The following is a 57671-nucleotide window of genomic DNA, read 5'->3' as shown; positions in this document are numbered from 1 at the left end:
ATGCAAGTAACGCATTTGTTAAGGAACGATTAGCGGCCAGATGTAAATAAGTAAAAAGGCAATGGCGATTTGTAAGGAATGCATATTCTTGTACTTGCGGCTCTTTCACTTTAACAATCAGCTCTGCCGCGTCATAAATACTCGCCACTGATTCGCAAAGTATCGCACCGGCCTGTAAATACAGTGCATCACTAAAACCAGCGGCGGTTCCTGCACCCTGTGTGACAAAGACTTCGTGCCCGAGTGCGCGCAATTCAATAACGCCAGCTGGCGTAAGCGCCACACGGTTCTCACCACTTTTGATTTCTTTGGGGATTCCGATACGCATAAAAAAACTCCTGTTTTCAATTCGCGTTAACGTCAAGTATAGCCATCGGATTTTAGATATTTCGCTTATTAATAAATTCGTTTTTGAAACAAATTATTTCGAGCAACGATGGCACCTGAACCATAATAAATTCAGGAAGAGATGGAAGTTCAAAATCGAATCAGGCAGTCGATCACAGATTGCCGGGCCCACATAAAAGTTGGCGTGACTTATGCTGTTACCGACTAAAGAGCGCGTGAGTTTGTTTTTTTGACGCCGCCATAAGCCATAGTTGTTTTAACAACGCTGACAAACTGGGCATGCTTGTGACAAAAAATGGAGCAGTGAGGTAGTTATGGGTATCTATGTGAGTGACCTACGCCAATTGATTATTAAACCCTGCCTGGAATCGATTGGGGATTATTCGGAAATGGCAGAAAATTTGTTAACAGGGACTGCTGCGCAGGAATCGCAGCTTGGCCAACAATGCTTCTGTACGCAGACACAGGGTTTAGGGATTTATCGTATTACCGCAGAAAAACATATAGAAGTATGGGATAAATATCTCATCCAATATCCAGACCTCGCATCGCGGGTGCGCGGATTTGCGAGCCAACAGCAATTTCTTAAACACCCTCATGCTGAGTTGATTAGCAATTTAAGTTATGCAACAGCAATTGCATGGATGCTTTATCGCGCTAATGATGTTGATACAAGTAAAACAGCAGCAGTAAATAATCTTGCACAACTGTGGGCTACACATTTTGATAATGGAACACACTGTGTACGCAACATTGAAGACTTTATTGCAACTTATCGCACTTCTGTTTTTGAAACAGACAACCAAAAACTGGTTGCCTGAGCCTGGAAATGATAGAGGCTTGAAAATAATTATTGAATATCGAGAACATCCATAAATTGAACACCCTCATCGCGACGCATTGCTTGTGGTGAAATTCCACAAGATTCGTCATTATCAGAATCCCCTGCTTGTTGCGATTCCAGATTTAAAAAATCAAATAATTTTAAATCGGCTAATTGTGAAGGCTGCACATTGCGTATTGCAGAAAAAATAGTTTCGGTACGGCCAGGATACTGACGCTCCCACTGGTGCAGCATGTCCTTTACCACTTGGCGCTGTAGGTTTTCCTGCGAACCACAGAGGTTGCACGGAATAATTGGAAAGCCTTTTAATTCAGCAAAATGTGCGATGTCTTCTTCGGCGCAATATGCCAATGGGCGAATCACGATGTTGCGTTTATCGTCAGATAGCAATTTGGGTGGCATGGCTTTAATTTTTCCGCCGTAAAACATATTCAAAAACAAAGTTTCGATAATGTCGTCGCGATGATGTCCCAATGCAATTTTTGTGGCCCCAATTTCATCGGCAAATCCATACAGCGTACCGCGGCGTAAACGGGAACAGAGGCCACACGTAGTTTTACCTTCAGGGACAACTTCCTTAACAATGCTATAGGTATCGCGCTCGATAATATGGAACGGCACACCCAACTCCGTTAAGTACTGCGGAAGGATATGTTCAGGAAAGCCCGGCTGTTTCTGGTCCATATTGACCGCAACCAGCTCGAACGAAATTGGAGCAGTTTTTTGCAAGCTCAGCAGGATATCCAGCATGGTGTAGGAATCCTTACCCCCGGACAAGCACACCATTACCTTATCGCCATCTTCAATCATGCCGTAATCGACAATCGCAGAACCGGTCAGGCGACGCAGGCGTTTCTGCAACTTATTGAATTCAAGGCGATCTTTACGTTCGTTTAATTCTTTCATGGGGTAAGGCTCACAAATTAGGCAAAACCGCGCGGCAAACCGGCGAGGCGCGCATTGTACGGATTTTACCCGCAAGAGGAAATCAGTCGGCCATGTGGCAATCACTTGCCGGTCTATTATTCAAGGCACACCACTCGATTATTGCTATCAATGCAGTTTGAACAAAATAAAAGCAAATCCGTCTTAAAAATACAGTAATAATGGTCGCCTGTTGCTAATTCCGGTTACTGGCTTCTCTGGCACACGGCTTGCTCCTACCCTGTTGAGCACCCCGAATTGCCAGTTCAAGGGGAGAATAATTGCCGCGAGGAGATACAAATGTCGTTGTTCGATAAACTTTTCAAGAAAAGTGCGCCCAAAACCGGCGATGCCAAAGTCGGCGCTCCGACTGGTGCTATCTTCGGAGAGGCAGGTTTATCAGCCGATATCCACATCCCTGACCAGTATCTTCCGCTGTGGGAGCTGCAAAAAAACCGGCAACTACTGGAAGTGAAGATCAGCACTGCCAGCCGTGTCTATCAAAGTATGATCCTCGCTATCGATATCGAACGCGGCCTGTTATGGCTGGATGACTTATTCCCGCAACAATTGATCCTGGATGCGGGGGACGACGTTACCCTGCGCCACCACCGCAATGGCGAACAATTGGTTATTCGCGCTCCGGTTGTCGCGCTGGGTTCAAACTACGGTGCAGCTGGCTTTGCAATTGAATTGCCCGAGTTCGCTGCCTATACCCCAAGACGTAGTGCGCCGCGTTATGCCATCGGTCACCAATCACCGTTAAGCGTAAAAATTCGCACCTTGGGACAAGAGCCCAGCTTCGGGACATTGCAGGATATTTCCAGCGGTGGCTTGCGTTTGATGGTGGCCGGCAACCTGCTTCCCTTTCTTCGCCATGGTGCGCTTTTGCCGCTGTGCGAAGTTAACCTGAATGAGGAATTGCAAATCCGCTGCAAAGCACGCATTTGCGCCTTTCGGATGGGGCGTAGCCCCTATCGCCACACCCAGGTCAGCGTTGAATTTCTGGACCTTGAGGAGGAAAAGCGCGAAGCGCTGACCCGATTTCTGTATGAATCCCAATTTCGCAGTACCGGCGAGCAGGAACTTGCGCGCGCAAGCGGCGCACAGCAAGACTTTAAACGCTTCGCCGCTGCCTGATAATTCATAAGTAAATCAGACAATTACTAGAGCTTTCTCGAATTTGGGCTAGGCTTTAAATGCCAGCCTTTGGCTGGCTACACCAAAAATTTGTTATTTGAAGTTAGCTATTGAAAACAGGATCTGCGTATGCGCAATAACGGCCATGTCACCGGACGCGAAATTCACCTCAATAATCAGGATGAAATTGTTTCGTCCTCTAACCTGCGCGGCGATATTGAATTCTGTAACGCCACCTTTTCCCGCATTTCCGGCTATAACCACGAAGAGCTCCTGGGGCAACCGCATAACATCTTGCGTCACCCGCAAATGCCTCCCGCCGCCTTTGGAATGTTGTGGACCGCATTGAAGGCCGGAAAACCCTGGATGGGGATTGTGAAAAATCGCTGTAAGAATGGCGATCACTATTGGGTAGACGCCTACATTACGCCACTACGCCAGAACGGCCAGATCTATGGCTACGAATCCGTGCGTGTTAAAGCTGACCCCGCCGTGGTGCGTCGCGCGGAAGCGGTATACCAACGGTTAAATCAAGGTAAGCCAGCTTACTCAGCGATGGAAAAATTCCGGAGCACTTATGGCAGCAGCAGTTTGGTAGCACTGGGTAGCCTGGTGTTGATTTTGATTGCCGCTGCGATTTCCAGTTCGTTGACTACCGGCTCAATTATTAGCGCCCTGATTATTGCGGCAGTCACCGGCACCATTGCCCAGATTTTCCAGCAAGGCCGTATTGCGCAGGCACTACAGGAGGCACGCAATACGATTAATGATCCTTTTGCGGCTTACATCTACACCGGCCGATGCGATGCAATGGGCGAAATCGAATTGGCACAACACGCCATCAAATCACGGTTGCGTACTGCGTTGGGTCGCTTTGGTGAATCATCACGCGAATTACAACATAAGGCTGAAGCAGCCCACCATCAGGCACGCAAAACGTATGAAGGTATGAGTGCGCAACAACAGGAAACTGCCGGCGTCGCCAATGCCATGCAGCAAATGGCGCAAGCGGTTCAGGAAGTTGCCAATGGTGCAAACCAAACATCCATCGCAACCGGTACCGCTATCAATGAAGTCAACAAAGGCAATAATGTTATTGAAGGTGCACGCCAGGCTATTGATGACCTGTCCAAAACCGTCAGTAATTTGGGTAATGTTCTGAATAAACTCAGTGAGGACAGCAGCAAAATTGCCAGCGTCGTTGATGTCATTCGCGGTATTGCCGAGCAAACCAATTTACTTGCGCTCAATGCGGCTATCGAAGCTGCCCGTGCCGGTGAACAAGGTCGCGGCTTTGCCGTAGTTGCTGATGAAGTTCGCTCGCTCGCGCAACGTACCCAGGAATCTACCGGCGATATCCAGCAAATTATCGGCAACCTTGGTAAAGCAACCGAAGATGCCAGTGCAAATATGAAAAATTGCCTGGCGTTAGCCGAGCGTAGTGTTAATGAAATGGGTAATGTAAATGCTGCTCTCACGTCCATCTCTGATTCGGTAAACGCGATTGATCAAATGTCCCACCAGATTGCCGCCGCAGCGGAAGAACAATCATCCATGGCAATGGAAATTGAACGTAACACCCTGTCAATTGCCAGTATTTCCAACCAAACCCAACAGGAAGTTGGTGTTGCGGATGAGCTTAACAGCGAAATGGATCTCCTGTCCCAAAAGCAATTGGATTTAATCGTCCGCTTTAATTAGGACCCGCATAATTAACGCTATTGATTCTGGTTTTTCAGATAAATAGCGTTAAGCTTGGTTGATGTTATGATGAAATCTGAATGAAAAAACCGCCGGAATCCTCATGATCTACAATCAGGAAATTGCTACCCACGACCTTTTGCGCCTGGACCGTGCCCATGTATGGCATCCTTACACCGATTTTAATCAGCCCGGATTAATTGCACCTGTTAGCCATGCGCAAGGGGTTGAATTACATTTAACCGATGGCCGCGTATTGATCGATGGAATGTCCTCCTGGTGGAGTGCAGTGCACGGTTACAACCACCCGGTGTTGAACCAGGCAGTTATCGATCAATTGGGCAAAATGGCCCATGTGATGTTTGCGGGCATTACCCATGAACCTGCGGTAAAACTCGCCAGTACCCTCGCTAAAATTACCCCCGATGGTTTGAACAAAGTTTTCTTTTCTGACTCGGGTTCGGTCGCGGTAGAAATCGCATTAAAAATGGCGATCCAATACTGGCATGCCCAAGGGCAAGCACAGCGCACCACATTTTTAACATTGAAACGGGGTTATCACGGCGATACGTTTGGCGCTATGTCAGTATGTGATCCCCACTCCGGAATGCACCATTTGTTTCACCATTCATTGACCCATCACTTTTTTGCCGATGCGCCCGCGTGCAAGTTTGATGAACCGTTTAATGAATCCCACATCGCTAAATTTGCACAACTAATCCAACAACATCGACAAAAAATCGCAGCCGTGATTGTAGAGCCGATCGTGCAAGGCGCCGGCGGAATGCGTTTTTATTCACCGGATTATTTACGCCGTGTACGCGAGCTGTGCGATAAGCATGAAATTTTATTGATCGTCGATGAAATCGCTACCGGTTTCGGACGCACCGGAAAATTATTTGCCAGCGAACATGCAGGAATCAGCCCCGATATCATGTGCCTGGGTAAAGCCATGAGCGGTGGTTACATCACATTGGCGGCAACGTTATGCAATGACAAAGTCAGCAATGCAATCAGCAGCGGAGAAAACCCGGCGTTTATGCACGGCCCAACGTATATGGGTAATGCATTAGCCTGCGCAGTCGCTAACGCGAGTATCGATTTATTATTAAACTCCAATTGGCAAGAAAAAGTTGCCACTATTAGCCAACAATTGCGTGAAGAGCTCGCCCCCTGCAAAGAGTTTTCTTTTGTAGAGGATGTGCGGGTATTAGGTGCAATTGGAGTCGTAGAGCTTAATGAAGAGGTTGATAGCAAAAAGCTTATGCCACTGTTTATTGAGCAAGGTGTGTGGATTCGCCCTTTTGGGAAAATTATTTATTTGATGCCGCCGTTCATTATTGAGCGTGAACAATTAAGTCGGTTAACTTCGGCGGTGCTAAAAGCCGTATCTACTTTGGCAAAATAGAGCTTATCCGACACAAAAAATAAACCCCGCAACTGCGGGGTTTATTTTTTTCGATTTTTCTTAATCGCAATTTATTTGCGACCAATCAGGTCATCACTTAATTTTGCGTATTCCCACTGCTTCGCGAACTTTTTCTAACAAGGGTTTGCTGTGTGCACGCGCTTTTTCCGCACCTTTTTGCAAAACTTCTTCGATGTGCGCAGGATTAGCAAGCAAACTTTCGTATTTATCGCGCGCTTCGGCAAGCTGGCCGTTAATTAATTCGAACAACTGCTTTTTAGCCTCGCCCCAGGCAATACCTGCTGCAAATTGTTCGCGCATATAGGCTGTTTGCTCCGGCGTTGCAAACGCTTGCCAGATTTGAAATACCGGTGATGTATCCGGATCTTTTGGCTCGCCGGGTTCCAATAAATTGGTAAGGATTTTATTGATCGATTTTTTCAGTTGTTTTTCCGGCAAGAATAACGGGATGGTATTGCCGTAACTTTTACTCATTTTGCGGCCATCCAAACCTTGTAGCACCGCCGCAACATTGTCATCGACAACTGCTTCGGGTAGAACAAAATGTTCACCGTAGTGATGGTTAAAACGCGCTGCAATATCACGGGCCATTTCAATATGCTGAATCTGGTCACGCCCTACCGGAACCTTGTGTGCGTTAAACATTAAAATATCTGCCGCCATCAAAATCGGGTAGGAATACAAACCCATGGTAATTGCGTAATCGGGGTCTTCACCAGCGTCCAGGTTTGCATCGACGGACGCTTTATAAGCATGGGCACGATTCATTAATCCTTTTGCAGCATTACAGGTAAGCACCCAACAAAGCTCGGGAATTTCCGGCACATCAGATTGGCGATAAAAAATGGCGTTATCGGTATCCAGGCCGAGGGCCAACCAGGTAGCAGCAATTTCGCGGGTAGATTGGTGAACCAGGTCCGGCTCCTGGCATTTGATCAGCGCATGAAAATCTGCCAGGAAATAAAAAGATTGCACATCAGCTTTTTGGCTGGCTTGAATTGCCGGGCGAATGGCGCCCACATAATTGCCCAAATGCGGAGTGCCCGTGGTGGTGATTCCGGTTAAAACGCGTTGTTTGCTCATGGTGCCCAGCTTTTATAATCAATAAGGGTTAAAAAATTCAGGCCGCCATCATACAGGCAAGCCGCTAAAATTTGCAGCTTGCCCGATTAAGAAGAAGAGATAGAAAATCGATAAAAACAGCAGGGCTTTTAACGCAGCAGGTAATTTAAAGGCCGGAGTAATGGTTAGCAGAATCGCGCAAAATGCAGCTGTCAAAACCCGCCTGGGTTAGTAAATGCACAGCAACATCGCTGCGGCGCCCCGAATCATCTGTTACTACGTAGGTGACCGAATCATCCAGGTTTTTGAGGTTGTTGCGCAATTGGTTCAGGGGAATATTGCGGCTATTCGGTACAGATTGTATACGACGTTCCAATGGCAGACGCACATCCAGGATTTGATAAGGCGGTAATTCTGCAGGGCGTTTTTTCAGATCATCGGCGCTGACAAACTTAAGGATAGGCTCTTGTAAAAGCTCGCGAAAATCTTCCTTTTTCAAACGCATTACTTTGCCGGGTGTGATCATTTTTACCGTGGCATTGCGGGTGGTATCGCCCACTAATGCTTCTTCGCCGAAATAATTACCGGGGCGTAATGCTGCCAGAATCTTGCCTGCCGGGTCCATCACCATAGCGCTGCCCGATTCCAGCACATAGAAATAATCGCCGCGCTCGCCTTGTTTGATAACAACTTCATCGGCCTGTACTTTTTGGGCGCTGAAACGAATAAATAATTGGCGAATATTGGCGGGAGGCAAACGACTGAACAACGGTGATTGCAGTAATGAAGACATCCAGTCATTGTCATCATGCAGGCTGACACCAGAGGTATCCGCTTCCTGATCGCTGGATTCGCTCCAGGCTAAAACCAGATCAATAAAATCGCTATCAACAGCCAAAAGGGTTACATCCGATTTGGCAACAGCAGATACCTGCGTCGGTTGGGTAATATTCAATGGGGAACGCCGGGACTCACTCGCCGGATTAATGGTACTTACCTGAAAGTTGGAATCGATTAAATCGACCGTCCCACCTACCAGATAGACTTTTTCAGGGAAAGGGCGTCCACGCTTGAAAATAATAGTTCCCTTTGGAATTTCCCGCAGATTGGCCTTCTCTGCGACCTGGGTCAGGTATTCGTGACCCATGGTATTGAAAGGTGCAAAGGACGCTAATACATCCAGGCTAATCGCCATTTTTCAGCTCCGCTTATCTAACTAACCCGGCACACCACTTATATCGAGGGATGGCAAAATAGTTTTTATTAGAGAAATCGGCGCGATTATAAACAGCCGCCCGCAGGATGGCTTGGGCATGTGCCCAGTCTTAGTACTGGGTCACATGCGGGTTGCGAGCAAACCCGCGTTCATTACAGAAAAAAGACCGCCCTGCTCACTTTGGTAATGCCACCAAGGCTATCGGTGCCTTGGCGTAATTAAAAAACTCTACTCCTGTTTTATACAACCACCAACCATCTTTAGTTCCCGCGAGTTCACGAATGGAATGCATAGCAAAGGTCGGGCAACCTACATCGATAGTCTTAATACCTACTTCCGATGCGACCACTGGTCCGATGGTACTGCCACATCCCATGTCCGTGCGCGCAACAAATGCCTGTACCGGCACGTCCGCTTTTTCACAAAACAAACGAAATAGCGCGCTGGTTTCGCTAGTAGTTGCGTAGCGCTGGTTAGCATTGACCTTGATAACCGGACCACGGTTAAGTAAAGGTCCATGGTTTTCATCGTGTTTGTCCATGAAATTTGGGTGGATACCATGGGCGTTATCGGCCGAGATCATCATCGAGCGTTCAATTACCCTCACCCGTTGATCGACCTCTGGCAGCAAACGATCAAGGAACTGTTGCAGCATTGGGCCTTTGGCACCGCAACAAGAAGCACTGCCCACCTCTTCATGGTCAGTGCAAATCAAGAGGCTGGAAACCTCATTACCCGCCTGAAGAAGTGATTGCAACCCTATGTAACAACTCAATAAATTATCAATACGAGCACTGGCAATAAAATCCTGCTCAAGGCCAACAAACGCAGGAGCCTGGGTATCGTAGAGGCTGATTTCATAATCCAACACCTGCGCAACTGGCAAACCAGGGTGCTGGCGCTGCAGCTCAACCTGCAGCAGGGTGCGGAAATCAGGCAGCGCAGTGTCTTCTGCGGGTAATTGGAGCAGCAACGGAACTATGTCTTTTTGGGCATTGATCGTACGCAAGTTATTGGCTTCGCGATCCAGGTGAATGGCGAGGCTGGGAATAATCGCAATTGCACGCCCAAAATCGATAAGGGCACTGGCTATTTGGCCCTGGTTATCGCGATAGGAAACACGCCCCGCCATCGATAAATCACGGTCATACCATGGCGCTAACAAGGCACCACCATAGACTTCAACACCCAACTGGAAATAACCCCGGCGATTTAACTCCGCCTGCGGCTTCACTTTTAGGCAAGGGCTGTCGGTGTGAGCCCCAAGCACACGAATACCGGTTTCCACCAAGGGTGACTTGCCATAAATAAACGCGATTATCGAAGAATCATTGCGGGTAACCAGATAGCGCTTTCCCGGTTCAAGCTGCCATGCATCGCCTTCATAAAGCGGCTCGAAGCCAGCGCTGATCAAGCGTTTGGCAAGATTGGCAGTCGCGTGAAATGGCGTGGGAGAAGCACCCAGGAACTGCAACAAACCGGAATTGAAATCATCAAGTGAAAGCAGGTTAGTCATAAGATTCACACTAAAAGAGTCATACTAAAAAATCGTTGGAGTCACGAATACGCTGGCGTTTTTGCCAGGAAACAGAATCGCGCAGATAAACCGGCTGGGCTTCAAGTGCAGATACAACCTTCCCTTCGGCAAACAGTTTTGCCGCAATCAAAGCCATATTTTCCGCGTGGGGGTGCACATTAAGGACCTTGTTTACCGTCGCAAGTGTTTGCATAGCCGGGTAATGCCAACCCGGACCAATGCCAATAAAATCCCCATGTAAACGAGCAACCTCTGTGCTAGCTACGACTACATCCGGACTAATAACCTGCTCAGCCACTAATGGCTCAACTAATTCACCAGAGCGAGCACAAAGCCCCCAATACACTTCGTTCATTCGCGCATCCAGAGCCACAGCCAGCGGGAGATGAATGTCCGGATTAGCACGATAAAACCCAAGCGCCATCGCTTCGAGAGTGGAGACAGGTATCACCGGCAAGCTCGCACCAAAAGCCAGGCCTTGCACGATACCAGCGCAAATACGCAAACCGGTAAAGGAACCAGGACCACGCCCGAAAGCAATTGCATCCAGGTCAGTTAATTCGCAACCTTTGGCTTTCAGTAATTCATCCACCATCGGTAATAATCGTTGGGTGTGGCTTTTGGCGGCCACTTCAAAGAGGGACGTAATAACACCGTCGGCATTCAGCGCAACGGAACAGGCGTCAGTAGACGTATCAAGGGCGAGGATAAGGCTCATGGCAACCAATCAAAAACAAACATGGATTTAGTGTAATCGGCACAGAAGTAAAATGGGAAAAAGAAAATACCGGACAAAAAAATAGGCTCCGTAGAGCCTATTTTTGCGATTGGCCGGTAAATCTTACCCCAGCACAGTCAACAATTGCTGGCGGATACTATCAACACTGCCGATACCGCTAATACGAGTATATTTTGGCGCTTTGCTTGCGCCCGATGCGGCAAGTTTTTGATAGAAACCAACCAAAGGTTCAGTTTGCTCGTGATAAACCCCCAAACGCTTGCGTACAGTTTCTTCTTTATCATCGGTACGCTGGATCAATGGCTCACCCGTCAAATCATCATGATCTGCTACTTTAGGGGCATTGTGAATCACGTGGTAAACGCGGCCTGATGCCTCGTGTACACGGCGGCCGCTCAGGCGAGATACAATTTCTTCGTCCGGCACATGGATTTCGATCACATGATCAATATCCACCCCTGCATCCAACATGGCTTCAGCTTGCGGAATGGTGCGCGGGAAACCATCAAACAAAAAACCGTTAGAACAATCACTGGAAGCAATACGCTCTTTCACCAGGGAAATAATCAGATCGTCAGGCACCAGACCGCCGGCAGCCATAATATCCTTGGCCTGCAAGCCCAGGGTGGTACCAGCTTTAACCGCAGCACGCAGCATGTCACCGGTTGAAATTTGGGGAATACCAAACTTTTCCATGATCAGTTGCGCTTGAGTACCCTTGCCTGCCCCAGGCGCGCCCAACAGTATTACTCTCATCTCGGATTGCTCCTCAGCATTATTTTTATCGGGATAAAGGGCTTTAGCCCGAAGCTGCCTTTCATCCACGAACACTGGCTTTAAACGCCCTACAAAAGAGGCGTTACGATACACGCCCGAGACCGCAATCACAATACAGAGGTAAATCATCTTCCTAGTAAAGTGCCATATTGAGTAGATTTTTCCCTTATAACTGGCCGATAAAGTCAATTATTATGAAATACATCCTCAATTAATTGCCCAGGGAAAATTTTCATCCTAGAATGATGGCATAAATACGATCAATCAGGATAAGACCATGCCACACGCTATTGAACTCGATGAATATGACCGCAAGATTTTGCGTGCCCTCCAGGAAAATGCCGATTATTCAATGGCAGACTTGGGCAATATGATTGGCCTTTCCCACACACCTTGCTGGCGTCGCCTGAAGCGCCTGGAGACTGAAGGCGTAATCCGCGGCAAAGTGACTTTGCTGGACCCCAAACTACTAAACCTGGGCGTCACCGTGCATGCCTATATCACTATTAAAAACCATGACGCCAGTTCGTTGGAAGCCTTCGAAGAGGCCGTGCAAGCCATTCCGGAAGTTGTTGAATGTTACTCAACCAGCGGTGAAAAGGATTATGTATTACGCGTGGTGGTAGAAAGTGTTGAACACTATGAAAGGCTGATGAAACAAACCCTGATTCATCTACCAAACATAGGCTCAATCAACTCGGCCTTTGCGCTCAAACAAGTTAAATTCACCACACAATTACCGATATAAACAAGTGGGCCATCCAGGCCCACCTAAATCGCTACTGATTTTTTCCGGCACAAGCCAAAACGCTACTACAAAATCAGGCAGGCTTTTGCGAAATTGCCTCCCAACTTGCACCGATAATTTTCTCCAGCATCGCATCATCAACGTCAATCAATCCCAACAATTTTTTGCGTGCGATTTCAAAAATAGGTTCAAAACCGAGCGAAAATAAAATGTCATCGGGTAAATCCCTCAAGGCTGCACTGGCACGTCCCTGTGCGAAAAAATCAAACAAGGGAGAGAGCTCCTGCCTGGCCACTTCATGCAAACTGCGCAATAGATCCGGCGGCAAATGATCGAACTGCCCTTTACTGAGCAAAATTTCCGGTTCGCGCATAAACAATTGCCAGAATGTCAGGCCAAGATTTTTAAATTGATCTTGCAGTGGCAATCCAGATCGATGGGTTATCCGTAACTCGGATGCCACACGATTAATAATTTGCCCATGCAATTTATTAATCAAATCTTCACGATCATCAAAATACAAATATAAAGTACCGGTCGCAACACCAGCCTCCTTGGCGACATCGCGCACTGAAAAACCGTGGAAGCCTTTACTGGCAAGCAACCTGAGTGTTGCCGCCAAAATGGTTTCGCATTTACTCACCATCACTTTACATCACTCCGCTTTTTTCGCTGAAGACCAACGCTTTGCCAAACGAAATACCACCACAAAAAATACCGGCACGAAGAAAATTGCCAACACGGTGGCTGAAAACATTCCGCCAAATACACCCGTACCAATTGCATTCTGGCTGCCAGATCCCGCCCCGGAACTCAACACTAACGGAGTCACACCCAACATAAAGGCCAATGAAGTCATGATGATCGGACGTAAACGCATGCGTACGGCTTCCATGGTAGCGTCCAACAAATCCATACCCTGCTCATAAAGCGCTTTGGCAAATTCCACTATCAGAATCGCATTCTTCGCAGCAAGGCCGATCGTCGTCAGCAAACCCACCTGGAAATACACGTCGTTAGATAAGCCTCTCGCCATCGCAAACAACACTGCACCGATGACCCCCAACGGAACAACCAGCATTACCGAGAAGGGAACAGACCAGCTTTCATAAAGTGCAGCAAGGCATAAAAACACAATTAAAATAGATAAAGCGTACAACATCGGCGCCTGGCTTCCTGACTCGCGCTCTTGCAACGACATCCCCGTCCATTGATAACCGACACCCGCTGGCAACTTCGCTGCAATTTCTTCCGCCGCTAACATTGCGTCACCCGAACTTACGCCAGGTGCTCCCTGCCCCAAAATATTTACTGATGGCACACCGTTGTAACGCTCAAGGCGTGGCGAACCGTAAATCCAGCGCCCCGAAGTAAATGCCGAGAACGGCACCATTTCATTGTCGCTGTTGCGCACATACCAATTTTTAACATCCTCCGGCAACATGCGATATTTAGCTTCGCCTTGTACGTACACTTTTTTAACGCGCCCTTTATCAATAAAGTCATTCACATAACTCGCCGCCCAGGCTGTTGAAAACACATTATTGATATCACTTAAAGAAACACCGAGCGCCGCTGCTTTTTCCTGATCGACATCCAATTTAAATTGTGGATTATCGTCCTGGCCATTGGGACGTACCCCCACCAGTCGTGAATCTTGCATTGCCGCACCTAAAAACTGATTGCGCGCCTGCATCAATGTTTCGTGCCCAACACCGCCCAAATCCTGCAATTGCAAATTAAAACCGGACGATGTGCCCAGCTGCGTAATTGCTGGTGGAACAAATGGAAATATCATTGCATCTTTAATTGCACCCAAGGCTCCCATTGCGCGGCCGGCAATTGCTTGCACATGTTGTGCCGCATCGGTACGTTCACTCCAATCTTTCAAGCCAACAAATGCAATACCATTGTTTTGACCGCGACCACTGAAACTAAAACCGATCACCGAAAATATTGAGCGCACATTATCTTTTTCATTTTCCAGATAATGTTTTTCAATTTGATCCATTACGCCAATTGAACGCTCTTTGGTAGCGCCCACCGGCAAGGTCATTTGGGTAAATAAAACGCCCTGGTCTTCATCCGGCAAAAATGACCCGGGCAAACGCGTAAATAACAAACCCAATACCACAACAATCGCCAGGTAAATCCCCATATAGCGACCTGTACGCCCCAGCATGGTTTTCACACCCGTTTGGTATTTATCGGTCGCGCGATTAAAGTTGCGATTAAACCAACCGAAAAATCCGGTCTTGTGATAATGATCGGCATCCACTGGCTTCAACATGGTGGCGCATAGCGCCGGTGTCAGCGTCAACGCAACGATAACTGACAACGCCATTGCCGACACAATCGTGATCGAAAACTGACGATAGATAACACCGGTCGAGCCACCAAAAAATGCCATAGGAACAAACACAGCAGCGAGCACCAATGCAATACCAATTAATGCACCGGTAATTTGCTGCATGGACTTACGTGTTGCCTCGCGCGGTGAAAGCCCGTCTTCAGCCATCACCCGTTCGACGTTTTCCACCACCACAATCGCATCGTCCACTAACAAACCAATCGCGAGTACCATCGCAAACATAGTGAGTGTGTTGATCGAAAATCCAAAGGTTTGCAATACTGCAAAGGTACCCAGCAACACCACGGGAACAGCAATTGTTGGAATCAGGGTCGCGCGGAAATTTTGCAAAAATAAATACATCACCAGAAACACAAGTACAATTGCTTCGATGAGTGTATGTACCACTGCTTCGATCGATAATTTTACGAATGGCGTGGTGTCATAGGGATAAACAACTTCCAATCCTTGCGGGAAAAATTTTTGTAATTGACCGATACGCGCACGTACGCCGTCAGCAGTATCCAATGCGTTGGCACCCGATGCCAGCGTTACCGCGAGGCCACTTGCCGGACGATTGTTGTATTCCGTTTCAAATTGGTAATTTTCACCACCAAGTTCAACGCGCGCGACATCACCGAGGCGAACCTGCGATCCATCCTGATTAACACGCAATAAAATATCGCGGAATTGTTCAGGCGTATTCAAACGGGTTTGCACCACAATACTGGCATTAATTTGCTGGCCAGGTAATGCGGGCGTCCCCCCCAATTCACCCGCAGCAATTTGTGCATTTTGCGCACGAATTGCAGTGACAACATCAACTGTCGTGAGCTTGTAGGTTGCAAGTTTGTTTGCATCCAGCCAGACACGCATCGCATATTGCGAACCAAATAATTGAATCTGGCCAACACCGTTAACACGACTCAATTGGTCCTGAACGTTTGCTGCTACGTAGTCGGCGATATCGTATTTATCCATGCGACCATCGGATGATACGAACGCAGCAACCATTAAAAAGCCGGCGGAGGATTTGGTAACGCGAATACCTTGTTGTTGCACTTCCTGCGGCAGCAGGGGCATTGCTGTTTGTAATTTATTTTGCACTTGAACCTGAGCGATGTCCGGATCAGTGCCCGCCATAAAAGTGACAGTCACTTCACCACGCCCACTGGACTCACTGGTCGATGACATGTATTGCACATTATCAATACCGGTAAGGCCTTGTTCGATAATTTGAATTACTGTGTCTTGTACTGTTTGCGCAGAAGCACCGGGATAGTTAGCACTGATACTCACTGATGGTGGCGCTACTTCCGGATATTGTTCTATCGGCAATTTTGCAATGGAAAGCAAACCCGCCAACATAATGATGATAGAAATTACCCAGGCAAAAACCGGGCGATCAATAAAAAACTTCGCCATGGTATTTACTCCGCTGCCGGGGCCTTAGTGACTGGAACTGCTTTCGCGGGTGCACCGGGTTTTACTTTTTGCAAACCTTCAACAATCACTTTATCACCCACATCCAAACCACCAAGCACCAACCATTGGTCACCCAACGCACGCCCGACGCTGATGGAGCGCATTTCCACTACACCTTGTTTATTCACAACCATCGCCGTTGCATTGCCGCTGCGATCACGTGTGACGCCACGTTGCGGAACCAGAATAGCGTTGGTACGAACACCTTCTTCCAGCGTTGTACGAACAAACATGCCAGGCAGTAACAAACGATCCGGATTAGGAAATTGTGCGCGCAAAATAACTGTTCCCGTCGATTCATTCACACCGACTTCGGTAAATTGCAATGAACCCACATGCTCATACACAGCATTATTTTCCAGCAACAACCGGGCTTTGGCTGAATCCACTGCAGCGACACTGCCCTCACGCATTTGCCGGCGCAGTTGCAAAAGCTGTTCTGCGGATTGGGAGACATCGACATAGATAGGATCAAGTTGCTGTATTTCTGCTAGCACCGCCGCCTGCCCTGCGCTTACCAACGCGCCTTCGGTAACGCTGGATTTGCCAATCACACCATCAATCGGGGCCAACACACGGGTGTAATCAAGATTAATTTTTGCGGTTGTCACTCCTGCTTTTGCCAATTGCACGCCAGCCTTTGCCTGACCCAGGGTTGCCAGGGCATCGTCATAGTCTTGTTGGCTAATCGCTTTAATGGCCACCAGATTTTTGTAGCGTGATTCACGCGCTTCGGCAGCGGCAAGGTTAGCTTCAGCGCGCGCCAACTCAGCTTGCGCGCTCGCCAATGCAGCTTTGTACGTGGCTGGATCGATTTGATATAACGGGGTTCCGGCCTTGATTTCCGCACCCTCAGTAAATAAGCGCTTCTGGATAATCCCGCTCACCTGCGGGCGAACTTCAGCTTTGCGATACGCGCTGGTACGACCTGGCAACTCGGCCTCCAGCGGCACATTTGCACGCAACACCTCAATTACCCCTACCTCAATAGCCACCCCCGCGGGCTTTGCTGCCTGGTCCTTACCATTACAGGCAGATAACACTAATCCCAACAGGGATACCACCAGCACTGAGCTGTAGCGAATGCGCGAAACCATGATCAACTCCCGATAGATCTATAAAAACAACAATGAACAAATGTTCATTTTGGTCATCATAGAGACTGAATGCACAAAAACCAGCAACTTTTCACTAATTAACGATTGTGTATGCACTTTACCCAACAGCAAAAAGGTAGAAATAAGCAGTTGTTGGTTGGAATCAAAGGGATGTGGGCAATATCAGGAAGCCTGGAATTCAGACTGGGATACGGACATAAAGCCCCTGCTTAATCCAGCAGGAGCTTATTAAAGACATCGATTAATTGGTTAATATCGACGGGTTTGGTGAGGTAATCAAAGAAACCGGCATTGCGCCCGCGTTCTATATCGTAGGGCATTGCATTGGCTGACAATCCCACAACGGGAATCTGGCTGGTGGATGGGTCATTCTTAAGCACAGCAAGTACTTCATAACCATCCATACCCGGTAAATTGATATCAAGGATAATCAAATCCGGGCTGGTGCTGCGCGCCTTGTAAATCCCTAAAAACGCTTCTTCGGCGATATCCAGCTCCAGTTGCGGATAACGGGTGAAAATCTGCTGTAACAAACGAATGTTGGTGGGATTATCCTCTACATACAGCACACGGCAACGGCGTTTAACATTCAATATTGCAGGGCTGTAATCTTTTTTTCTGTTGGCAACAGGCAATGTCTCTGCGCTCCACTCGGTAGCAATCGGGAAATCCATCCAGAAAATGGTACCGACGCCTTCGGTACTGGAAAAATCCAGCTTACCTTGCATCATTTCCACCAATTGCTTGGTGATCACAAGCCCCACCCCGGAGCCTTCAATATTGCTGTTTTCTGCACTCAAGCGATTGAAAGGCTGGAACACTTCGCCCTGGCGTTGCAACGGGATACCACGCCCGGTATCGCGAACACTAATGCGTAGCTTCATCCCCTCTTCAGCAACAAGGGTGACCTCCACTTCACCACCTACATGATTGTATTTCACCGCGTTGCTTAATAAATTCAACACCGCTTGCTTGCAACGCACATGATCTGCAATCACATAAGTATTTACGTGATCAGCTATTTGCGCAGATAAACGAATACCGCGCGCATCCGCTTGGGGCTGAACTAATGTGAAACATTCATCAAGCAAACGCGACACCAGAACCGGTTCCAATGACACTGTCATATTTCCCGATTCTATTTTTGCCAAATCAAGGACATCATTAATTAATTGCAATAGATGCTCGCCCGCTTTGCGGATTTCACGCACATTTTCAACTTGTTGCGATTTTAAATTACCGTCGTATTCAAATAATTGCGTATAACCCAGAATTGCATTTAACGGCGTGCGCAACTCATGGCTCATACTCGATAAAAATTCAGATTTGGCACGGTTGGCCTTCTCCGCCTGCTCCTTCGCTTGAATGACTCGCTCTTCAGCACGCTTTACTTCAGTGATGTCCATATTGCTGCCAGACATCATGATTGGCTGGCCCTTTTCATTAAACACAGCGCGCCCACGGCCACGAATCCAGCGAATATCGCCCTGGGTGCTAATCAGCCGATACTCAACATCAAAAGGCGCGCGACCAGCCATGTGCTCGACTAAAGCGTTATCAAACTTGGATAAATCCTGCGGATAAATATGGCGTCGCCAAATTTTCAAGCGATCCTCGCCTTCGGTAAGCACATCATCAAGATCATCGTAACCGAGCAACTCCCAGCAGCGATGTGAAAAATGGAAGCCGCCGCGATCTGCATACCACTCCCAAATACCATCGCTGGATGCCTGGATAATTCGCACCTGGCGCGCCTCACTTTCCCGCAATGCCGCTTCCACTTTTTTAATTTCGGTAATATCAAAATTAACGCCTGACATCAGCGTGACCTGCCCGCTTTCATCACGCAAGGAATCCGCTCGCACCTGCGTCCAGATGTAATCGCCATATTTGGTTTTAATGCGGTAGGAAACATCCATCGGTTTACCTGTGCGCAGATGCTGGCGTGTTGCCTCCACTGCAAATTCACGATCATCCGGGTGTATATAGGTAAGCACTTTAGATGCATCACAAATATCTTTTGCATCCTCCGGACCATACCCCAGGCGCATCCAGAATCCACCCGACCACTCGATATGCTGGTTGTGCAGATCCCACTCCCAGAAACCATAACCGCTGCCATTGAAAATTCGCTGGAATCGACCAACAGTTGAACGCAAAAGCTCCAGATCATCACTGGTCTGCAAGGCAGGGTTAAAGCTGATGTGCTCAATCATCGGATTGCGGTTATTAGTCATTGCCATTGCCTTGAACGAATAAATGATCCGACGATACCCGAGATCATTTGATTAAACAATCAGGGGATTTTTCCCTTGCCAGAAACAACAACAGCGCCCTGAGGCGCTGTTGTGAATGCAATGCAAAATGAAAATCAGGGTGTAAGATCTGCACCACCTTCAGTTTCATCCTTTGGACGCGGCATAAGGTCTTCTTTTGAAATTCCCATTGCGACTGTTGCGTTAGCCGCAATATAAATCGATGAATAACAACCAAACACCACACCAATCATCATTGCTTTAGAGAAGCCAGCTAACAATTCGCCGCCAAACACATATAACACTGCCATTACCAGGAATACAGTAACGTGAGTCATGATTGACCGACCAAGCGTTTGGGTCATGGAAATATTTACAATCTCTATAGGATCAACTGCTCGCAGCTTGCGAAAGTTTTCACGGATACGGTCAAAAATTACAATGGTGTCGTTAATGGAATAACCAATCAATGCAATGATCGCCGCAAGCACGTTCAAATCGAAATCCCATTGGAAGAACGTAAAGCACGCAAGGGTAACAATGGTCACATGAATCAAACCGACCAATGCACCAACAGAGAATTTCCATTGGAATTGTACGGCTACATATAAAAATACCAACGCAAATGCGCACAGCATACCGAGACCACCACTATCGCGCAGCTCGTCACCAATTTGTGGACCAACTGAATCACTACTGCGCAACTTGATTGACGCCCCAGTGGCCACTTCCAATTCTTTTAACAAGTGCTGGCTGTAAACCAGATCCAAACCCTTTTCAATCGCAATTTGTGTTGTGTTGTCTTTGGTCGCAACAATCGTTTTTCCAAAACGGGTAGTATCAAAAAGGCCGGATTGAGCTACTTGATCCGGAGTCAGGTTGTTAATTACCAATACATCAACAAAACCTTCCTGTTCACGCGTCGGGCGAATCACATCTTGCAAACTCGCACCATTACCAAGCCTGGCAATTTCAGCGGCGATATATTCACGTCCCTTGATGCTCATTTGATCCTGGGTACGAATCATTACATCCGCATCGCTACCAAAAGTCACTGCCACAGGGCTGTGCAATTGTTTTTCTTCGAGCACCTCACGAATTTTTGCGAGGTCTGCCGGGCGATCAAACTGGACTTCAAGTTGTGTCCCGCCAGTAAAATCCAACCCCAGTTTAAATCCCTGAAAGACAATCGACGCAACAGCCAAAATGGTGAGAATAATTGAGAAACCCGAAGTGTACTTTCGGATTCCCATAAAGTTAATAACTTTCAATTCCTGTGTCATAGCAGTGCTCTCTTACAGCGAAATTTTTTGCAGGTTTTTGCGACGGCCATACACCAGATTCGCCAACGCACGACTAACCATAATTGAAGTGAACATGGAGGTCGCCAGACCGATCCACAACGTAATTGCAAAGCCTTTAATCGGACCGGTGCCCACGGCAAACAGAATAATGGCTACGATCATCGTCGTCAGGTTGGCATCGAGAATGGTAATAAATGCGCGCTCATAGCCCGTGTAAATAGCCTGCTGTGGAGAAGCCCCATTTCTAAGCTCTTCGCGAATCCGCGAATAGATAAGTACGTTGGCATCTACCGCAACCCCCATCGTCAATACAATACCGGCAATACCTGGCAAGGTGAGTGTTGCACCAAACATGGAGAGTACCGTCATTAGCAGCAGCACGTTAATTGCCAGTGCAACGTTAGCGAACAAACCAAACATGCGGTAGAAAACCACCATGAAAATAAACACCATCACCAATGCCCAGATAGAGGAATTCACCCCTTTCTTGATGTTATCCGCACCGAGTGATGGACCAATGGTCCGCTCTTCCACAAAGTGCATCGGTGCAGCCAGGGCACCGGCGCGCAACAGCAATGCCAGTTCCGCAGCTTCACCAGGCTGATCCAAACCGGTGATGCGGAATTGAATACCTAATGCACTTTGAATCGTGGCCAGACTGATAACTTTGCGCTCAATATATTGAGTCGCTTTTTCAACGTCTTCACCCGCTGCATTTTTCACAATTTGTGTACGGGTTTTATATTCAATAAATAAAATGCCCATCTGACGGCCAACGTTGTTGCGCGTCACGCGGTTCATTTTCGCACCGCCAAGGCTATCCAGGGTGATATTTACTTGTGGTTGGTTGGTTTCCGGATCAAAGCTGCTTTTTGCATCCGTAACGCTATCACCGGTCACGATGAGTTGTTTTTCCAATACAGCATTACCACGCTGCATTTGCATCAACTCATCTTTGAAGGGGAACTCTTCTTTGTTGGAAACCAGAGTGTCAGGTGAAGCACCCAGGCGAAATTCGAGGTTTGCAGTTTTACCGATAACACGTTTGGCTTCTGCCGGATCCTGTACACCAGGCAACTGCACAATAATACGGCTGCGGCCCTGACGCTGAACTATAGGTTCAGAGACACCGAGTTCGTTAACGCGGTTACGTAAGGTAATCAGGTTTTGATTCAATGCGTAATCTTCAATTTCTTTTATGGCGGCTTCACTGAGCGTTGCAACAAAACCAAAATCAGCCGCATCAGCCGGTGCATCTTGTTTAACAAACTGCATTCCAGGGAAATCGCCGCGCAAGGTGCTGATGGCTTGATCAACCGAGTCAGCACTACGGAAGCGCGCCACGATTTGGTTATCACGGTTTGCAACGATAGAAGAGTAACGGACTTTCGCTTTACGCAGTTTATCTTTCATATCGTCAGCGTTGATTGTCTGGCGCTTTTCTACTGCAGAAGCGCTATCCACTTCCAACAAGAAGTGCACGCCACCCGCCAGGTCCAAACCGAGTTTCATCGGCTCAGCACCCAATGCACGCAACCAACCCGGCGTAGTAGAAGCGCTGTTTAACGCAACAATATAGCCATCACCCAGTGCGCGCTGGATTGCAGTGCGCGCCAACATTTGTTGTTCGTGACCATGCAAGCGAACCATTGCTGACTGACCATTTGACTCAGCACCAAAATAATCAATTTTGGCTTCTTTCAGGGTTTGTTCGATACGATCAAGAACTGCTTTATCAATCACTTTTGCAGTAGAGTCACCCGAAACCTGTACTGCGGGGTCGGGAATGTAAATGTTTGGAATGGAATAAATAAAGCCGATCGCGGTGATGGCAATCAACATCAGGTATTTCCACAGCGGGTAGCGGTTTAGCATAAATAATTCCCAACTAGTCAGTCACAGCTTTTTAACGACCTGCAAGGTTATTTGCGGGTCGAAATTTCTGCATTATTTCTACTTGCTCACAGCCGTTACCCTGGCTGCGGTATGGTAAAGGGCGCCGGATTATACCCTTTAATTCACTTACAACAATGATGAAGCGTTCATTCTTGGGGCGCAGGCGGTACTTCCAAGCCCTGGCGACCATAAAATTCCACCAAAAATGCATCAAAAGTGTTTTCACTCAAGGCCTTACGCATATCAGCCATGATGCGTTGGTAGTAACGCAAATTATGAATCGTGTTCAATTGCGCACCCAACATTTCATTGCACTTATCCAAATGGTGCAGATAGGAACGCGAGAAATTTTTGCAGGTATAGCAATCGCACAACGGATCAAGCGGGCCAGTATCTTCACGATATTTGGCATTGCGCAATTTGACCACGCCTTCACTGGTAAATAAATGGCCATTGCGCGCGTTGCGGGTCGGCATTACGCAATCAAACATATCTACACCGCGACGCACTGCTTCAACGATATCACCCGGTTTACCCACACCCATCAGATAGCGCGGCTTGTGTTTGGGCATTTGCGGGGTGAGGCTTTCCAGGATGCGCAACATATCCTCTTTGGGTTCACCAACCGACAAACCACCGATCGCATAACCGTCAAAACCAATTTCCACCAAACCGCGCAGGGATTCGCCGCGCAGATTCTCATACATACCACCCTGGACTATCCCAAACAATGCCGAAGGATTATTACCATGGGCATCCTTTGAACGCTTAGCCCAACGCAACGACAATTCCATCGAATCGCGTGCCTCATGGATGCTTGCCGGGTATGGCGTACACTCATCAAAAATCATCACAATGTCCGAACCCAAATCACGCTGTACTTGCATGGAGGTTTCGGGGTCGAGAAATACTTTGCTACCATTAATTGGCGATTTGAACGTCACGCCGTCTTCAGTAATTTTGCGCAATTTGCCCAAACTGAAAACCTGGAAGCCACCGGAGTCAGTCAGGATTGGCCCTTTCCATTGCATAAAATCATGCAAATCACCATGCGCTTTTACGACTTCAGTACCCGGGCGCAACATCAAATGGAATGTGTTACCCAGAATAATTTGCGCACCGATATCCTCAACGTCACGCGGGGTCAGGCCCTTTACGGTGCCATAGGTTCCAACCGGCATAAATGCGGGAGTTTCTACAGTGCCGCGTGGAAACTTCAAACGCCCGCGGCGTGCACGCCCTGTTTGGCTATCCAACTCAAATTGCATAAAACACTGGCCGGTTGCGTCAACGTCTTTTACTTCTGGATTAGTCACGATTAACTCTCTATTGCGCTACGCCAACTTTTTGCAAAGCAGCGGCAGGATTGCGGGTAATAAACATGGCATCGCCATAACTGAAAAAGCGATATTGTTGCGCAACCGCTTCCTGATAAGCAGCCATGGTGAAACGGAAACCGGCAAAGGCCGATACCAGCATAATCAAGGTGGATTCCGGCAAATGAAAATTGGTTACCAATGCATCCACCACCTGGAATTCATAGCCGGGATAAATAAAGATATTGGTTTCGCCCTGATAAGGATGAATATCACCATACTGATTCGGGTTCCCGTAACCCTGGGCAGCAGATTCAAGGCTACGTACACTGGTGGTTCCCACCGCGATCACACGCTTACCCGCGGCTTTGGTCGCCCGCACCAATGCACAAACCTCTTCTGATACATCCATAATTTCAGAATGCATCTGGTGTTCGGAAATATTATCCACGCGCATGTTCTGGAACGTACCTGCACCAACATGCAAAGTCACAAATGCAACCTGCACGCCTTTGTTCTTCAGGTCACTCAACATCTGCTCATCAAAATGCAGCCCGGCAGTAGGTGCCGCAACCGCGCCCTGCTTTTCACCATATACAGTTTGATAGCGCTCGCGATCTGCGGCCACATCTTCTCTATCTATATAAGGAGGAAGGGGCATATGACCAATGCGATCCAAAACAGTCAGCACCGCATCATCGCCCAAAAACTCCCACTCAAACAGCGCATCGTGCCGTGCAGCCAAACGCACATTGGTCGCATCTTGCAGAATGACAATAGAGCCAACCTTTGGTGCTTTGCTCGCACGGGTATGTGCCAGCACACGGCGGTTATCCAACACCCGCTCCACCAGAATCTCCACCTGCCCACCCGATTCCTTCTGGCCAAACAAACGCGCGGGAATGACACGGGTATTGTTAAATACCATTAAATCGCCCGGCTCAACCAGACTTAATAAATCAGGGAATTGTCGATGACTTAACTGGCCCGTTATCCCATCCAACAGCAGTAAACGGCTACCGCGCCGTTGCGCCGTTGGCGCACGGGCAATCAGTTCATCGGGCAATTCGTAGTGAAAATCCTGGCGACGCATAGCAAATAAGCAACTTGAAAGATTTAGCGTAAAAAAGGCCGGCAGGTTAACTCAAATTCAGGGAGTTTCAAAATTGTGAATGGGGGTTACCCCTCCGCCGAGGGGCCAGATTTGGAATCCGGTGCGTAGTAGACACGTTCAGACAGGTATAAAGCGGTAACTAACCTAAACCATTAACCGCTTTTTGAACAACTTGCTTACTTATTGAAAGATTTAAAGAAATTTCAAAATAAGTGTTTGACAGCCAAGCCCAAATCATTAAAATGCGCACCACTCGCCAGTGTGGCGGAATTGGTAGACGCACCGGATTCAAAATCCGGCGCCCTTAAAGCGTGTCGGTTCGAGTCCGACCACTGGCACCAAATCCGAAAGGGCTTACAGCAATGTAAGCCCTTTTTTATTGTTTCGAATTTATGTTTCAAAACATCAAAGGCGCGTAATGGGAACACACTTAAAAACATAAACCATGCGGCCCGCCTTCAATTTCTCATTTCCTATATTCAAATTTTTCACAGAAGCCGCAGGTCAGATATGAGTGAATTTGGCGGATGGAGCGTGTTATCGCCACTCAAAAATGATGCAGGACATGATCTTGGGAAAGAGGAAGCGGTTATAAGGTTATCCAACGTGACGCTCTTTTCGGCACACAAAAAAGATCTTTAAATGACACTTTATTTGGTCCTACATTTTGCCTCGGTTAGGTACTTACCAGCTGCGTGCCGGGAAGCCATCATCGAGCAACTGGAAGATATGGAATTAAAAGCATTGGTAGAAAAGCGCGAGGCTCGCCTTGGGAGGAAATTCACCAAGGTAAACATTGATGACCTATGAGTTAGTTTTTGACGATGAAGCATTAAAAGAATGGAAAAAATTGCAGCCAAAAATCAAGGAACTATTTAAAACCCAGTTGAGGGAGGACATGCAGAATCCAAAAAGCACAAAAAGACAAATTCTCTACTGCGAATCGCTACCGCTAACTGCATGGGCTACCTAATTTCCAAGTTCACAGCGCCCTCAATATTCAGGTGTAACAATCGGCCACCCTTGTTCATTGGTTAATCCAATCACTACAACACGGCCAGGCGCAATCGTTGACTTAACTGTTTTCCAAGCCAATACGTACTGATGGGGAAGCAGCGTCCGCCAGTTATAACATTCACTACCAGGACTATTCGAGATACGCGTAGCGATAACGTTGATAAATTCACCGACATATCTATCAACTACAGATTTAAAAGCGAAACCAACAAATGGCAACTTTATAGAAGAGCCATCCCCAGCAAACCCTTCAATAAATATTTCAGGCATCCAATGCCTGTAGATTACACCTGCAGGGCAATCCATAGCAGCCATAGCGCACCTCCTACTATTGGTCTACTTAATAGATATTGCACTGATAATTTATTTTTAAAGTTCTTATCACGAATCATTACTGGTTTTTTACATAAGTTTCCCGTTCCTGCGAAACAGTTATCAATCAAACTAATCTTTCTGAACAACACCTGAATACGGCGAATAATTGCAATCGACCCACCCGATCTATTGATGGAAAAATTATTTAACAACATCCACTCGCGCGCAGAGCAAATAATTGAAATTATTTAAAACGGATTTTGAGGGGCTACAGCAAATAAATAATTTTAAATTTATTTATTAATTGCAAAAAAAACAGCAAAACTGAAAATAAAAACCGATAATCCATCATTATGGCCCGCTCCAATAGCACTGCAAATTCACATTTAGCGCAATCAAGTAACTACAACCGAAGCCAAAAATATTCTCCGATATGTAAAACTTATATTCTGGCACCAATTGAAGATCATTTACGCATATTCAAAAAGCGCCCAAAACATCATATCCACTGGCCAATCCCGCCGAAATAAGGGTTCATGAAACTTCAATTTTCCCGTATCATAAGCGGCTCGCAGCAGTCCCCTACCCCAATCCCAAGCCACAGATCGCATGAACCAACAAAACCAATACCAAGCCATTATGTTTGCCGATGTCTCCGGTAGCTCGGCGCTTTATAAGCGGATTGGGAATGAACAGGCCAAAGCAATTATCGATGAGGCCGTGCATTTTATGACGGCGATTACCATCGTAAATGAAGGCACTGTGGTAAAAACCATCGGCGACGAGATTATGGCGCGCTTTAGCGAGGGTTTTCAGGCGTGTGAGGCGGCGATTGCGATTCAGCGGCGATGCGTGAAAGAACCGCATTTAAAAGATCTTGGAATTAAAATCGGGATTGCTTATGGCGATGTGTTAATAACCCATAACGATGTGTTTGGTGATCGGGTTAATGATGCCGCCTGTGTTGCGCATATCGCGCGCGCCAATCAAATCGTCATCACCCAATCGGTTGTAGACACACTGGGTAACGCATTTAAACATGACTGCCAGATGTTTGATCGCATCAACATCAAAGGCGAAACGGAACATACATTGATTTATCGCCTGGAATGGGAACACTCTGGCAAAGATAATCGCGCAACTATGGTCATGCCGATTCATGATGTGGCGAGCTTTGTTGCCAAATTCCAGTTAACACTGAGCTTGTGTGGTCGCGATATTTTGTTACTGCCAGAGCAAACGCCCTACCACATCGGCCGTGATCCGGTTAAAGCGCATTTATTAATTGAACATGAGCTCGCCTCACGCGAGCATTGCCATATTGAATTCCGCCGGGGGAAATATGTGTTGGTCGATCACTCTACCAATGGCACATATGTGTATGCAGATGAGCAACAGCCAATTTATTTACGTCGCGAGGAATTGCCATTACAAGGTGAAGGTAAAATTTCGCTGGGGCAAAAAATAGATTCTGAACCCACTTACCTTATTCGCTTTAAAGTTTGATTTCATTTATGAAAAAAAAACCAACTCCCGAACCTGTTGCTCAGGAGTTTGCCACTCCGGGTTTATTGCGTCGCTTTGCCGCAATGGTGTATGACAGCTTGTTACTTATGGCAGTAAGCATCCTTTATGGCGCTATTGCCACTGGTATTAATATCGCAATCAAAGGTATCCCCGCTCCAGGTGAAAGAGTTACCTGGGGAGCGTTCGGTATTGTGGTATTTATCGGCTGGATTTTGACCCTGGGGTTTTTCTTTTGTTATTTCTGGAAAAACTCTGGCCAAACGCTCGGAATGAAAACCTGGAGAATGAAAATGTATGACGCGAATAGCATGCAAACACCCGGTTATTCACAATGTGTTATTCGCTGCGTCTGCGCACCTTTTTCGATGCTGTTATTAGGGATAGGTTATTGGGTGATGTACTTAAACCCGGAGCGCCAAACGCTGCACGATAAGCTGAGTAAAACGCGAATCCTGCTCCTGGCGAAAGATAAAAAATAAATTGCGAGGCGCACCGGTTAGCGCGCCTTGCCCAACAAGTACCACCCCAAAGCCACACACAATGAGATAGGAATTATTACTGCAATTAATGGCGGAAAACCAAACACCAGGCTCGAGGGCCCCAATAATCGCTGCAACAACATAAATCCAATACCGAGCACAACACCGGTAAAAATCCGTTGCCCCATAGTCACACTGCGCAAGGGGCCAAAAATAAATGAAATTGCCACCAAAACCAGCGCTGCTGTTGTCAGAGGCTGCAATGTTTTTTTCCAGAAAGCCAAACTGTAAGTACTGGAAGCCAGATTCTGTTTATTTAGATAATCAATGTAATAGTGCAAATTGCGTATCGAAATATCTTCCGGTGACACCACTAGAATATTAAATAACGTTGGTGTGAGATTAGTCTCCCAGCGGCGCGATGGAATTACTTCCGTACGCACAGAGTTTTCATCAAGGTAGGTAATTGAAATTTCCTCTTCCTGCCAATAATTATCCTGGTAAGTTGCCTGCTTGCTAAAACTGGCGGATTGCAATTGATGCTGGTCATTAAACTTGTAACGCGTCAAACCATACACTACACCGTTAGGGAGCACTGCATTTACATACATGAATTCATTGCCTTCGCGGTTCCACATATTTTGCGGCGCTTTTTGTGTGGCGTTGTAACGCAGGAAATGACGACGATTGTCTGCCATTTGTTCTGTATAGGGTGCAACAAATTCACCGACGATAGTAGCCAGCAAGATAAACACTAACGCTGGCCGCAGTGCCATCCATGCAATACGCTTTACCGATACACCAGCCGCACGAATAATCACTAATTCACTGCTACTGGCTAATAAGCCCAAACCAGCGAGACAACCTATCAAGCATGTATAAGGAATATAGTCATACAAGCGTCGCGGCATAGTGAACAACATATACCTGAATGCTTCATAAGCCGTGTAATGCTCATTCACATTTTCCAGTTGACTGATCAAACCAAAAATAAAATCCAGCGCAAGAAATACTAACAGCGTTAAGGCGATTGCCATAAAAACGGTGCGCGATACATAGCTCGTTATTTTGCCCATGAATCATCTCACCCCTGAACCAATTTGGCAGGCTTGTTACGGGTTTGCATTACCCCGTGCCAATTCAACATCAATAATGCGATTACCAGAAACGGCACATGCACCCCCCACAACCCCACAATGGGCGATAAATCACCATCAGCTACCGCACTGCGCGCATTGATTAAAAATGCGAGATAAAACACGTAGATCAAAATTGCGGGCAGCATTTTTAAATAACGGCCCTGGCGTGGGTTGGTTTTACTGAGCGGCACTGCCAGCAAGGTTGCAATAAAAACCATTAGCGGCATAGAAATACGCCACTGCAAAGTGGCACTGCTACCTGGGTCATCGGCACTTAATAATTGCGCTGTGGTTTTTGCATCAGATTCCCGTTCAAATTCCGCAACGCTGGTGGTTGGTGGGAGATACCTGCCCCACTCATTAAATTGGGTAACTTTAAATTCACGGGTGCCTGGCCTTCCCTCGTAACGATAACCGTTATGCAGTACCAAATAACGCTGGCCATAATCTTTAATAAAGGCTTGCTCACCCGTTTGGGCAACGACTACTGACGATGTTGTATCTGAATCACGTTGCGCCACAAACACCTGCTCAAGGCGCTGATTATCATCGCTGACATTTTCCACATAGGTCATTACCTTGCCTTGACCTATCGCCTGGAAACGCCCTTCTTGCAAGCTTTCAAATTCGCTGCGATTGCGCTGCTCTGCCAATGTCTGTTCAGTCATCAATGCGCCCGCCGGGCTCAACCAGAAACTGAACAACGCCACGATAGCGGCAACTATGGCAGCGGGAACCAGGGTGATTCGCAGCAGCTGCCAATGGCTCATTCCACAAGCGGACAGCACCACCATTTCACTTTCAATATACATACGTCCGTAAGCCAACAAAATCGCAAGATAAAATCCAAGCGGAAGAATTAACTCCAACATATATGGCATACGGAAAGTAACAACTTTAAACAACACATCAACCGCGAGCTTTCCTTGTGCTGCATCGGTAAGAAAGCGGCCAAAACTATTAGTGAGGAAAATAATTAACAGAACGGAGCTAACCGCGAAGCTGGTAATTAATAAATCCCGTACGATATAACGAAAAATAATCAACGTAATATTCCTGCGAGTTGATACTTCAAACATGTGTATTCAAGTTTCTATTTATTCGCGTTGGTACTTCATAGAGCCATCAATGCGACTTGTGCAAAACTTGCGCAACATTTAACCATGCTTGCCAAACGATGGATTTAATCTAAACAGAATCATCAACTACAATGGCTTAATGACTTGCATTCAGCGACAGGGTTCCGTTTTTTAACAGAATTTCGCCGCCATAGTCGCTAAAAATTGTGGCATTATCACGCACAACGCCCGATTTGTCTTGAGCGAATTATCCTTTGCCTAAACCAGGGACTTTTTATGACCTCAGCTTCCGCACCCGCTAAAAAAACCGTCAAGAAAACCAGTGACGCAAAAACCTCCAGCAAGAAATCCACCACCCCAAAAAATACCGCCGCCGCAAAACCTGCCAGCATCCAGTTTTCCGCAAAAGTCATCGACCCGGTAAAACATGCTACCAATGCGCTGGTGGTCGCAGCCTATGAAGGGCTTAAATTATCACCCAGCGCAAGCAGCATTGATGCCGCTGACGCACACCAATTAACGGCGCTATTAAAGCGCGAAGGTTTTCAAGGTAAAGCCGGACAAAGTATTTTATTACTCAATCCACAAGGCATCGCTGCGGAACGATTGTTAATATTGGGCTTTGGCGGGCTTAAAGATGGCAGCGTTAGCGTAGAGAATTATCGTCGCGCCGTGCAAAAAATCAGCGAAGCGCTAAAACCAACACCCAGTTCAGATGTGACTATTGCATTGGGTGAAATCACCGTAACGGATCAGGATATCAACTGGCAGGCCCGTCAAATTGCCGAAAACCTGGGCCAACTGGAATACCGTGCTGACTCACTGAAAAGCAAACCTGCTGAAATCAGCCTGCAACTGAAAAAAGTGGTTTTAGGTACCGCGAAAGATCAGGTTCCCAATGCAACCAAAGGTCTGATTCTGGGGCAAGCAATCGCCAAAGGCGTTAACCTGGCGCGCAACCTGGGCGATTTACCGGGCAATATCTGTACCCCGACTTATCTGGCGGAACAAGCCAAACTGCTAGCTAAAGGCCAGGCCAAGCTCAGCGTTGATGTGCTGGAAGAAAAACAAATGAAAGAATTGGGCATGGGTTCTTTCCTTTCAGTAGCGGCCGGCAGTGAACAGCCTGCCAAGCTCATTGTGCTCGAATATAAAGGCGGTAATAAAAAAGACGCACCCGTTGCCCTCGTTGGCAAAGGTATTACCTTTGATACCGGCGGTATCAGCCTGAAACCCGGGCCAGCGATGGACGAAATGAAATACGACATGTGCGGCGCGGCCAGTGTGTTGGGCAGTTTCCGCACCCTGGTTGAATTACAACTGCCGATTAATGTGGTTGGTGTTATCGCCACCACAGAAAATATGCCGAGTGGCGCTGCCACTAAACCCGGCGATATTGTGACCTCCATGGCCGGCCTGACCATTGAGATTCTGAACACGGATGCCGAAGGTCGTTTGGTGCTGTGCGATGCCCTCACCTACACCGAGCGCTTCAAGCCCAAAGCGGTAGTGGATATTGCGACCTTGACCGGTGCGTGTGTAATTGCCCTCGGCAACCACGCGACGGGATTATTTAGCAATAATGACGATCTCGCCAAATCGCTCCTGAAAGCAGGTGAAGAAAGTGCGGATCGCGCATGGCAACTGCCATTGTGGGATGACTACCAAAAGCAACTGGATAGCAATTTCGCCGATATCGCCAACATTGGCGGTCGTGAGGCCGGCAGTGTAACGGCCGCTTGTTTCCTGTCACGTTTCGCCAAAAAATTCGCCTGGGCGCATTTGGATATCGCCGGTACCGCATGGCGCTCCGGTGGTGCCAAAGGCGCAACTGGCCGTCCGGTTCCGCTGCTTGTGCAATATTTATTGAATCAGGCCTAATTGTGACTAAAGTTGATTTTTATGTTCTACCCGAAACAACCAGCGAAGCTCGCTGGTTGTTTGCATGTAAGCTGGCAGAAAAAGTGCAACGTATGGGAATGCGCGTATTAATTGCTGTCGACTCCGAAGCAGACGCGCGCAAACTGGATGAATTGCTGTGGACTTTCAAACCGGAAAGCTTTGTTCCCCACCAACTTATCAATGGTGGCAAACCGGCGCCTGTTGAAATCACATTTGGGGATCAAGCTGGCGATCACCAGGGTTTATTGCTTAACTTGAGCAACACTATTCCCGTATGGTTCAGCCGTTTCGAACGAGTGAGTGAGGTTGTGATCCAGGAACAACAAATGCTGGCGACCAGCCGTGAACGCTACAGCTTTTATAAAAGCCGCGGCTACCCTATAGAAACAAGAAAATTATAGAATCTGGAAATTTATAGCTGCCAGAAAACCCAGAAACCGGATACTTGTAAATATCATGGCCAATACAAATAAAACCAAAGCCGAAATTTTGCAGGAGCTCGAATCAATTAAAGGACTACTACTGGAAGAGGATGACATTCCAATTCTGCAGGAAACAGAATTCGCTGCTGAAGAGCCTGTTTATCAACAGCAACCGACCTTGCGCGCGTCCCCTTATACCAGTCACGAATCCGTTTTGCCTGGACAAGCTTCATTATTTGAGGAATCCGCGCGGACTGGCAACGCCGCTCCCCACACCACAGAAACAGAGAACAAACGGCATGGCGTTGCATCGCATTTGAATGCCCCCGCTCAACAGCAACCAGCCAATCCATTACACACCACTCAGCCCCAAAACAATTTTCTACACACTAATCCGCTACAATCCAATCCGTTACAATCCAATCTTTTACAAACTAACCCACTACAAACTTCTCGCCCATTGGCAAAAGCGTCCGGAGAGAATCCTTTTTTACCGCAGCATATTCGCGAGCGCTTGCACGGAAATAATCCACCACCGTTATTCGAATACGAAACTGCCAAAAAGATTCTCAACGCGACCAAAAATGTTGCACACAAAATCAATCACCCACGCCAGCATCTGGTTGATGAGGTAATTAAAAGTATGATGCCGCAAATCGAAAGCGAATTGCGGCATCGGTTATTTGCAATGAGCGTTGATGATTTGGAAAAGCTCCTCAATGAGGATGAGGATTGATGTTCAATGATTCCTAAAAACAATAATTCATCAGTTGGGAATGCTGATGCTGCAATCAGCCCGTTGCAGCGATTTCCCGCGAAGTTTTCACTTTTCCGAATGCCCAAATAGCGACAATAACCAACAGGATATTTGCCAAAAAAACCTGGTGATACCCAAAATAATCTGCGACAACCCCCACCATTAAACTACTCAGTAAATTACCGATATGCGTCGTATTGGTATAAAGCCCCGATGCAGCGCCGGAACGCCCTGGCATTAAATCCTGGATTACTGATACCCCCAAACCGGCAAGCACACCAATAAAAATTGCGTTGCAAATCTGCAACGCAAACAAGTGCCAAAGCTGATCGGCAAAATAAACACCGACATACAAAATCAATGCGGCAATACCAGCGCAGCGAATTAAAGTGATTAAACGAAAGCGACTGGCGTAATGGCCAGCTAACAACATAAAAGGAACTTCCAGTGCAGCAGTAGTTCCCATCACCCATCCCATCCACTGCGCATCCAGATTCAAATTATCTTTAAGGTGAATAGGCAAGCTAATGAGATAGGCATTGTTAGCGCCCCATAGAAGTGAAAAACCCAGCGCACAAATAATTAAAGAATATTTAATTGCTGATGACAAAGGAGCTACAGCAACCTGTTCACCTGATTCATTCAGTTTTTTTGGTTTCGCCGGTAAACGCGGCAACAATTGGAAGGTAGCAATGGCGAGCAAAATATAAAGCAACGCGGCGATTCCATAACCCACATCAAAGCCGAAATGGGTCGCCAATAAAAAACCTGCCGGTGGGCCTGCTACCCAGGCAAAGGCGATTTGCGCACGCATAATTGCATTAAATAAAGGAATACGGTCTACCGGAATTTCTGCTTCTGCATAATCCAGGCTGTAAGCCATAATCTGTGAAAAAGACACCATGGAAAGGCTGAGTAAAAATATTGCCGTAAAAGCTACCAGCCAATAATTACGCGAGAACGCAAATATCAAACAGGAAACACTGCCCAACAGGCAAAAGGAGGCAATCAGGGGGCGGCGATCAGCTAGTTTGTCTGACCAGTGCCCGATGAAATGGTTGTAAACAATACCTGCCATCGCCACTCCTGCAAAGGCACCACCCACCAACAATGGGCGCACACCAATCTCCTTGGCCAAAAACAAACTGAGTGTTGGCAATACCAGGGCCCCCACCAGTCCAGCAGTAAAGAAAAGCGCATAAATGCCTAGCGCCAGAGGCCGAAATAAAGGAGAAGACACAATAATGACCGCCACAGGATGACGAAAAGTTTGACTGGAATACCCGGCACGCATCATAGCTGAAACCGGTTTCTTTCCCTATGGTAAAAGCAGCGTTTAATCTTCTTAACGCGCAGAATTAGCAACCTGGAGCGGCGTCATTGCGTATAATTCCCGCCATTACAGCAAACCTGCGAGATTTGCCATGCATTGCATCAGTTTTCAGATCCAGCCCAAACTAGCCCGGGAGTTTGATCGGGAGGAATTTTTGCGCCGGGTGCGCCCGATACGGTCACCCGAGGTGGACGCTATTGAGGAGAAAGGGAAACTATTCCTAAGTTTCAATTTCTTTACCGAATTCCCCGCGCAACTATGGCAAGAATTGCAGCACCCGCTCTTTGCCGATGCAGATTACGCCCCGAAACTTGCCCCTTTTTGCGTGGTGATTTGCGAAGGTGAAAGTGATGATGAATGTCTGCTGCTCCATCACTTTGATACCGGTGAAAAGCTCGATTCATTTTAATTGCGCTATTAATTCCCGCTTCATTTACTGATTTTGCTTTCAGGTATTCCATGTCAACAATTAACTGGTTCCCCGGCCATATGCACAAGGCCCGCAAAGAAATTGCGGAAGTCATGCCCCACGTGGATGTGGTTATTGAAGTGATCGATGCACGTATACCCTTTTCCAGCGAAAACCCGCTGGTTCCCAGCTTGCGTGGCGATACTCCCTTAATCAAATTGCTCAACAAAGCCGATCTTGCCGATCCCCAAATTACTGCTTTGTGGATAGAAAAAATGGAAACGGAGAAAGGCGTGAAAGCCCTGCCCGTCAGCCAGCAACGCCCGGATCAAATTCGTAATTTATTAAGTGTCTGTATGAATCTGGTAAGTGAACGCCAGAAAGAAGTTCGTCCTGCGCGAGCGATGATTATGGGGATTCCCAATGTGGGTAAATCCACCATTATCAATACCCTCGCCGGCCGCGTTATCGCCAAAACCGGCAATGAGGCCGGCGTAACTAAAGCGCAGCAAAAAATAAAATTGGAAAACGGAATCTTGCTAACTGACACACCCGGATTTTTATGGCCCAAGTTATCACCACCGTCTTGTGGTTATCGCCTGGCGATTACCGGTGCAATTAAAGACACCGTTTTTGATTATGCCGATATCGCACTTTACGCTGCAGAATACTTATTAAAAGCCTATCCTGATGCCATAAAAGCACGTTACGGGTTAACCGAATTACCAGAAACCGACCTTGAGTTATTGGAGGCAATCGGCATTAAGCGCGGCTGCACCCGCAAAGGCGGCGGCGTGGAAATCCAGAAAGTATCGTCATTATTAATTAACGAATTGCGCTCAGGGTTACTTGGGCAGATTAGTTGGGAAACACCGGAAATGACGCAAGAGGAAGTTGCCCGGGCCAAAGCTGACGATGAAAAAAAGCGCATGGAGAAAGAAGAAGCTGATCGGGTTCGCAAACTTAAAACTAAAAAAAATCGCCGCTAAACGGCGATTTTTTTTAATTCAAATTCATTAATCCAACTTATAACAGGCTGCGCGCAAAATCAGCCAACGCATGCGGCTCAGGATTCCGCACTAATTCATCCGGCAGTTTTTTCACATGCCAGATCACTGTCCACTCCAAATGCTCGCCAGTATTCAGGTTGACTGCAGCACCCTGCTGTTTCATTTCAATAAAAACGTGCTCTACGTGAGCAAATATTTCTATTTCACGCTCACCTTCAGCAATCGCAGAAGGCGGATTATCCACAAATTCTTTCATCAACAAATAACCTTTGTCGATGTAGGCAACCCAGCCTTCTTTTCCGTCCTGCATAATTTTGTGGTGATCCGTACGAATTTTTTTCTTGTCGTAGTCAAACCAGGTTAATTCATCAATGGTTTGTACATCGAGCGGATAAAAAATTCCGCTGATAGGGTCAGTATCACCGCGCGGATAAAATAAAGTTCCCGATGAAGGCAAACGCGTTACCTCCAGCGGCGCAACGCTTTTTTCGTGCTTTGAATGATTAAATATCCGGTAGGTGACTGCAATGCGATCTTCGCCGGCGGGCATGTAGGTCTTGCTGAATTGGTAACCGGTTTTCGGATCTATTTCACTGGTGAGCGTAACGCGGTCGCCCTTCACGCTGAGCTTATACGGCTTGCTATCCAGCACATCAATTGGCGGCCACTGCCATTCGGCTTGCGGGCTGGACCAGAGCACGGTGCCCCAATCGGTATTCTTGTCAAAATCGACAATAGGCACCAGGATTTCATGCCCATCATATTTCAACGAAGAGACTCTACCGGCTACATCCGGCATGATTTCCATGCGCAGGGAACCCTGCTTTAGATATAACTTCCCCTTTTCCTGTTTGCAAAATGCAGGAAGTTCAGACAGGTCCTGATTGTCTTTGCCACATCCCACGAAGGCCACGCAAAGGCTCAGGAGTGCAATCAGGGAATAGCGTTTATACATTGTGGATCTTGGCCCTCTGGCACCGGCGCCTTTGGCAGGCACCAGGAAAACTGAATTGCCCTTAGGCAAATGGTTGCAACGGGCTTAATGAACTCACCCGTTTTTACATACCCTGGCAGTGTAACGGCTTTTAGTTCCATCGACCATTTACTGCGGGGTAAAACCTAGTAAAGCAACGTAAATAACTTGCGTTGAAACTCAATCGCCAGCGGATCGCCCTTTCCCAGCGCAGTAAGAATGCCATTAAAGGTTTTACGAGCCTCTCCTTCAGCAAAGTTGCGGTCTTTACGTAAGACATATAGCAAGTGGTCCAATGCCTGGCGATGCTGGGCTTCTTGATGATATTGCAACGCCAGTTCGTAACGTATTTGCAAATCATCAGGTGTTTGTAAATGCGCAGCTTCCAGCGCGACCAGCTCGGGAGTTTTTGCAGCCTGCTTCATTAGTTCAATGCGCGATTGCAATTGTTCGTAAAGCGCATCCTGATCAGCCATTTTGATCGTAGATAAAATTACTTCTGCATTATCGATGCGATTCAACTCAAGGTAACATTGCGCGATCAGCAAATTAATGGATGGCAACTCGCCAGAAACTTCGTAAGCCTTGCGCAACAATGGCAGCGCATCGGTAAAATTATTCTCTGCAATAAATGCGTTAGCCTGGGCCAAGGGTGCCTCCCAGGGTTTCGGCAAATATTTGGCCAGGACTTCACGCACTTGCACTTCCGGTAATGCGCCGGCAAAACCATCTACTGGCTGCCCGTCCTTCATAATCATTACCGTTGGCAAACTGCGCACACCAAATTGCGCACTGATCATTTGTGTCTGCGGGTCATCTGCATTTACTTTTGCCAATAAAAATGCACCGGCATATTCATTGGCAAGCTGCTCCAGAATCGGCATTAAATTTTTACACGGCGCACACCAATCTGCCCAGAAATCAATAACTACCGGGCGTTGGAAAGATTCTTCAATTAAATACTGCTGGGCATTTTCCAGCGTGATATCAACAATAAAAGCTTGCTGGGCATTTGCATTGTTTATCATGATCGTTACTCCATCTCGCGCAAATGAATAGTGAGGTTTTCAGTGGCCGACGAAATATAGGCAATCGTTTCGGTAATGGTCACCGTAAGGTTCATGGTTTTATCTGCAAGCGAAACCAATTGTTGCAATTCATCGGCAGCAAAAGAATGAATTTCCACTTTGGGTAAGGCGCGAATCGCAGCAGCATTACTTTTCCACCAGACATCCATTCCACGCCCATAACTAAATACTTTTACAGCTTGCGATTGGCCAGACGCTTTCTTCAAGCGATCGGGTGCGGGCTGCCCTACTTCAATCCATTCCAAAATAGTGCCGTTATCGTGCTTGAGCCATAAATCCGGCTCCTCCATGGAAGAAAGCCCTTTGGTAAAGGCTAAATTCTCCGCAGCGCGATAACAAAAGGCTAGAATGCGCACCATCATGCGCTCGACGGTTTCGGATGGATGCAAGGCGATAGTCAAATTGAAATCGCCATAGACATTGCGATCCATATCCGACAGGGTCAGGTTTGCTTTATAAATTGTTGCTTTTTCGGCCACAAATGCCTCGCGCTACTAGTCAGCTTTTCAAATGGGATCGCAGTTTACCAAAATGCCAAGCACTTTTGATTTTACAACCACGACTTCTACGCAAACCGCGGTAGATTTTCTCGCCGAAAAAACCGGCTTACCCAAGGCGCGCATCAAGGATGCAATGAATAAAGGTGCATGCTGGTGGACCTTCAAGGGCAAGCAGGTACGCTTGCGCCGCGCCACTAAAGATTTACCCAAAGGCACACGCGTGCAACTCTATTACGACGAACAAGTACTTGCCCGCATCCCGCCTGCAGGCCAATTGATGGCTGACCAGCGGCGCTACAGCATCTGGTATAAACCTCACGGGATGTTAGCGCAGGGATCACAATGGGGAGATCATTGCAGTTTATTGCGCTGGGTTGAGCTTGAACGCAATCGCGAATGTTTTCTTATCCACCGATTAGATGCAGATGCTGCAGGGTTGATGATGATTGCCCATGATTCACAAGCAGCTGCCCTGCTTTCACAATTATTCCAATCGCGCGATTTGAACAAATATTATCAGGCACGAATAATCGGCGAATTGATCGCCAATAATTTGCGAATTGACCAGCCTCTGGATGGAAAAGAATCTGTCAGTATCGTCAATACACTAGCAACCAGCGATGACCATTTAACGACATTGGTAGAAGTATTAATTGAAACAGGTCGTAAACATCAAATCCGCCGTCATTTATCAGGGATTGGCCACCCGATTATTGGAGACAGGATTTACGGCACCGCCAGCAAAACACCGCTACAGCTGCTTGCGTATAAACTGGCGTTTCGCTGCCCTATTAGTAAACAACAAATTTGTTTAGAACTTCCCCGGGAATTGCATTTGCAAAACTGTTAGCACAAAAATATAAAGGTTGTCGAACCTACTGTGTGGATTGTTGCATCCCATATAAAAATAACGTTATCACTTACTCACCAGATTAAAGGATTATTTATGAGCCTGCCGTTTAATCCAGGATCCGAGCGGATTGTCACTCTGGATGTACTCAGAGGATTTGCACTGTTTGGAATTCTCTATGCGCATATGATTTTTTGGTACGCCGGTGGCCCGCTACCGGAAGCAACCTATCAACTTTACAAAGATGCAGGCAGCGGCATTGCGATAGGAATTTACATGATTTTTATCATCAGTAAATTCTTTGCCATTTTTTCATTCCTGTTTGGTTTAAGTTTTTATATCCAGATAGATAAGCTGGAAAAACGCCACCAGTCTGTTGTCCTGCGCTTTGGCTGGCGGCTGGCGATACTTGGCATCATAGGTGTGCTGCACCATATTTTCTGGCGCGCTGATATTTTATCGATTTACGTTCCACTCGGATTTTTGTTGCTGTTTTGTCGCAATTTAAGCAACAAAACCCTATTGGTTGTAGGCTCGTTGCTGGCATTAAACATTCCTACGAAATGCGCGGAATTAATTTCAATTATTTTTCGCGACCAACTGCAGTTAATTCAGGAAGATAATAAAGTCGCTGGCGCGGCTTATTATGACGTAATAAAAAATGGCAACCTTGCCCACATAATCCAGCACAACATTCATGCCATAACTGAAAAATTAAATTACCAAATCAACAGCGGGCGAGGCCTTATTACTTTTGGATTCTTTTTGTTGGGAATGCTTGCCGGGCGCATGCGTTGGTTTGCCAGTATCGACCAGCATCAAATACTTTTTAAACAGGTTTTGAAAAAAAGTAGCTGGATATTAACTATTGCATTACTTGCCGGAATTATCCTTGGCTTAAGTACACTTTTATTGAAGATAGATTTTCAGGAAACACCGGTTGCAGGATGGCTCGGTGGATTTATCCTGGAGTTTTTCAATGCCAGCCTTACGCTGGTTTATATCACTGGTATTAGCCTGCTAATGCTAAAGCCCAAATGGGAAACTCGATTAACACCATTGGCTAGTGTGGGGAAAATGGCACTGAGTGTTTATCTAAGCCAATCGATTATCGGTGTATTTTTATTCTTTAATATTGGCTTCGGTTTATTTACCGTAACAAGTCCCGCGCAAAACGCGCTCCTGTGCATTGCGATTTTTGCGTTACAAATTTTTGTTTGTCGTTGGTGGCTAACCTATTTCAGTTACGGTCCGATAGAATGGTTATGGCGATCAGCAACTGATTTAAAATGGAAACCCCTGGTGAGGTCAGTGCCCCCGCGATTAACAATGGAATAAATTTTTACCAAAAAAAATCCCCGCCGATGGGATCGACGGGGATTTTCATTGATCAAATAACTTACTTATTTAGTTAGTTAGTTAGTTACATTGATTGTTCAGCGCACATGCTCTAACAGCATTAGAGAATGCATAGCCAGTCAAATAATCCTCATAGGTAGACCACGCCATCAGTCCGCGCAAATCCGGATAAGTTTTGGCAGGTTTGTAACCGCTGCCGCAATCACCGGAACGCAAGCAACGCACAGCAGCCTTCACTACTGTCGGGTTGGTGTAACCGCTACCCGCTGCCGTTGGTGCAGAAGATGCCGGTAAACCGATGATGATTTTATTGGACGGCAAACCGAGATAACTTACACCGGTACTACCGATTTGGAAGCCTTCAATTAATGCTTCAGTCCAGGCAACCAAACCATCTTGTGTAGCCGAGTTGTAGAACTGGCCATTTTTACCAGGCATTGAGCCAGTGTTGTAGTACTGCATTTGAATCCAGCTGATGTCATCACGCAGTGCATTAATCAATGGCAAATACACGCCCCAGTTGTATTGGCCCAACCAGTTACCTGCCAGGTTTGCACCAATGGTATGTGCAGTCTCCGGAGCCATGGTCAACAAGAAGCTTGAGCCATAACGTGCCTTCAAACGCTTAATCGCACGAGCCAGGTAATCCGCTGAATATTGAGGGCTGGTCAGATTAATTTGCGCGTTTGGATTGGTATGCAGACCTTTTTCGGTATCAATATCAATACCATCCAAACCAAATTGATCTTTAATCGCAATGAATGAATTTACAAAATTATCTTCTTGGGTTTGGTTATTCAGAACGAAGGTTGCATTAGCACCACCAATCGACAACAACACTTTTTTGCCTTGCGCTTTTGCAGCAGCAATCTGTTGTGCGGTCGGGTTATTTTGATACCCACCTTCGTTACCCAGGAAAATCGAACCGTCCGCATTAATTCTCGGGAAAGAAATATTCAACACGGTGTAGTTCGGAATTGTCGTCATTTCCTCTAATGGCCAATGCCAGTTTTCCCAATAACCAACCAATTCATTACCACTTGGAGCTACTGAACTGCTGCTGAAAGAAGAGACACTGCTGATAGAAGAAGCACTTGAGCGAGACGAAGACGAAGGAATACTGCTAGGCACTGAAGAGCTTGAGCGCGATGTTGCTACGCTGGATGAACTAACACCAGCACAGTTACCACCAACACTCCAGGCTTGTTGCCAATAAGTTCCTGTGCCTGGCGCATAGGCCCAGGTCGCGGTTGATGAACACCAGCCCGGGACCGTACAGGTGTAAACACCGCCAGCATTAGTGACTACCGCACCAAGACTATAACTGTTTCCGGCGACATAACTTGCACACACACCACCATTGGAGCTTACAGATGATACGGAGCTGGATGAGGGAGTGCTGCTCGGTGCAACCGAACTGGAGCTAGGACGAGATGAGCTGCCCGGTGCAACTGAACTTGGGGTGCTTGAGCTCACGCTATCACACGCACCATTATCAACCCACTGCTGCCACGGGCCGGAAAAGTTTGTTGGATTATTATTTTGTGTCCAATAAGCAGCGGTGTAACCGCGATTATTATGCTGCACCTTGGTTCCCTGGGTATAAACACTGGCGCTGTTCCATTGTGGCAAGCCAGTGCAATTTACTGCAAATACTTCTGTTGATAACAGGGATACGCCAAGCAGCGCTCCCAGTGAAATTATTTTCTTCATCGAAGTTACCTATCCTTTCATTATCATTAGTTAAGGAAATGGGTGTGTGGCGAATAGCAGCAAACTCTCTCACCGTCGCTGGTATTTGCATGTGGATGATCCTTTAAATACTCGCCGGGCAGCGATTGTCAACGTTGTCATTTGCAAGCACTAAATCCCCGAAAACAATTACAACACTTTAACTTCAGGGAAAATTTGGTACAGGCGGGAGGACAAACATACTTCAGGACAAGCGACAGGCAGAGAGAATAAGTTCATCTTTTACTCAATGCAAGCCTTTTGATAATGAAATGAGCATTGGCACATTATTTTGCACACACGAGAAGAATATGCACAAAACTATCACCTTCGATTTATCCCAAGTGTCACTTTAATAGTGCGCGCATAAAAAAATAGCGCCAAACAGGCGCTATTTTTGCTCACACTCGCGAAATGTTATTCAGGTCTCATATGAGGAAACAACAATACATCACGAATCGATGGTGCATTGGCAAACAACATAATCAAACGATCAATACCTATACCCTCACCTGCTGTTGGCGGCAAACCGTACTCCAATGCCCGCACGAAATCTGCATCGTAATGCATTGCTTCATCATCACCCGCGTCTTTTTCACGCACTTGCTGCATGAAACGTTCAGCTTGATCTTCAGCATCGTTCAATTCGGAGAAGCCATTCGCTAATTCGCGGCCGCCGATAAAGAATTCAAAGCGATCCGTCACTGCCGGATTTTCATCGTTGCGGCGCGCCAATGGCGATACTTCGATTGGATATTCGGTGATGAAAGTTGGTTGATCGAGTTTATGCTCAACAGTCTCTTCAAAAATTTCGATATGGATTTTGCCAAGGCCATAGGAATCTTTTACTTCAATACCCAAATCTTTAGCGGCTTTGGTTGCACCTTCAATAGTGCTTAATTGCTCGCGAGTAATTTGCGGGTTGTATTGCAACACAGAATCAAATACCGACAAACGAGCAAAGGGTTTACCGAAATCATATTCACTGGTTTGATATTTCAATACGGTGCCGCCGGTAACTTCAAGGCACAACTTACGCAGTAAATCTTCAGTCAAATCCATCAAGTCTTTGTAATCAGCATAGGCTTGATAAAATTCCATCATGGTGAATTCAGGATTGTGACGGGTTGAAACGCCTTCGTTGCGGAAGTTGCGATTAATTTCAAATACACGCTCAAAACCACCGACCACCAAACGCTTCAAATAAAGTTCCGGTGCAATACGCAGGAACATATCCATATCCAAAGCATTATGGTGAGTAATAAATGGCTTGGCTGATGCGCCACCAGGAATGACATGCAGCATTGGTGTTTCTACTTCCATAAAGCCGGAACCAATCATGTAATTGCGAATAAAACTGATGCACTGCGAACGCAAACGAAAGGTATCGCGTACTTCCGGATTTACAATTAAATCCACATAGCGTTGGCGATAACGAATTTCCTGGTCGCTCAGGCCATGATATTTATCCGGCAGCGGACGCAAGGATTTGGTGAGCAATTGATACTCTTCCAGGTTGACGTACAGATCACCTTTACCCGATTTGTGCAATGCGCCTTTTACACCGACGATATCGCCAATGTCCCACAAGCCCCATTTATCTTTAATTACTTCCTGTGCAGCTTTATCAGCATACAACTGGATTGAACCCTCACCATCTTGCACAACCATGAAAGGGCCACGTTTTGCCATGATACGGCCAGCAACACTCACAACATGATTCAGCGCTTCCAATTCTTCTTTGGTCTTTTCACCGAATTGCGCCTGCAAATCAACACTCTTGTCACCGCGACGGAAATCATTCGGGAATGCATTACCCTTCTCACGAATTGTAGACAGCTTCTGGCGGCGCTCCGCGATTAATTTATTTTCATCATGTGCTTGTGCATCTGGCTGTGCTGAGTTGATTTCGTTGCTCATAGTCTTCACTGATATCTACTAAAAGGTTTAGGACTGAAAAATTAAGGATTGACCCAACAAAAATAAATTACAAACCGGCTTTGAGGCTTTCAACAATAAATTGATCAAGATCACCGTCCAGAACCGCCTGGGTGTTGGAAGTCTGGACGCCTGTACGTAAATCTTTAATCCGCGAGTCGTCCAATACGTAAGAGCGAATCTGGCTACCCCAACCGATATCGGATTTATTATCTTCCATCGCCTGTTTTTCCGCGTTGCGCTTTTGCATTTCCTGTTCGTACATTTTTGCACGGAGCATTTTGTAGGCTTTATCGCGGTTGGCATGTTGCGAACGCTCGTTTTGGCATTGCACAACAATATTGGTGGGAATGTGGGTAATACGTACCGCAGAATCAGTTTTGTTGATGTGCTGGCCACCAGCACCACTCGCGCGATAAGTATCAATACGCAAATCAGCGGGATTAATTTCAATTTCAATATTGTCATCAATCTCGGGGGACACAAAGACTGAACAGAATGACGTGTGACGACGATTACCGGAATCAAACGGCGATTTACGCACTAATCGATGCACACCGGTTTCGGTTCGCAACCAACCAAATGCATATTCGCCTTCAAAATAAATGGTCGCGCTTTTGATACCGGCCACATCACCAGCCGATACTTCCTCGAGGGTGACCTTGAAGCCTTTGGCTTCGCCCCAGCGCAAATACATCCGCAAAACCATTTCGGCCCAATCCTGGGCCTCGGTGCCGCCGGAGCCGGATTGGATATCCAGGTAGGCATTGTTTGCATCGGTCTCTCCGGAAAACATACGGCGGAACTCCAGCACACCCAATTGTTTATCCAGACGCTCCAGTTCGGCCTGCACATCCGCCACCATGGACTCGTCATCTTCTTCTACGGCCATGTCCAGCAATTCACGGGAATCGCGCACACCATTGTCCAGATCGTCGATGGTTTTTACCACCATCTCCAATGATGAACGTTCGCGGCCTAACGCTTGGGCGCGCTCAGGATTCTCCCACACGGAAGGTTCACCGAGATCGAGTTCAACTTCTGCTAAACGCTCTTTTTTAAGATCGTAGTCAAAGATACCCCCTAAGCACATTGGTGCGGTCGGTCAGGTCTTTCAGGGCAAGTAATAAGGGATTAATTTCCATGATTAGGCGCAATTCAGTCTTGGTTTAGGCCTGAAACAGGCAGAAAAAGCGAGGCGCGCATTCTACATGAGATGGGGACTCAGGCCAAATCGCTGCAATCCCTTTTACCCGGCTAATCGTACTCACCTCCCCTCAGTCACAGATCGCGCCGCACCGGCGACAGCAAAAACTCGAACGATCCGGCTTTCCGCCAACGTAAACGAGGCGCTGTACCGATAATGCGCCACAAGCTTACGCGCAAATGCAGTTATGACGCCACATATATGATCAATTATTGCGCTGAGGGAAAGCAGCTGCCTTCCTGATAGTATCCAGCCAATTTTTTAATATTATTTTTTCAGCGGACGTCAGTTGTCCATCTGCTGGCATGGGGCGGACTTTATCCATAAATACACGCTGCTCCAACAAGGTATATTCACTATCAACGCGCTGCAACCAGTGATTAGGGTTTAATAATTGTGCTGGGCCTTTGACTAGCTCGGCATGGCAATGAGCGCAGCGTTGTTGCAGAAGTGTATTTACTTTTTGCGGTGGCTTTAATGATTTTACTGATACGCCACGCGCAGGCGCTAATGAAGATTGTTGCGGACTATAGGCTCTACCATTGGATAAACGTAAGATTGCCGCATTGCGATCATCTACAATAAACACGCTGCCGTCGTTAGCCTGGGTTAAACCAACTGGCGCACCTTCGGGCCTGGTATCAGGTAAAGGATGCCACTGCGAAATAATTTCCTGGTGTTGCGCGACCCGTTCGCTTGAATTACTTTCATTGCCAAACCCGCCTTTGGGTTGCATTAAATGCTGCGTATATTTCCCACCAGGCTGATCTGGTGCGCGCCAGAAATAAGCCTGTTGTTGTAATGTCGGGCGGCCCTGTCCATCAATCTCATAAGCTACCAAACGATTACCAGCCACACGGTAACCGTGCCAACTCATTAACAATGTGTTCGTCAATTGGGGTAATTTAGTGTGCTGATAATAAAGCATATCCAAGGGTGCTACGTGAGGTGGCAATAAAGTCCATGGCTGCTGGTAACCAGCTTCACGACAATCATTTCCATCAATACCCACATTTCGGTTGTAACACACCGGCCAGCCATAAAACTTATTCGGTTGAATAATATTTAATTCTTCATATGGCTCATTGGCATCGGGAAAATCCAGGCTGTTTTCGGCTTGTAAAAAAGTCCCGGAACTATGGATCGCCAACGCCATTGAGTTACGCAAGCCTCGAGCAACCACCTCATAGTCTTTTGAAAAACTGTCGGTTTCCTTATTGTAGTTATAGCGACGAATACTGGCCTCGGCACCGTTTATACAATCCGTTAACGAGACCTTCTTTTCACAATGATCAGATGAACTACCAATATTAACCAATAAATTTCCTTGCGCATCAAAAATAAAATTCTTAAGTGGATGCAAATATTCAATGTGGTAAGGAAGATCATCGATCACTGTTTGCAAATTGGATATCGCACCATCTTTCCACTCGAAACGCTGGATACGATTAGCCTCCGCAATATAAATCTTTCCCTTTGGACCAAACAAAATTTTATGCGGCAGGTTTAATTGTGATAGCAAAACCTTAAGCGGAGTATTTGTTTTTTTATAATCCAATGCAAGTAACTGCCCACGCTTGCTTACCCATGCTCCCATATCAACAATCAATAATTTATTGTCTTCCGTTTGGAGCAAACTGCGCGGCATTTTTAAAAGCGGTTGCCCTGTGCGTTGTATCACTAATCCAACGCAAGTCCCCTCCACACTCACAACCGGCAATTGTGGAAAGCCATCGCAATTTTCTTTTAGTGTTTGATAGGTTCCCGCAGTAGCTATCAAAGGACAATATATTAGCCAGCTAATTACCATCAATAATGCGTGCAGAAGGCGCATAAAAATCCTGTATTCCCAGTAACAAAAAGCCCGATTCGACCAGCAAATCGGGCTATTGATGAATCACAATTAAATTGCTATCAATCATCCGCTATTTCTATATCGGGAAAACCAGTTGCCTGCGCATTATGAACGTCCACATTGGCAATTAATTTGCGTGCGATATCGCGGTAACGCTGACTAATGGCAGAATCCGGGTTGGCAGCAACAGAAGGTTTACCCGCATCAGCATCCGCGCGGATCGATAAATCCAACGGCAAAGAGCCCAGCAATTCAGTGTGGTAATCCCGTGCAATACGTTCGCCACCACCGGCACCGAAAATGTGCTCTTCATGGCCACAATTAGAGCAAATATGGATCGCCATATTTTCTACAACACCAAATACCGGCACATTCACTTTGCGAAACATTTCAATGCCTTTTTTCGCATCGAGCAATGCAATGTCTTGCGGTGTAGTCACAATCACCGCTCCCGTTACCGGCACCTTTTGCGCGAGCGTGATTTGAATATCGCCAGTGCCTGGAGGCATGTCGATAACCAGATAATCCAGATTATCCCAACGAGTTTGCATCAATAATTGTTGCAGTGCTCCTGTCGCCATAGGGCCGCGCCATAGCATGGGTGTTTCTTCGGTAACAAGATAACCCATAGAGATAGACTGGATTCCATACGCTTGTAACGGCACCATTTGTTGCTTGCCTGGCTCACCAACGATCTCCGGGCGGCGCTGGCCTATACCCAACATATGTGGCTGGCTGGGGCCGTAAATATCCGCATCGAGAATACCAACGCGCGCACCTTCCGCAGCGAGCGCCAAGGCAAGGTTTACCGCCGTGGTAGATTTACCTACGCCGCCCTTGCCCGACGCCACCGCAATGATATTTTTAACCTGGGGAATTGACTGGGGAGAAACAGCACTATGAGACATTGCCATACATACAACCTTTACCAAAAATTATGGCGGGTACTTTAACAAAAAAACGTGCGAAAAACTGACGTATTTATATTCTGCAATTCAAGGGCAAATCTTTTATTTCTATAGTCGTTCTATTTTCACCCACAGCTTGCATCCCATCAGGTGCAACTGCCCTGCCGCAAATCCAGGAGATCGGGCTTTGCGGTGAGCCGGTAACGACAATCGGTTGGATAGTCAGTGTTTTATTTTTTATGGAAGGATGAGCCTTATTGCCAAAATGCAAATGAAAAGCACCATTTTCCATCTCCACACGGTCAATATAATTGCCTAAGATTTTATCCGCAGCAGGAATGCCCGCTTCCTGGTTATTTTTCAAAAAAACCTGTGCACTTTTATGATAAAAGGCAACCAACTTTTTGTAGTCCTCGATCAGGTCGATCGATTCAATAACCTGTTTGCGAGCGATTGCGGGATCAGGCGATGGCAAAGCCAACAGTGCGAGAATGGCAATAATCGCCATGACTACCAGTACTTCAATTAAAGTAAAACCTCGCATTGGCATAGACATAATCCTTGATTACTGTTAGCGAATAAATTTCGCTACATACCAGCAGCTGGCTTCAATGTGAAAGCCCTGCTCCTTTGCCCATTTTAATCCGCAGTACACTAATTTCTCCGCAAGGCCTTTACCGCGCAACGCGGGTGGAACATAGGTGCTGTAAAAATCCACTGAAGCTTTATCGCCTTGCGTGGATAGGCGATACGCAAGTACTGCGTCCTCTTCACCATCCTGTTGAATCACAAATTTGTGCTGTCCGGGTAAATGCTGGACTTCAGCCATAACAAGCTCCAGAACCAATTTGAATTACTATAGCCCATAAAAAATTACTATAACCCATAAAAAAAATCCCCTGTCACTTGTGGCGAACAGGGGATTTTTTCGGGACTATTTAAACCTTCGAACCCCAAAGGTCATATTCATCCGAATGCTCAATCAATACATTCACAAGATCACCCGGTTTTACATCTTCTTCGCCATTTAAATAAACACAACCGTCGATTTCAGGTGCATCCGCAAAACAGCGGCCAATTGCACCTTCTTCATCGACTTCATCAATCAATACTTGTAAGGTTTGACCCACTTTACGTTTCAAACGTTCAGTCGAAATTCGCTGTTGTAATTGCATGAAGCGATCATAGCGCTCTTGCTTGATGTCATCAGGTACTGGATTTGGCAAATCATTGGCCTTGGCACCATCAACCGGTGAATATTGGAAACAGCCAACGCGGTCCAGTTGTGCTTCTTCCAGGAAATTCAGCAACTCCTGAAAATCCTCTTCCGTTTCGCCCGGAAAGCCCACAATGAACGTAGAACGAATGGTGAGGTTTGGCACTTGCTCGCGCCAGTTTTTGATACGTTCCAATGTTTTTTCTACCTGACCCGGGCGACGCATTTTGCGCAACAAGGTGGGACTGGCGTGCTGAAAAGGAATATCCAGATAAGGCAACACTTTGCCCTGCGCCATCAGCGGAATAATGTTATCCACGTGCGGATATGGGTAAACATAATGCAAGCGCACCCAGACACCCAATTCACCCAAGGCAGCGGCAAGTTGATACATGTCAGTTTTTAGCGGGCGACCATCCCAGAAATCGGTACGGTGTTTAATATCGACACCGTAGGCGGAAGTATCTTGTGAAATAACCAGCAACTCCTTTACACCGGCTTTTACCAGGCGCTCCGCCTCACCCATTACTTGCCCGATGGGGCGACTCACCAGTTTGCCACGCATATCCGGGATAATGCAGAAACTGCAAGAGTGGTTGCAGCCTTCCGATATTTTTAAATACGCATAATGGCGTGGAGTCAGTTTGATGCCTTGCGGCGGCACCAAATCAGTGAATGGATTGTGCTGTGGCTTGGGCGGCAAATGCTGGTGAACTTGTGACAACACCTCTTCATACGCATGCGCGCCGGTGATTCCCAATACATTGGGATGAACCTGAATGATTTCGTCTTTTTTTGCCCCCAAACACCCGGTGACCAGCACCTTACCGTTTTCCGCCAACGCTTCACCGATAGCACCCAGTGACTCCTGCACAGCGCTGTCGATAAAACCACAGGTATTTACAATCACCATATCAGCATCGTTATAGGTGGGCACAATGTTGTAACCCTCCGTGCGCAACTGGGTGAGGATGCGCTCGGAATCCACCAGATTCTTGGGGCAGCCAAGCGACACAAAACCAATGGTATTTCCTTTATTGCCACCGGATTGCACCTGACTGGCCAGGGTTTTGGCAGGGGTATCCAGGGTAGTGGTTTGGCTTGGATCAAAGGAATTTACGGTCATAAAGGCTCATGAAGTCCGGGGGACAGAAAAAAGGCGGCTATTGTAGGGGTTTAGCGAGCGTTTTGCATGTAGTAGATGGTTATAAAAACCCGCATCACTAAACCGTCATACGGCTTTCAGGGAATTGTCATACAGGAATGCTAGGTTCGGAGCTCCTCATTGTTAACCCGAAAGGATCATCCATGAAAAAAATCCCGCTCCTCTTTGCCAGTATTTTTACCTTGCCTGCGGCTGTAATGGCCAATCCGGATGTGACCACCCGCGAATACAAATTGCTGTTAAACCCTGCCCTGTTTACCTCGGCTACAGAATCCACCAAAGTCGCAGATTATTTCGCAAGCTTTACCGGAGCCGTAGAGTCAGCTATTGCGCGTGACGTTTCCGGCAGTTTGACATTGGATAAAACCCGCACTGTAAAATTTTACGATACTGCCGGCAGCTGCTTGCTGGATGACCTGGGTTACATTTTCCGCGATCGCATTGAAAACGGTCAGTCCGAAGTTACCCTGAAATTCCGCAGCCCGGATTCCTATATTGCCGACTTTGAAGATTTATCTGCATCCAGCAACCAGGCAAAGACAAAACTCGAAGCCGATATCGGCAGCAAAAGCGGCACCGCATTCAATATCGTTTACGGACACTCAACAACATCCCCTAATACGCGCACTATTAATAATTTCGAAGATATTAATGTGCACTTTCCCGGCTTTGATACCAATTACGGGATTGCTGACTCAACCACATTATCGCTGGTAGGAAACTTATCAATTTATGAGCGGGTTTATGACGGTGGAATTATCGACTTGGGTTCTATTGATGCTGAAGTAAGCGTAACCCTGTGGTACAGCAGTGTGCCAAGCGGCTCGCAAAAGCCAGTGGTGGTAGAAGTGTCATTCAAATACGAAGACCCCAGCGCAGATTACACCAAAGCCGTTGTTAACCGGGCCAAACAATCCTTTGATGCAATACAAACCTTAAGCAGCTGGAACTCAACCAGCTCAGTGACAAAAACCCAATTCATTTATCAATACAATCCAACATTCTGTAATTAATTTTTTGTTTAATTTATTCTTCAATTAAAAAATCCGGCTGCATACCCGGATTTTTCTATTCAGGTTTTATAGTTCGCTAACTGCCGTTGTATTTCACCGGTGATACGAGCGACCCGTTCCGAGGCAAGCAATGTCTCCTGTACCCGTTGATGGTTTTCATCACTGTTATTATTGATGCGCGTGATGTTGTTATTAATATCTTCGGCCACATGGCTTTGTTCATGTACGGATGCTGAAATCTCCCGATTCAAATGACCCAATTCGGAAACCGCCGAAAGCACTTGCTGGATTGAATGCCCTGAATCGCCCGCCGCACTCACATTAGCGTGAGCCTGGTCTTCCGCCACACGCATTTTTTCAAATGCCTGCACCGAGTTTGTCTGGAATCGTTTTACCATTTTATCCACCTCTTCCGTTGAAGTTTGGGTGCGGCTTGCCAATGAGCGAACCTCATCAGCCACTACAGCAAAACCGCGCCCTTGCTCACCGGCGCGCGCGGCCTCAATAGCGGCATTTAACGCAAGCAGATTGGTTTGCTCTGCAATCGAACGAATTACATTTAGCACTGCACCAATTTCATTACTGGCTCCCGCCAATGCATCAATACCTTTGGCCGCCTGTTCTATATTGGCGGCAAGCGCCTGGGTAGAAGCGATGGTCGCATGTAGATTGGTATAACCCCGCTCCGCATCCTGCTGGGCTTTTGTGGCAGCTTGCGCAACGTTATCAGCATGGTCTGCCACCTGTTGCGCAGCATTACTCATTTCATAGATAGCACTGGCGATGCTATTGATATCCTGGCTTTGCCTAGTGACAGATTGTGAAGACTGGGTTGCAATTAATTTTAATTGCGATGCCGACAAAAATAATTCTTCCGTAGATTTTGCAATCGAATTGACGGTGCCCTGTAATCTGTCCATCAAATCATCAACACCGTTCGCGAGCTCCGCCAATTCATCATTTCCACCAGATCTGAAGCGTTGGGTCAAATCACCTTCACCACTCACAATATCACGCAATCGCTGAATGGTTTGATGCAGTGGCCGCACAATCACCCATTGAATCAATAGATAAACAATTACCAGGATTATCAAACCGGCCAACAATACCAGCAACGATGTAAGCGCTGACGAAGCAAATACCAACGCGGAAATTTCGGCGCGCGAATACGCTGTAATAATTTCATAATTCCAGGCACTAAAGCGGGTAGAATTTAATTGCCATTGAGGATCGCGGGAATTAATAATGCGATCTACCTCTGCAGTTTCCATATTGGTAGAGTGAATACGGGTTGCACCAAGATCATCCCTTATCGCAACAAAACCATTTTCCAGCACCCGGCTTTTTTCAATCGCCGTAAATAATTCCTGTAAGTCCGCTTTGTAACCCACATACCAGACCCCGATCACATTGCCACTTACATCGTGAATAGGTTCGTAACCGGTCAAATACGGGCTACCCAAAATATCAACCAGGCCATAGAAAGCTTTATTTTGCTGGATCTGCTTTATTGCTGCCCCCTGCGGCGCCAGCACCGTACCTGTTGCCCGGCCCTCAGGAGTCATGACATTGGTAGATATGCGTACGTAGTCAGCCCCATCTTTGGAAAAAATAGTTGCTGTTCCGCCCATAATGGCGGTGACTTTATCGACAAGGGTAAATTGATTAGCGATTGCAGTATCACCTAGCAACAAATCAGGCACATCACGATCACCAACCTTCACCCTTTCCCCCTGGCGCGCACTACCTATTTGTCCACCCAATTCACGCAGCAACGCCATACTATTTTTTACGCGCTCGGACATAACTGAATCTATAACCCCCAGCAAATGCAATGCCTCAGTGCTGATCCGTTCACTTTCAGCATTTGCATTGGCCTGGATAGATTTTCGTTCCAGGAAATAAATACTCACGGCACACAGAAAAATCCCGGCCAATAAAATTGCGCCAAGTGCAAACATAAATTTTTTGGTAATGGACATGGCAGCACCCCGACAATGCCGACTGCAAAAGTGTGTAAATCAGAGATAAAAGGAGTTTAGCTGGTGCGAATCAATTTACTAACCAAGCGCCACATCGAAGAAAAATATAAATTGAGGATGCAAAAAACAAATTAAAAAATTTTTGTTCAGAACAAGATGAGATTATTTACTGCCTCGGAACAATCAATGGGCAGGATTAATCGGTACAAACCGGCTATAAGTTCCATTTACATCAATAGCAGCAATCTGGAATTCGTAATCACCTTTAAGGTAATCAAAATAATAAGTGTCAGTAAAACCGCTGGGAATATTAACGTAGGTAAAATCAACTTTATTGCGCAACTTATAGCGAACCTGATAGCCACTAATCTCATTAATATCCAACACTGCGCCATTTTCACGCCGGCTCGGAACCGCCCAATACAACACTACCGGCCCTTGAACACTAACCGATGATGAAGCGCCTGACGTTTTCGCCACCGCTGATGATTTTGCGGAAGACTTTGTCGAGCTCGTTGGCGTCGATGAAACAGATGACGGCGTCTGCTGTTTTGGTGAGCTTGAAGATGACTTTGAAGCAGGGGATTGGGGCGGTGCTGATGACTTGGATAAGGGGGATGACTGGGCAGATTCCGGTTGCTTCGACGAAGAAGGTTGTATTACAACGCTGGAAGAAACCGCATTGGAAACGGGCGCTACCGGGGTAGATGCATTTGCTCCCCCGCCGCCGCCACAGGCCATCGTAAACAAGGGAGCCACCAGGGTAAATGCCAGCGTGGTTTTGCGCATGCGACTTTGGCGAGCGAGATTTTTTTTCAGTTGGTCGCGGGTAATAAAACCCAATTCAATCAGGATTTCACCAATCTCATTGTGCCATCCCTCAGGCGCATCGGCACCGCGCAACAAATGCCGGGCCTGTTGCAAATCCAGGGCCTGGAGTAATTGGGGGCGAGAGATAAGCCCTCGCTCCATCAAAATATCGCCAATGCGTGTGGGCTTGTTTGATTCAAACATATTGACCTCCATACATCCCGGCTAACACCTCAGCTTAGTGATTATAAACCTACAGGTCGTTAAGCAAATGATCACTTGAAAAACACAATCAAAATCCGCACCAACTTTATTAAACCCTCACAATTACACGGAGCTTAAAATTTGCAGTTAAGTTCTATAGATTAAATGCATAAAAAAATATTCTGTGTGCAATTTTATTTCATATGAATTTTTATACGCGTTAATGCATTTTCAATAGATTGGCGTGTGGTGCCTATATTCATTCGCATAAAACCACTGCCGCCATCACCAAATACTACGCCGGGACTCAAACCCAATTTGCACTCGTGGATAAAAAAATCCCGCAGCGCAGCATCATTGAAACCCAGCTCACGGCAATCCAGCCACAGCAAATAGGTAGCCTCAGGCTTTGTCATTTTTATTCTTGGTAACTGCCGAGCGATGAATTCCGTTGCGAAATCGCGCGTTGCTTTTAAATATTGCAGCAGCGCATCCAACCATGCTTCACCACCGCGATAGGCAGCCTCATAGGCAGCAATACTAAATGGATTACTATTTCCAACATGCAATGTTTCAAATATTTTTTTCATTGCATCACGCTGGATTTTGTCGGGAATAACCAACGCAGACAAGCCTAATCCGGGAATATTAAATGTTTTGTTCGGCGCAATAGTAGTAACAATTTTATCTCCTGGTTGTGCCAGGCGGCCTAACATAGTGTGAGTACTGTCGGGATAAACCAGATCACAATGGATGTCATCGGAAAGAATCGTTAAATTGTACCTGCGAGCAATAGCCAACACCTGATTTAACTCATCAACTGACCACACTCGCCCCACAGGGTTATGGGGAGTACACAGCATTAATAAACGCGCGCCCTGTTGTGCGCAAATTTCCAGGTGATCAAAATCAATTTCATACCGGCCATTAATTTCGCGAAGAGGATTATTAAGTAATTTACGATTATTCGTTGTGACTGCCGAAAAAAAAGGAAAATAAACAGGCGATTGAACAATCACACCTTCACCTTCCCGGGCAAAAGCATGTACCGCAGCAAACAACGACGGTACAACACCCGGCGCCATCACAATCCATTCACGTTCAATATGCCATTGGTGGCGACGGGCAAACCAATCAATAGTCGCCTGGTAGAGCGATTCAGGATAGAGAGAATAACCAAATATCGGGTGATCCAATCGTTGTTGCAATACACGGGTAACACATTCCGGCACAGCAAAATCCATATCCGCGACCCATAAGGGGGATACATCCGCCGTACCGAAATAATGTTGGCGACCATCAAATTTTACTGAATTGGTATTTTCGCGATTAACAGGCAAATCAAAGTTAAATGTCATATTCAAATCTATTCGTATAAAAATTATTGGTTGGTTTGGCGTACAGCATCTTCACTACCCGGCCAACCTTCATATTGCGGAACCGAATCCGTAATAGTATGCCAGCTCGCTTTTGATCCAACAAAAATATGAGCCTGCACTTCTATAGCATCGATCCCCTCAATTCCCCCCAGGGGAATTCCCAGAATATCCGGCTTATTGTCATAAGTACTGATTAAAGGTGAACCACAGGTTTTGCAAAAAAATTTGGTGACATAATCAGAAGACTTATACGCTGTTAAATTATCAGCCCCCTTCAACCATACAAATTGGGTTTTGTTGATAGACGCACGGGTCCTGAATGCAGCTGCATGCCAACGGCGACATTTTGAACAGTGACAGTTATAGACAGGGCCAAGCTCACCTTCAATTTTGTACTCAATTGCTTCACACAAACATTTTCCACGCATTTATTTCACCTTCCTGCTTTATTTGACGTTTGGCAAATACTTAATGCCGCAATGGTCACCCATCGCAGAATCCGTAATTGTTTGTAATAACCACATTTCAGTTATCGCCTATACTACCCCAGGATTTTAGCTATGCGATATTTTTCCAATCCGTTTCCCGTTAAGGAGCAAACCATGAGCAATGCCACCAGCATTACCAGGGACTTATCAGGCAATGCATTTCTTGATCCAACATTTGCCAATTTATTGGCCGCTGCCGCTGCAGCCGCTTACACAGATTTTGCCAATACCAATAATCCTGGATACACGCCACCTGCGTTAATTTTTGATGGTATTGGCTTTAATTTCCTTCAACGATTCACCGGATTTGATG

General features: G+C 46.7%; 51 protein-coding genes, 1 tRNA gene and 1 pseudogene (2 of these 53 running past the window's edge). 19 read left to right on the top strand and 34 right to left on the bottom strand.

The annotated features are described in order from the left end of the window. A protein-coding gene (ald, locus tag A596_RS08305) for an alanine dehydrogenase (protein ID WP_039913661.1) crosses the window boundary here: on the bottom strand, positions 1-328 show its beginning. It extends 782 nt beyond the left edge of the window; only the first 328 of its 1110 coding nucleotides appear in the window; it begins with the start codon at positions 326-328; its stop codon lies off the left edge, out of view. A gap of 346 nt (positions 329-674) precedes the next feature. Here ald and A596_RS08300 point away from each other — a divergent pair, with 346 nt between their 5' ends. Then, positions 675-1169, top strand: a complete 495-nt coding sequence (locus A596_RS08300; protein ID WP_152600129.1) for a hypothetical protein — start codon at positions 675-677, stop codon at positions 1167-1169. Positions 1170-1198: 29 nt separating this feature from the next. Here the strand turns inward: A596_RS08300 and ttcA are convergent, their stop codons facing one another. Further along, positions 1199-2098, bottom strand: a complete 900-nt coding sequence (gene ttcA, locus A596_RS08295; RefSeq protein ID WP_039913658.1) for a tRNA 2-thiocytidine(32) synthetase TtcA — start codon at positions 2096-2098, stop codon at positions 1199-1201. Positions 2099-2416: 318 nt separating this feature from the next. Here ttcA and A596_RS08290 point away from each other — a divergent pair, with 318 nt between their 5' ends. The 3 genes from A596_RS08290 (at position 2417) to bioA (ending at position 6365) form a co-directional block, all read left to right on the top strand. After that, a complete protein-coding gene (locus tag A596_RS08290) occupies positions 2417-3256 on the top strand; it encodes a flagellar brake protein (RefSeq protein WP_039913657.1) in 840 nt (279 codons plus the stop codon). A 129-nt stretch (positions 3257-3385) separates the two neighbouring features. Continuing rightward, the gene (locus A596_RS08285; protein ID WP_039913656.1) at positions 3386-4957 is read left to right on the top strand and encodes a methyl-accepting chemotaxis protein; all 1572 of its coding nucleotides are present in this window, start codon (positions 3386-3388) and stop codon (positions 4955-4957) included. A gap of 103 nt (positions 4958-5060) precedes the next feature. Continuing rightward, positions 5061-6365, top strand: coding sequence for an adenosylmethionine--8-amino-7-oxononanoate transaminase (gene bioA / locus A596_RS08280; RefSeq protein WP_039913655.1), 1305 nt, complete (start codon positions 5061-5063; stop codon positions 6363-6365). A gap of 93 nt (positions 6366-6458) precedes the next feature. On the opposite strand, the gene A596_RS08275 is transcribed toward bioA, so the two are convergent. From A596_RS08275 to adk, 5 genes are all read right to left on the bottom strand, one after another. Further along, positions 6459-7469, bottom strand: a complete 1011-nt coding sequence (locus A596_RS08275; RefSeq protein ID WP_039913654.1) for a tryptophan--tRNA ligase — start codon at positions 7467-7469, stop codon at positions 6459-6461. A gap of 145 nt (positions 7470-7614) precedes the next feature. Continuing rightward, the gene (locus A596_RS08270; protein ID WP_039913653.1) at positions 7615-8643 is read right to left on the bottom strand and encodes a cyclic nucleotide-binding domain-containing protein; all 1029 of its coding nucleotides are present in this window, start codon (positions 8641-8643) and stop codon (positions 7615-7617) included. Positions 8644-8839: 196 nt separating this feature from the next. Then, positions 8840-10180: a M18 family aminopeptidase gene (locus A596_RS08265; protein WP_039913652.1), complete on the bottom strand. Its 1341-nt coding sequence runs from the start codon at positions 10178-10180 to the stop codon at positions 8840-8842. A gap of 19 nt (positions 10181-10199) precedes the next feature. Next, the gene (gene tsaB, locus A596_RS08260) at positions 10200-10919 is read right to left on the bottom strand and encodes a tRNA (adenosine(37)-N6)-threonylcarbamoyltransferase complex dimerization subunit type 1 TsaB (RefSeq protein ID WP_039913651.1); all 720 of its coding nucleotides are present in this window, start codon (positions 10917-10919) and stop codon (positions 10200-10202) included. Between the two features lie 123 nt (positions 10920-11042). Next, positions 11043-11696 carry an adenylate kinase gene (gene adk / locus A596_RS08255; RefSeq protein ID WP_039914487.1) on the bottom strand — a complete coding sequence of 218 codons (654 nt, stop codon included), beginning with the start codon at positions 11694-11696 and terminating at the stop codon, positions 11043-11045. A 298-nt stretch (positions 11697-11994) separates the two neighbouring features. Between adk and A596_RS08250 the strand changes: the two genes are divergently transcribed. After that, complete coding sequence (locus A596_RS08250) at positions 11995-12465, top strand: Lrp/AsnC family transcriptional regulator (protein WP_039913649.1); 471 nt, start codon at positions 11995-11997, stop codon at positions 12463-12465. Between the two features lie 73 nt (positions 12466-12538). Here A596_RS08250 and A596_RS08245 read toward each other — a convergent pair whose 3' ends face one another. The 8 genes from A596_RS08245 to queA all read right to left on the bottom strand — a co-directional run bounded on the left by A596_RS08245 (position 12539) and on the right by queA (position 25282). Next, positions 12539-13111, bottom strand: a complete 573-nt coding sequence (locus A596_RS08245; RefSeq protein ID WP_039913648.1) for a TetR/AcrR family transcriptional regulator — start codon at positions 13109-13111, stop codon at positions 12539-12541. Positions 13112-13120: 9 nt separating this feature from the next. Next, positions 13121-16240 (bottom strand): efflux RND transporter permease subunit, encoded by a 3120-nt coding sequence (locus A596_RS08240; RefSeq protein WP_039913646.1) that lies wholly within the window; start codon positions 16238-16240, stop codon positions 13121-13123. A 5-nt stretch (positions 16241-16245) separates the two neighbouring features. Beyond that, a complete protein-coding gene (locus A596_RS08235; RefSeq protein ID WP_039913644.1) occupies positions 16246-17397 on the bottom strand; it encodes an efflux RND transporter periplasmic adaptor subunit in 1152 nt (383 codons plus the stop codon). A 230-nt stretch (positions 17398-17627) separates the two neighbouring features. Then, positions 17628-19655 (bottom strand): hybrid sensor histidine kinase/response regulator, encoded by a 2028-nt coding sequence (locus A596_RS08230; RefSeq protein WP_235425650.1) that lies wholly within the window; start codon positions 19653-19655, stop codon positions 17628-17630. Positions 19656-19789: 134 nt separating this feature from the next. After that, positions 19790-20956, bottom strand: coding sequence for a protein translocase subunit SecF (gene secF / locus A596_RS08225; protein WP_039913643.1), 1167 nt, complete (start codon positions 20954-20956; stop codon positions 19790-19792). Positions 20957-20968: 12 nt separating this feature from the next. Continuing rightward, on the bottom strand, positions 20969-22852 hold the full coding sequence (gene secD / locus A596_RS08220) for a protein translocase subunit SecD (RefSeq protein WP_039913641.1): 1884 nt from the start codon (positions 22850-22852) through the stop codon (positions 20969-20971). Positions 22853-23019: 167 nt separating this feature from the next. Beyond that, positions 23020-24141: a tRNA guanosine(34) transglycosylase Tgt gene (gene tgt / locus A596_RS08215; RefSeq protein ID WP_039914482.1), complete on the bottom strand. Its 1122-nt coding sequence runs from the start codon at positions 24139-24141 to the stop codon at positions 23020-23022. 58 nt (positions 24142-24199) lie between these two features. Further along, on the bottom strand, positions 24200-25282 hold the full coding sequence (queA, locus tag A596_RS08210) for a tRNA preQ1(34) S-adenosylmethionine ribosyltransferase-isomerase QueA (protein WP_039913639.1): 1083 nt from the start codon (positions 25280-25282) through the stop codon (positions 24200-24202). Between the two features lie 276 nt (positions 25283-25558). Between queA and A596_RS08205 the strand changes: the two genes are divergently transcribed. The 3 genes from A596_RS08205 to A596_RS23110 all read left to right on the top strand — a co-directional run bounded on the left by A596_RS08205 (position 25559) and on the right by A596_RS23110 (position 26276). Next, positions 25559-25644, top strand: a tRNA-Leu gene (locus A596_RS08205). Between the two features lie 301 nt (positions 25645-25945). Further along, on the top strand, positions 25946-26113 hold the full coding sequence (locus A596_RS23115; protein ID WP_160280110.1) for a hypothetical protein: 168 nt from the start codon (positions 25946-25948) through the stop codon (positions 26111-26113). Then, positions 26103-26276, top strand: coding sequence for a type II toxin-antitoxin system RelE family toxin (locus A596_RS23110; protein WP_160280108.1), 174 nt, complete (start codon positions 26103-26105; stop codon positions 26274-26276). The genes A596_RS23115 and A596_RS23110 overlap by 11 nt, the downstream gene beginning before the upstream one ends. Before the next feature lie 20 nt (positions 26277-26296). Here the strand turns inward: A596_RS23110 and A596_RS08195 are convergent, their stop codons facing one another. Next, on the bottom strand, positions 26297-26635 hold the full coding sequence (locus A596_RS08195) for a hypothetical protein (protein WP_039913635.1): 339 nt from the start codon (positions 26633-26635) through the stop codon (positions 26297-26299). A gap of 609 nt (positions 26636-27244) precedes the next feature. On the opposite strand from A596_RS08195, the gene A596_RS08190 reads away from it, so the two are divergent. Together A596_RS08190 and A596_RS08185 are read left to right on the top strand one after the other, a co-directional pair. After that, positions 27245-28141, top strand: a complete 897-nt coding sequence (locus tag A596_RS08190) for an adenylate/guanylate cyclase domain-containing protein (protein ID WP_039913633.1) — start codon at positions 27245-27247, stop codon at positions 28139-28141. A gap of 8 nt (positions 28142-28149) precedes the next feature. Continuing rightward, positions 28150-28641, top strand: a complete 492-nt coding sequence (locus A596_RS08185; protein ID WP_039913631.1) for an RDD family protein — start codon at positions 28150-28152, stop codon at positions 28639-28641. Between the two features lie 17 nt (positions 28642-28658). On the opposite strand, the gene lptG is transcribed toward A596_RS08185, so the two are convergent. Beyond that, positions 28659-29717, bottom strand: a complete 1059-nt coding sequence (gene lptG / locus A596_RS08180; protein ID WP_039913629.1) for an LPS export ABC transporter permease LptG — start codon at positions 29715-29717, stop codon at positions 28659-28661. An 8-nt stretch (positions 29718-29725) separates the two neighbouring features. After that, a complete protein-coding gene (lptF, locus tag A596_RS08175) occupies positions 29726-30859 on the bottom strand; it encodes an LPS export ABC transporter permease LptF (RefSeq protein WP_052417340.1) in 1134 nt (377 codons plus the stop codon). A 276-nt stretch (positions 30860-31135) separates the two neighbouring features. On the opposite strand from lptF, the gene A596_RS08170 reads away from it, so the two are divergent. Genes A596_RS08170 through A596_RS08160 form a run of 3 tightly spaced genes read left to right on the top strand, consistent with a single transcriptional unit; the run spans position 31136 to position 33919 of the window. Further along, a complete protein-coding gene (locus A596_RS08170) occupies positions 31136-32740 on the top strand; it encodes a leucyl aminopeptidase (protein ID WP_084128150.1) in 1605 nt (534 codons plus the stop codon). 2 nt (positions 32741-32742) lie between these two features. Then, entirely contained in the window at positions 32743-33162 is a 420-nt protein-coding gene (locus tag A596_RS08165) for a DNA polymerase III subunit chi (protein ID WP_039913628.1), read from the top strand. Between the two features lie 55 nt (positions 33163-33217). Then, complete coding sequence (locus A596_RS08160; protein ID WP_039913627.1) at positions 33218-33919, top strand: hypothetical protein; 702 nt, start codon at positions 33218-33220, stop codon at positions 33917-33919. A gap of 55 nt (positions 33920-33974) precedes the next feature. Here the strand turns inward: A596_RS08160 and A596_RS08155 are convergent, their stop codons facing one another. Further along, positions 33975-35237: a sugar efflux transporter gene (locus A596_RS08155; protein ID WP_235425649.1), complete on the bottom strand. Its 1263-nt coding sequence runs from the start codon at positions 35235-35237 to the stop codon at positions 33975-33977. A 127-nt stretch (positions 35238-35364) separates the two neighbouring features. Between A596_RS08155 and A596_RS08150 the strand changes: the two genes are divergently transcribed. Both A596_RS08150 and ylqF read left to right on the top strand, forming a co-directional pair. Next, a complete protein-coding gene (locus A596_RS08150; RefSeq protein ID WP_039913626.1) occupies positions 35365-35682 on the top strand; it encodes a hypothetical protein in 318 nt (105 codons plus the stop codon). 50 nt (positions 35683-35732) lie between these two features. Beyond that, the gene (ylqF, locus tag A596_RS08145; RefSeq protein ID WP_039913625.1) at positions 35733-36671 is read left to right on the top strand and encodes a ribosome biogenesis GTPase YlqF; all 939 of its coding nucleotides are present in this window, start codon (positions 35733-35735) and stop codon (positions 36669-36671) included. A gap of 37 nt (positions 36672-36708) precedes the next feature. Here ylqF and A596_RS08140 read toward each other — a convergent pair whose 3' ends face one another. From A596_RS08140 to A596_RS08130, 3 genes are all read right to left on the bottom strand, one after another. After that, complete coding sequence (locus A596_RS08140) at positions 36709-37647, bottom strand: hypothetical protein (RefSeq protein ID WP_039913624.1); 939 nt, start codon at positions 37645-37647, stop codon at positions 36709-36711. 164 nt (positions 37648-37811) lie between these two features. Beyond that, a complete protein-coding gene (locus tag A596_RS08135) occupies positions 37812-38693 on the bottom strand; it encodes a thioredoxin family protein (RefSeq protein WP_039913623.1) in 882 nt (293 codons plus the stop codon). 5 nt (positions 38694-38698) lie between these two features. Further along, positions 38699-39232: a YaeQ family protein gene (locus A596_RS08130; RefSeq protein WP_039913622.1), complete on the bottom strand. Its 534-nt coding sequence runs from the start codon at positions 39230-39232 to the stop codon at positions 38699-38701. A gap of 52 nt (positions 39233-39284) precedes the next feature. Between A596_RS08130 and A596_RS08125 the strand changes: the two genes are divergently transcribed. Both A596_RS08125 and A596_RS08120 read left to right on the top strand, forming a co-directional pair. Further along, positions 39285-40103 carry an RluA family pseudouridine synthase gene (locus A596_RS08125; RefSeq protein WP_039914475.1) on the top strand — a complete coding sequence of 273 codons (819 nt, stop codon included), beginning with the start codon at positions 39285-39287 and terminating at the stop codon, positions 40101-40103. Positions 40104-40199: 96 nt separating this feature from the next. Beyond that, entirely contained in the window at positions 40200-41441 is a 1242-nt protein-coding gene (locus A596_RS08120) for a DUF418 domain-containing protein (protein ID WP_052417339.1), read from the top strand. 81 nt (positions 41442-41522) lie between these two features. Here the strand turns inward: A596_RS08120 and A596_RS08115 are convergent, their stop codons facing one another. The 8 genes and pseudogenes from A596_RS08115 to rimO all read right to left on the bottom strand — a co-directional run bounded on the left by A596_RS08115 (position 41523) and on the right by rimO (position 51443). After that, positions 41523-43175 (bottom strand): glycosyl hydrolase family 18 protein, encoded by a 1653-nt coding sequence (locus tag A596_RS08115; RefSeq protein ID WP_052417338.1) that lies wholly within the window; start codon positions 43173-43175, stop codon positions 41523-41525. Between the two features lie 435 nt (positions 43176-43610). Further along, on the bottom strand, positions 43611-45113 hold the full coding sequence (gene lysS / locus A596_RS08110; RefSeq protein ID WP_039913621.1) for a lysine--tRNA ligase: 1503 nt from the start codon (positions 45111-45113) through the stop codon (positions 43611-43613). A gap of 67 nt (positions 45114-45180) precedes the next feature. Next, positions 45181-46276, bottom strand: a protein-coding gene (gene prfB, locus A596_RS08105) for a peptide chain release factor 2 (protein ID WP_152600127.1) whose coding sequence is annotated in 2 segments (ribosomal slippage) — positions 45181-46203 and positions 46205-46276 — 1095 coding nt in all. Because the reading frame shifts where the segments join, the coding sequence is not laid out codon by codon here. 267 nt (positions 46277-46543) lie between these two features. Continuing rightward, positions 46544-48172, bottom strand: coding sequence for a PQQ-dependent sugar dehydrogenase (locus A596_RS08100; protein WP_039913619.1), 1629 nt, complete (start codon positions 48170-48172; stop codon positions 46544-46546). 80 nt (positions 48173-48252) lie between these two features. Then, positions 48253-49116, bottom strand: a pseudogene (apbC, locus tag A596_RS08095) (iron-sulfur cluster carrier protein ApbC); the annotation flags it as partial. Positions 49117-49174: 58 nt separating this feature from the next. After that, entirely contained in the window at positions 49175-49651 is a 477-nt protein-coding gene (locus A596_RS08090; protein WP_052417337.1) for a pilin, read from the bottom strand. A gap of 21 nt (positions 49652-49672) precedes the next feature. Continuing rightward, positions 49673-49930 (bottom strand): GNAT family N-acetyltransferase, encoded by a 258-nt coding sequence (locus tag A596_RS08085; RefSeq protein ID WP_039913616.1) that lies wholly within the window; start codon positions 49928-49930, stop codon positions 49673-49675. A gap of 109 nt (positions 49931-50039) precedes the next feature. Beyond that, positions 50040-51443, bottom strand: a complete 1404-nt coding sequence (gene rimO / locus A596_RS08080) for a 30S ribosomal protein S12 methylthiotransferase RimO (protein WP_039913615.1) — start codon at positions 51441-51443, stop codon at positions 50040-50042. 182 nt (positions 51444-51625) lie between these two features. Between rimO and A596_RS08075 the strand changes: the two genes are divergently transcribed. Continuing rightward, on the top strand, positions 51626-52495 hold the full coding sequence (locus A596_RS08075; RefSeq protein WP_039913613.1) for a hypothetical protein: 870 nt from the start codon (positions 51626-51628) through the stop codon (positions 52493-52495). A 59-nt stretch (positions 52496-52554) separates the two neighbouring features. Here the strand turns inward: A596_RS08075 and A596_RS08070 are convergent, their stop codons facing one another. From A596_RS08070 to A596_RS08055, 4 genes are all read right to left on the bottom strand, one after another. Further along, complete coding sequence (locus A596_RS08070) at positions 52555-54477, bottom strand: methyl-accepting chemotaxis protein (RefSeq protein WP_039913612.1); 1923 nt, start codon at positions 54475-54477, stop codon at positions 52555-52557. Positions 54478-54660: 183 nt separating this feature from the next. After that, entirely contained in the window at positions 54661-55491 is an 831-nt protein-coding gene (locus A596_RS08065; RefSeq protein ID WP_039913611.1) for a hypothetical protein, read from the bottom strand. Positions 55492-55685: 194 nt separating this feature from the next. Then, positions 55686-56849: a MalY/PatB family protein gene (locus A596_RS08060; protein WP_039913609.1), complete on the bottom strand. Its 1164-nt coding sequence runs from the start codon at positions 56847-56849 to the stop codon at positions 55686-55688. Between the two features lie 23 nt (positions 56850-56872). Further along, entirely contained in the window at positions 56873-57298 is a 426-nt protein-coding gene (locus A596_RS08055; protein WP_039913608.1) for a GFA family protein, read from the bottom strand. Between the two features lie 174 nt (positions 57299-57472). Between A596_RS08055 and A596_RS08050 the strand changes: the two genes are divergently transcribed. Beyond that, positions 57473-57671, top strand: the beginning of a protein-coding gene (locus A596_RS08050) for a lipase family protein (RefSeq protein ID WP_039913607.1). It continues 839 nt past the right edge of the window; 199 of the gene's 1038 nt are visible here — the first part of the coding sequence; it begins with the start codon at positions 57473-57475; the stop codon falls past the right edge of the window.

Source organism: Cellvibrio mixtus subsp. mixtus J3-8, from assembly GCF_000766945.1.
Taxonomy (GTDB): domain Bacteria; phylum Pseudomonadota; class Gammaproteobacteria; order Pseudomonadales; family Cellvibrionaceae; genus Cellvibrio; species Cellvibrio mixtus_A.
Note: the sequence above shows the minus strand (reverse complement) of the source record. Positions and strands in the feature narration are given on the sequence as shown.

Coding starts and splice junctions, on each gene's coding strand:
- A596_RS08120 (WP_052417339.1), top strand. CDS start 40,200: ATGAGCCTGCCGTTTAATCCAGGATCCGAGCGGATTGTCACTCTGGAT.
- A596_RS08270 (WP_039913653.1), bottom strand. CDS start 8,643: ATGGCGATTAGCCTGGATGTATTAGCGTCCTTTGCACCTTTCAATACC.
- A596_RS08065 (WP_039913611.1), bottom strand. CDS start 55,491: ATGTTTGAATCAAACAAGCCCACACGCATTGGCGATATTTTGATGGAG.
- A596_RS08250 (WP_039913649.1), top strand. CDS start 11,995: ATGCCACACGCTATTGAACTCGATGAATATGACCGCAAGATTTTGCGT.
- adk (WP_039914487.1), bottom strand. CDS start 11,696: ATGAGAGTAATACTGTTGGGCGCGCCTGGGGCAGGCAAGGGTACTCAA.
- A596_RS08155 (WP_235425649.1), bottom strand. CDS start 35,237: ATGATGCGTGCCGGGTATTCCAGTCAAACTTTTCGTCATCCTGTGGCG.
- A596_RS08060 (WP_039913609.1), bottom strand. CDS start 56,849: ATGACATTTAACTTTGATTTGCCTGTTAATCGCGAAAATACCAATTCA.
- A596_RS08195 (WP_039913635.1), bottom strand. CDS start 26,635: ATGGCTGCTATGGATTGCCCTGCAGGTGTAATCTACAGGCATTGGATG.
- A596_RS08075 (WP_039913613.1), top strand. CDS start 51,626: ATGAAAAAAATCCCGCTCCTCTTTGCCAGTATTTTTACCTTGCCTGCG.
- ylqF (WP_039913625.1), top strand. CDS start 35,733: ATGTCAACAATTAACTGGTTCCCCGGCCATATGCACAAGGCCCGCAAA.
- A596_RS08230 (WP_235425650.1), bottom strand. CDS start 19,655: ATGACTAATAACCGCAATCCGATGATTGAGCACATCAGCTTTAACCCT.
- lysS (WP_039913621.1), bottom strand. CDS start 45,113: ATGAGCAACGAAATCAACTCAGCACAGCCAGATGCACAAGCACATGAT.
- A596_RS08140 (WP_039913624.1), bottom strand. CDS start 37,647: ATGTATAAACGCTATTCCCTGATTGCACTCCTGAGCCTTTGCGTGGCC.
- A596_RS08055 (WP_039913608.1), bottom strand. CDS start 57,298: ATGCGTGGAAAATGTTTGTGTGAAGCAATTGAGTACAAAATTGAAGGT.
- tsaB (WP_039913651.1), bottom strand. CDS start 10,919: ATGAGCCTTATCCTCGCCCTTGATACGTCTACTGACGCCTGTTCCGTT.
- A596_RS08235 (WP_039913644.1), bottom strand. CDS start 17,397: ATGGTTTCGCGCATTCGCTACAGCTCAGTGCTGGTGGTATCCCTGTTG.
- A596_RS08190 (WP_039913633.1), top strand. CDS start 27,245: ATGAACCAACAAAACCAATACCAAGCCATTATGTTTGCCGATGTCTCC.
- A596_RS08160 (WP_039913627.1), top strand. CDS start 33,218: ATGGCCAATACAAATAAAACCAAAGCCGAAATTTTGCAGGAGCTCGAA.
- A596_RS08245 (WP_039913648.1), bottom strand. CDS start 13,111: ATGGTGAGTAAATGCGAAACCATTTTGGCGGCAACACTCAGGTTGCTT.
- A596_RS08185 (WP_039913631.1), top strand. CDS start 28,150: ATGAAAAAAAAACCAACTCCCGAACCTGTTGCTCAGGAGTTTGCCACT.
- lptG (WP_039913629.1), bottom strand. CDS start 29,717: ATGGGCAAAATAACGAGCTATGTATCGCGCACCGTTTTTATGGCAATC.
- A596_RS08070 (WP_039913612.1), bottom strand. CDS start 54,477: ATGTCCATTACCAAAAAATTTATGTTTGCACTTGGCGCAATTTTATTG.
- A596_RS08290 (WP_039913657.1), top strand. CDS start 2,417: ATGTCGTTGTTCGATAAACTTTTCAAGAAAAGTGCGCCCAAAACCGGC.
- queA (WP_039913639.1), bottom strand. CDS start 25,282: ATGCGTCGCCAGGATTTTCACTACGAATTGCCCGATGAACTGATTGCC.
- A596_RS08265 (WP_039913652.1), bottom strand. CDS start 10,180: ATGACTAACCTGCTTTCACTTGATGATTTCAATTCCGGTTTGTTGCAG.
- lptF (WP_052417340.1), bottom strand. CDS start 30,859: ATGTTTGAAGTATCAACTCGCAGGAATATTACGTTGATTATTTTTCGT.
- rimO (WP_039913615.1), bottom strand. CDS start 51,443: ATGACCGTAAATTCCTTTGATCCAAGCCAAACCACTACCCTGGATACC.
- bioA (WP_039913655.1), top strand. CDS start 5,061: ATGATCTACAATCAGGAAATTGCTACCCACGACCTTTTGCGCCTGGAC.
- A596_RS23115 (WP_160280110.1), top strand. CDS start 25,946: ATGACACTTTATTTGGTCCTACATTTTGCCTCGGTTAGGTACTTACCA.
- A596_RS23110 (WP_160280108.1), top strand. CDS start 26,103: ATGACCTATGAGTTAGTTTTTGACGATGAAGCATTAAAAGAATGGAAA.
- A596_RS08125 (WP_039914475.1), top strand. CDS start 39,285: ATGCCAAGCACTTTTGATTTTACAACCACGACTTCTACGCAAACCGCG.
- A596_RS08135 (WP_039913623.1), bottom strand. CDS start 38,693: ATGATAAACAATGCAAATGCCCAGCAAGCTTTTATTGTTGATATCACG.
- A596_RS08090 (WP_052417337.1), bottom strand. CDS start 49,651: ATGCCAATGCGAGGTTTTACTTTAATTGAAGTACTGGTAGTCATGGCG.
- A596_RS08150 (WP_039913626.1), top strand. CDS start 35,365: ATGCATTGCATCAGTTTTCAGATCCAGCCCAAACTAGCCCGGGAGTTT.
- A596_RS08115 (WP_052417338.1), bottom strand. CDS start 43,175: ATGAAGAAAATAATTTCACTGGGAGCGCTGCTTGGCGTATCCCTGTTA.
- A596_RS08085 (WP_039913616.1), bottom strand. CDS start 49,930: ATGGCTGAAGTCCAGCATTTACCCGGACAGCACAAATTTGTGATTCAA.
- A596_RS08285 (WP_039913656.1), top strand. CDS start 3,386: ATGCGCAATAACGGCCATGTCACCGGACGCGAAATTCACCTCAATAAT.
- tgt (WP_039914482.1), bottom strand. CDS start 24,141: ATGCAATTTGAGTTGGATAGCCAAACAGGGCGTGCACGCCGCGGGCGT.
- A596_RS08100 (WP_039913619.1), bottom strand. CDS start 48,172: ATGCGCCTTCTGCACGCATTATTGATGGTAATTAGCTGGCTAATATAT.
- A596_RS08240 (WP_039913646.1), bottom strand. CDS start 16,240: ATGGCGAAGTTTTTTATTGATCGCCCGGTTTTTGCCTGGGTAATTTCT.
- secF (WP_039913643.1), bottom strand. CDS start 20,956: ATGACACAGGAATTGAAAGTTATTAACTTTATGGGAATCCGAAAGTAC.
- A596_RS08170 (WP_084128150.1), top strand. CDS start 31,136: ATGACCTCAGCTTCCGCACCCGCTAAAAAAACCGTCAAGAAAACCAGT.
- ttcA (WP_039913658.1), bottom strand. CDS start 2,098: ATGAAAGAATTAAACGAACGTAAAGATCGCCTTGAATTCAATAAGTTG.
- secD (WP_039913641.1), bottom strand. CDS start 22,852: ATGCTAAACCGCTACCCGCTGTGGAAATACCTGATGTTGATTGCCATC.
- A596_RS08275 (WP_039913654.1), bottom strand. CDS start 7,469: ATGAGCAAACAACGCGTTTTAACCGGAATCACCACCACGGGCACTCCG.